The 57,671-nt window shown below is 39.5% G+C and carries 56 protein-coding genes (2 of these 56 running past the window's edge); 29 read left to right on the top strand and 27 right to left on the bottom strand.

The genetic code is table 11. The features are described 5' to 3' along the window. The 3 genes in view from glpA to glpC are tightly spaced (each overlapping or abutting the next) and all read left to right on the top strand, a layout consistent with a single transcriptional unit that may run on beyond the window. Nucleotides 1-564: the end of an anaerobic glycerol-3-phosphate dehydrogenase subunit A gene (gene glpA, locus ACHB7C_RS05630; protein ID WP_129466452.1), read on the top strand. The gene continues 1,095 nt to the left of window position 1, outside the view; 564 of the gene's 1,659 nt are visible here — the last part of the coding sequence; its start codon lies beyond the left edge, outside the window; it ends in the stop codon at nt 562-564. After that, nucleotides 554-1,849 (top strand): glycerol-3-phosphate dehydrogenase subunit GlpB, encoded by a 1,296-nt coding sequence (gene glpB, locus ACHB7C_RS05625; RefSeq protein ID WP_129466451.1) that lies wholly within the window; start codon nt 554-556, stop codon nt 1,847-1,849. The genes glpA and glpB overlap by 11 nt, the downstream gene beginning before the upstream one ends. Further along, on the top strand, nt 1,846-3,039 hold the full coding sequence (gene glpC, locus ACHB7C_RS05620) for an anaerobic glycerol-3-phosphate dehydrogenase subunit GlpC (RefSeq protein WP_048606099.1): 1,194 nt from the start codon (nt 1,846-1,848) through the stop codon (nt 3,037-3,039). Before glpB ends, glpC begins: the two co-directional genes overlap by 4 nt. 318 nt (nt 3,040-3,357) lie before the next feature. Here the strand turns inward: glpC and ACHB7C_RS05615 are convergent, their stop codons facing one another. Then, nucleotides 3,358-4,026 carry a 7-cyano-7-deazaguanine/7-aminomethyl-7-deazaguanine transporter gene (locus tag ACHB7C_RS05615; RefSeq protein WP_048606101.1) on the bottom strand — a complete coding sequence of 223 codons (669 nt, stop codon included), beginning with the start codon at nt 4,024-4,026 and terminating at the stop codon, nt 3,358-3,360. A gap of 168 nt (nt 4,027-4,194) precedes the next feature. Between ACHB7C_RS05615 and tusA the strand changes: the two genes are divergently transcribed. Next, the gene (tusA, locus tag ACHB7C_RS05610) at nt 4,195-4,449 is read left to right on the top strand and encodes a sulfurtransferase TusA (RefSeq protein WP_042846344.1); all 255 of its coding nucleotides are present in this window, start codon (nt 4,195-4,197) and stop codon (nt 4,447-4,449) included. A 59-nt stretch (nt 4,450-4,508) separates the two neighbouring features. On the opposite strand, the gene ACHB7C_RS05605 is transcribed toward tusA, so the two are convergent. The 3 genes from ACHB7C_RS05605 to ACHB7C_RS05595 form a co-directional block, all read right to left on the bottom strand. Beyond that, the gene (locus ACHB7C_RS05605) at nt 4,509-5,468 is read right to left on the bottom strand and encodes an Rpn family recombination-promoting nuclease/putative transposase (protein WP_048606102.1); all 960 of its coding nucleotides are present in this window, start codon (nt 5,466-5,468) and stop codon (nt 4,509-4,511) included. A 210-nt stretch (nt 5,469-5,678) separates the two neighbouring features. Then, nucleotides 5,679-8,051: a zinc/cadmium/mercury/lead-transporting ATPase gene (locus ACHB7C_RS05600; protein ID WP_071548626.1), complete on the bottom strand. Its 2,373-nt coding sequence runs from the start codon at nt 8,049-8,051 to the stop codon at nt 5,679-5,681. Nucleotides 8,052-8,203: 152 nt separating this feature from the next. Beyond that, on the bottom strand, nt 8,204-8,833 hold the full coding sequence (locus ACHB7C_RS05595; protein ID WP_042846339.1) for a lysoplasmalogenase: 630 nt from the start codon (nt 8,831-8,833) through the stop codon (nt 8,204-8,206). Nucleotides 8,834-8,953: 120 nt separating this feature from the next. Between ACHB7C_RS05595 and ACHB7C_RS05590 the strand changes: the two genes are divergently transcribed. Next, a complete protein-coding gene (locus ACHB7C_RS05590) occupies nt 8,954-9,304 on the top strand; it encodes a DUF2500 family protein (RefSeq protein ID WP_042846338.1) in 351 nt (116 codons plus the stop codon). Between the two features lie 4 nt (nt 9,305-9,308). On the opposite strand, the gene ACHB7C_RS05585 is transcribed toward ACHB7C_RS05590, so the two are convergent. Beyond that, nucleotides 9,309-9,605: a DUF1145 family protein gene (locus ACHB7C_RS05585; protein ID WP_198860928.1), complete on the bottom strand. Its 297-nt coding sequence runs from the start codon at nt 9,603-9,605 to the stop codon at nt 9,309-9,311. A 10-nt stretch (nt 9,606-9,615) separates the two neighbouring features. After that, a complete protein-coding gene (gene rsmD / locus ACHB7C_RS05580) occupies nt 9,616-10,197 on the bottom strand; it encodes a 16S rRNA (guanine(966)-N(2))-methyltransferase (RefSeq protein ID WP_048606105.1) in 582 nt (193 codons plus the stop codon). 276 nt (nt 10,198-10,473) lie between these two features. Between rsmD and ftsY the strand changes: the two genes are divergently transcribed. The 4 genes from ftsY to rpoH all read left to right on the top strand — a co-directional run bounded on the left by ftsY (nt 10,474) and on the right by rpoH (nt 15,404). Further along, a complete protein-coding gene (gene ftsY / locus ACHB7C_RS05575) occupies nt 10,474-12,630 on the top strand; it encodes a signal recognition particle-docking protein FtsY (protein WP_395346679.1) in 2,157 nt (718 codons plus the stop codon). Nucleotides 12,631-12,636: 6 nt separating this feature from the next. After that, a complete protein-coding gene (gene ftsE / locus ACHB7C_RS05570; RefSeq protein ID WP_042846331.1) occupies nt 12,637-13,302 on the top strand; it encodes a cell division ATP-binding protein FtsE in 666 nt (221 codons plus the stop codon). Further along, the gene (gene ftsX, locus ACHB7C_RS05565; RefSeq protein ID WP_042846328.1) at nt 13,295-14,272 is read left to right on the top strand and encodes a permease-like cell division protein FtsX; all 978 of its coding nucleotides are present in this window, start codon (nt 13,295-13,297) and stop codon (nt 14,270-14,272) included. Before ftsE ends, ftsX begins: the two co-directional genes overlap by 8 nt. 256 nt (nt 14,273-14,528) lie before the next feature. Further along, nucleotides 14,529-15,404 (top strand): RNA polymerase sigma factor RpoH, encoded by an 876-nt coding sequence (gene rpoH, locus ACHB7C_RS05560; RefSeq protein ID WP_042846326.1) that lies wholly within the window; start codon nt 14,529-14,531, stop codon nt 15,402-15,404. Between the two features lie 131 nt (nt 15,405-15,535). Here rpoH and ACHB7C_RS05555 read toward each other — a convergent pair whose 3' ends face one another. Both ACHB7C_RS05555 and panM read right to left on the bottom strand, forming a co-directional pair. Continuing rightward, nucleotides 15,536-15,922, bottom strand: a complete 387-nt coding sequence (locus ACHB7C_RS05555; RefSeq protein ID WP_048606112.1) for a VOC family protein — start codon at nt 15,920-15,922, stop codon at nt 15,536-15,538. Further along, nucleotides 15,909-16,334, bottom strand: a complete 426-nt coding sequence (panM, locus tag ACHB7C_RS05550) for an aspartate 1-decarboxylase autocleavage activator PanM (RefSeq protein WP_042846322.1) — start codon at nt 16,332-16,334, stop codon at nt 15,909-15,911. Before panM ends, ACHB7C_RS05555 begins: the two co-directional genes overlap by 14 nt. Nucleotides 16,335-16,713: 379 nt before the next feature. On the opposite strand from panM, the gene ACHB7C_RS05545 reads away from it, so the two are divergent. The 5 genes from ACHB7C_RS05545 (at nt 16,714) to livF (ending at nt 21,597) form a co-directional block, all read left to right on the top strand. Further along, on the top strand, nt 16,714-17,823 hold the full coding sequence (locus tag ACHB7C_RS05545) for a branched-chain amino acid ABC transporter substrate-binding protein (RefSeq protein ID WP_042846321.1): 1,110 nt from the start codon (nt 16,714-16,716) through the stop codon (nt 17,821-17,823). A 102-nt stretch (nt 17,824-17,925) separates the two neighbouring features. Then, entirely contained in the window at nt 17,926-18,852 is a 927-nt protein-coding gene (gene livH / locus ACHB7C_RS05540; RefSeq protein WP_042846319.1) for a high-affinity branched-chain amino acid ABC transporter permease LivH, read from the top strand. Further along, the gene (locus ACHB7C_RS05535; RefSeq protein ID WP_042846314.1) at nt 18,849-20,120 is read left to right on the top strand and encodes a high-affinity branched-chain amino acid ABC transporter permease LivM; all 1,272 of its coding nucleotides are present in this window, start codon (nt 18,849-18,851) and stop codon (nt 20,118-20,120) included. Before livH ends, ACHB7C_RS05535 begins: the two co-directional genes overlap by 4 nt. After that, a complete protein-coding gene (livG, locus tag ACHB7C_RS05530; protein WP_048606117.1) occupies nt 20,117-20,896 on the top strand; it encodes a high-affinity branched-chain amino acid ABC transporter ATP-binding protein LivG in 780 nt (259 codons plus the stop codon). The genes ACHB7C_RS05535 and livG overlap by 4 nt, the downstream gene beginning before the upstream one ends. Next, nucleotides 20,896-21,597 (top strand): high-affinity branched-chain amino acid ABC transporter ATP-binding protein LivF, encoded by a 702-nt coding sequence (gene livF / locus ACHB7C_RS05525; RefSeq protein ID WP_042846311.1) that lies wholly within the window; start codon nt 20,896-20,898, stop codon nt 21,595-21,597. Before livG ends, livF begins: the two co-directional genes overlap by 1 nt. A gap of 72 nt (nt 21,598-21,669) precedes the next feature. Here the strand turns inward: livF and ACHB7C_RS05520 are convergent, their stop codons facing one another. After that, nucleotides 21,670-22,569, bottom strand: coding sequence for a hypothetical protein (locus ACHB7C_RS05520; RefSeq protein WP_198860926.1), 900 nt, complete (start codon nt 22,567-22,569; stop codon nt 21,670-21,672). 568 nt (nt 22,570-23,137) lie between these two features. Between ACHB7C_RS05520 and hutU the strand changes: the two genes are divergently transcribed. The 7 genes from hutU (at nt 23,138) to ACHB7C_RS05485 (ending at nt 32,473) form a co-directional block, all read left to right on the top strand. Further along, nucleotides 23,138-24,805, top strand: a complete 1,668-nt coding sequence (gene hutU / locus ACHB7C_RS05515; RefSeq protein ID WP_042846308.1) for a urocanate hydratase — start codon at nt 23,138-23,140, stop codon at nt 24,803-24,805. Nucleotides 24,806-24,862: 57 nt separating this feature from the next. Beyond that, nucleotides 24,863-26,047 carry a CaiB/BaiF CoA-transferase family protein gene (locus ACHB7C_RS05510; RefSeq protein WP_042846307.1) on the top strand — a complete coding sequence of 395 codons (1,185 nt, stop codon included), beginning with the start codon at nt 24,863-24,865 and terminating at the stop codon, nt 26,045-26,047. Then, complete coding sequence (locus ACHB7C_RS05505; protein ID WP_042846305.1) at nt 26,044-27,183, top strand: acyl-CoA dehydrogenase family protein; 1,140 nt, start codon at nt 26,044-26,046, stop codon at nt 27,181-27,183. The genes ACHB7C_RS05510 and ACHB7C_RS05505 overlap by 4 nt, the downstream gene beginning before the upstream one ends. A gap of 274 nt (nt 27,184-27,457) precedes the next feature. Then, entirely contained in the window at nt 27,458-28,897 is a 1,440-nt protein-coding gene (locus ACHB7C_RS05500) for a cytosine permease (protein ID WP_042846304.1), read from the top strand. Nucleotides 28,898-29,058: 161 nt separating this feature from the next. After that, nucleotides 29,059-29,814: an electron transfer flavoprotein subunit beta/FixA family protein gene (locus ACHB7C_RS05495; RefSeq protein WP_166685164.1), complete on the top strand. Its 756-nt coding sequence runs from the start codon at nt 29,059-29,061 to the stop codon at nt 29,812-29,814. A gap of 15 nt (nt 29,815-29,829) precedes the next feature. Then, on the top strand, nt 29,830-30,780 hold the full coding sequence (locus ACHB7C_RS05490) for an electron transfer flavoprotein subunit alpha/FixB family protein (protein ID WP_048606123.1): 951 nt from the start codon (nt 29,830-29,832) through the stop codon (nt 30,778-30,780). Nucleotides 30,781-30,790: 10 nt separating this feature from the next. Beyond that, the gene (locus ACHB7C_RS05485) at nt 30,791-32,473 is read left to right on the top strand and encodes an electron transfer flavoprotein-ubiquinone oxidoreductase (RefSeq protein WP_166685163.1); all 1,683 of its coding nucleotides are present in this window, start codon (nt 30,791-30,793) and stop codon (nt 32,471-32,473) included. A gap of 85 nt (nt 32,474-32,558) precedes the next feature. Here ACHB7C_RS05485 and ACHB7C_RS05480 read toward each other — a convergent pair whose 3' ends face one another. Beyond that, nucleotides 32,559-33,278: a UTRA domain-containing protein gene (locus ACHB7C_RS05480; protein WP_395346671.1), complete on the bottom strand. Its 720-nt coding sequence runs from the start codon at nt 33,276-33,278 to the stop codon at nt 32,559-32,561. A gap of 272 nt (nt 33,279-33,550) precedes the next feature. On the opposite strand from ACHB7C_RS05480, the gene ACHB7C_RS05475 reads away from it, so the two are divergent. The 8 genes from ACHB7C_RS05475 (at nt 33,551) to ACHB7C_RS05440 (ending at nt 43,396) form a co-directional block, all read left to right on the top strand. After that, nucleotides 33,551-34,804 (top strand): hypothetical protein, encoded by a 1,254-nt coding sequence (locus ACHB7C_RS05475; protein ID WP_395346669.1) that lies wholly within the window; start codon nt 33,551-33,553, stop codon nt 34,802-34,804. Continuing rightward, complete coding sequence (locus ACHB7C_RS05470) at nt 34,801-35,931, top strand: hypothetical protein (protein WP_395346667.1); 1,131 nt, start codon at nt 34,801-34,803, stop codon at nt 35,929-35,931. The genes ACHB7C_RS05475 and ACHB7C_RS05470 overlap by 4 nt, the downstream gene beginning before the upstream one ends. Before the next feature lie 598 nt (nt 35,932-36,529). Beyond that, a complete protein-coding gene (locus ACHB7C_RS05465; protein ID WP_395346665.1) occupies nt 36,530-37,204 on the top strand; it encodes a CsgG/HfaB family protein in 675 nt (224 codons plus the stop codon). Between the two features lie 9 nt (nt 37,205-37,213). Beyond that, on the top strand, nt 37,214-37,567 hold the full coding sequence (locus tag ACHB7C_RS05460; protein ID WP_173424815.1) for a DUF4810 domain-containing protein: 354 nt from the start codon (nt 37,214-37,216) through the stop codon (nt 37,565-37,567). Beyond that, a complete protein-coding gene (locus ACHB7C_RS05455) occupies nt 37,564-38,220 on the top strand; it encodes a DUF799 domain-containing protein (RefSeq protein ID WP_042846292.1) in 657 nt (218 codons plus the stop codon). Before ACHB7C_RS05460 ends, ACHB7C_RS05455 begins: the two co-directional genes overlap by 4 nt. Nucleotides 38,221-38,763: 543 nt before the next feature. Beyond that, nucleotides 38,764-40,167, top strand: coding sequence for a tryptophanase (locus ACHB7C_RS05450; protein WP_395346662.1), 1,404 nt, complete (start codon nt 38,764-38,766; stop codon nt 40,165-40,167). 63 nt (nt 40,168-40,230) lie between these two features. Further along, nucleotides 40,231-41,478, top strand: a complete 1,248-nt coding sequence (locus ACHB7C_RS05445; protein ID WP_198860923.1) for an aromatic amino acid transporter — start codon at nt 40,231-40,233, stop codon at nt 41,476-41,478. A 370-nt stretch (nt 41,479-41,848) separates the two neighbouring features. Continuing rightward, on the top strand, nt 41,849-43,396 hold the full coding sequence (locus tag ACHB7C_RS05440) for a methyl-accepting chemotaxis protein (RefSeq protein ID WP_129466444.1): 1,548 nt from the start codon (nt 41,849-41,851) through the stop codon (nt 43,394-43,396). Between the two features lie 125 nt (nt 43,397-43,521). Here ACHB7C_RS05440 and ACHB7C_RS05435 read toward each other — a convergent pair whose 3' ends face one another. The 17 genes from ACHB7C_RS05435 to prmA all read right to left on the bottom strand — a co-directional run. Further along, nucleotides 43,522-44,013 (bottom strand): nucleoside deaminase, encoded by a 492-nt coding sequence (locus ACHB7C_RS05435; protein ID WP_166685161.1) that lies wholly within the window; start codon nt 44,011-44,013, stop codon nt 43,522-43,524. A 381-nt stretch (nt 44,014-44,394) separates the two neighbouring features. Then, nucleotides 44,395-45,384, bottom strand: a complete 990-nt coding sequence (locus ACHB7C_RS05430) for a hypothetical protein (protein WP_166685160.1) — start codon at nt 45,382-45,384, stop codon at nt 44,395-44,397. A 34-nt stretch (nt 45,385-45,418) separates the two neighbouring features. After that, a complete protein-coding gene (locus ACHB7C_RS05425) occupies nt 45,419-45,949 on the bottom strand; it encodes a fimbrial protein (protein ID WP_166686615.1) in 531 nt (176 codons plus the stop codon). A 19-nt stretch (nt 45,950-45,968) separates the two neighbouring features. Continuing rightward, a complete protein-coding gene (locus ACHB7C_RS05420; protein ID WP_042846284.1) occupies nt 45,969-46,487 on the bottom strand; it encodes a fimbrial protein in 519 nt (172 codons plus the stop codon). An 8-nt stretch (nt 46,488-46,495) separates the two neighbouring features. After that, nucleotides 46,496-46,993: a fimbrial protein gene (locus tag ACHB7C_RS05415; protein ID WP_042846282.1), complete on the bottom strand. Its 498-nt coding sequence runs from the start codon at nt 46,991-46,993 to the stop codon at nt 46,496-46,498. Nucleotides 46,994-47,003: 10 nt separating this feature from the next. Further along, nucleotides 47,004-47,504: a fimbrial protein gene (locus ACHB7C_RS05410; protein WP_129466440.1), complete on the bottom strand. Its 501-nt coding sequence runs from the start codon at nt 47,502-47,504 to the stop codon at nt 47,004-47,006. 9 nt (nt 47,505-47,513) lie between these two features. Next, nucleotides 47,514-47,870: a fimbrial protein gene (locus tag ACHB7C_RS05405; protein WP_272670726.1), complete on the bottom strand. Its 357-nt coding sequence runs from the start codon at nt 47,868-47,870 to the stop codon at nt 47,514-47,516. After that, the gene (locus ACHB7C_RS05400) at nt 47,867-48,037 is read right to left on the bottom strand and encodes a hypothetical protein (protein ID WP_272670722.1); all 171 of its coding nucleotides are present in this window, start codon (nt 48,035-48,037) and stop codon (nt 47,867-47,869) included. The genes ACHB7C_RS05405 and ACHB7C_RS05400 overlap by 4 nt, the downstream gene beginning before the upstream one ends. A 16-nt stretch (nt 48,038-48,053) precedes the next feature. Next, complete coding sequence (locus ACHB7C_RS05395; RefSeq protein ID WP_129466439.1) at nt 48,054-48,665, bottom strand: fimbrial protein; 612 nt, start codon at nt 48,663-48,665, stop codon at nt 48,054-48,056. Nucleotides 48,666-48,715: 50 nt separating this feature from the next. Beyond that, nucleotides 48,716-49,501: a fimbria/pilus periplasmic chaperone gene (locus ACHB7C_RS05390; RefSeq protein ID WP_042846414.1), complete on the bottom strand. Its 786-nt coding sequence runs from the start codon at nt 49,499-49,501 to the stop codon at nt 48,716-48,718. A 181-nt stretch (nt 49,502-49,682) separates the two neighbouring features. Further along, entirely contained in the window at nt 49,683-52,250 is a 2,568-nt protein-coding gene (locus ACHB7C_RS05385; protein WP_198860920.1) for an outer membrane usher protein, read from the bottom strand. 70 nt (nt 52,251-52,320) lie between these two features. Beyond that, the gene (locus ACHB7C_RS05380; protein WP_155405707.1) at nt 52,321-52,848 is read right to left on the bottom strand and encodes a fimbrial protein; all 528 of its coding nucleotides are present in this window, start codon (nt 52,846-52,848) and stop codon (nt 52,321-52,323) included. A 65-nt stretch (nt 52,849-52,913) separates the two neighbouring features. Continuing rightward, on the bottom strand, nt 52,914-53,435 hold the full coding sequence (locus tag ACHB7C_RS05375) for a fimbrial protein (protein WP_042846276.1): 522 nt from the start codon (nt 53,433-53,435) through the stop codon (nt 52,914-52,916). A gap of 90 nt (nt 53,436-53,525) precedes the next feature. Further along, entirely contained in the window at nt 53,526-53,864 is a 339-nt protein-coding gene (locus ACHB7C_RS05370; protein ID WP_042846274.1) for a helix-turn-helix domain-containing protein, read from the bottom strand. Nucleotides 53,865-55,367: 1,503 nt separating this feature from the next. After that, nucleotides 55,368-55,664, bottom strand: a complete 297-nt coding sequence (gene fis, locus ACHB7C_RS05365) for a DNA-binding transcriptional regulator Fis (RefSeq protein ID WP_004258438.1) — start codon at nt 55,662-55,664, stop codon at nt 55,368-55,370. Between the two features lie 7 nt (nt 55,665-55,671). Continuing rightward, entirely contained in the window at nt 55,672-56,655 is a 984-nt protein-coding gene (gene dusB, locus ACHB7C_RS05360) for a tRNA dihydrouridine synthase DusB (RefSeq protein WP_395346654.1), read from the bottom strand. 317 nt (nt 56,656-56,972) lie between these two features. After that, nucleotides 56,973-57,671 carry the 3' portion of a 50S ribosomal protein L11 methyltransferase gene (gene prmA / locus ACHB7C_RS05355; protein ID WP_042846272.1) on the bottom strand. Its footprint extends 186 nt past the window's final position, so only the last 699 of its 885 coding nucleotides appear in the window; its start codon lies off the right edge, out of view; the stop codon is at nt 56,973-56,975.

The raw sequence follows: 57,671 nt of genomic DNA, 5'->3' as shown, positions 1-57,671 counted from the left end.
ACCGATAAGGTTTGTGAAAAGTTAGGTCATAATGAGAAGTGTACGACTGCTGAAGCGGCGCTTCCAGGCTCACAACATAGCGCGGAAGAAGCATTACGCAATGTTGTTTCAATTCCAGCTCCTATTCGCGGCTCTGCAGTTTATCGTCATGGAGATCGTGCTTCTGCGATTTTAAGCACTGATAGGTTAGATAAAAGTTTAGTTTGTGAATGTGAGGCGGTGACTGCTGGCGAAGTTCGTTATGCTGTTAATTCACTAACAGTAAATAATCTACTTGATTTACGACGCCGTACTCGTGTGGGAATGGGAACTTGCCAAGGAGAATTATGCGCCTGTCGTGCCGCAGGGCTGTTAAATCGCTTTAATGTCACAACGCCCCATGAAACTGAGCAACAGCTAGGTCATTTCTTAAATGAACGTTGGAAAGGCATTCGTCCAATTGCGTGGGGTGATGCATTACGTGAAAGCGAGTTTACCAGTTGGGTTTATCACGGTTTGTGCGGTATGAATGAGGCAACGCTGGCTAAAGCACCTCAGAAGGAGGAGGCGGATAATGAAATATGATGCTGTTGTTATGGGGGGAGGCCTTGCTGGGTTACTTTGTGGTATTCGCCTCACTCAATCAGGTTTGTCATGCGCCATTGTGAGCGCAGGGCAAAATGCCTTACATTTTTCCTCCGGTTCACTCGATTTATTAACCCATTTACCTGATGGACAAGTCGCTGAAAAACCCTTATCGATGTTAAGCGCACTGAAAGCACAAGCGCCAACACACCCTTATAGTCTGATAGGGGAGGCGCAAGTTGCTGTATTAGCGCAAATGGCAGAGTCTATCCTGCAACAAACTGGTATTCGTTTAAAAGGCTCTTGTGAAGAAAATCATTATCGCATCACACCATTGGGTCATAAGCGTATGACATGGTTAAGCCCTGAGGTTGTTCCTACAGCTTCTTTACATCAAAAAATGGATATAGGCAAAATTGCGGTTGTGGGGATTGAAGGTTTTTTGGATTTTCAACCACAGATGGTAGCTGATGAATTGCAGCGTGAAGGGCTATCAGCAAGCGCCCATTATGTGCACTTGCCACTATTGGATCGTTTAAGAGAAAACCCAAGCGAATTTCGAGCCGTCAATGTTGCTCGTTGGTTAGATAGAACCGAAAATATGACGCAAATTATTGAGGAGATTTCGCCTTTAGTTGTTGATGCGGAAGCCGTATTTTTGCCCGCTTGCATAGGTCTTGATAGTGAGGAACCAGTATTAGAGCTACAAAGAAGGTTAGGTAAGCCCCTGTATTTATTGCCAACATTGCCACCATCCTTGTTGGGGATTCGCTTGCATGAATGCTTATTACGTCAATTTCGTCGTCAAGGCGGTATTGTTATGCCTGGGGACAAGGTAACTTCAGTGAATTGTATTAATGGAAGAGTTGAATCTATTCAAACACGCAATCACGGCGATATATCTTTAAAAGCAAAACACTTTGTTTTAGCCACCGGCAGCTTTTTTAATAATGGCTTGGTAGCTGAGTTTGACCGCGTTTATGAGCCACTTATGGAATTAGATTTGTGTGATATTTCTGAACGTGCCAAATGGACAAATAAACAGTTTTTTGCCTCTCAGCCATATATGGCCTTTGGTGTAAAAACAGATGGTAAATTGCGTGCTCAAAAAGGGGGCGTGACCATTAACAACCTTTATGTTGCTGGTGCTGTATTAGGTGGTTTTGATCCACTAACCCAAGGATGTGGCGCTGGGGTTTCAATGATTAGCGCATTATTTGCTGCAAATGAAATTATTGGAGAAATAAGTAAAAATGAAGCCATGCAGGCGGAGGTGGCACAATGAGTATTCTCGATACGAGCTTTGAAAGCTGTATTAAATGCACGGTGTGTACTACTTATTGCCCTGTTGCAAAAGTTAATCCATTGTACCCAGGGCCAAAACAAGCAGGTCCAGATGGCGAGCGTTTACGCTTAAAAGACCCAATGCTTTATGATGAAGCGCTGAAATATTGTACTAACTGTAAGCGTTGTGAGGTTGCTTGCCCTTCAGATGTTAAAATTGGTGACATTATTGCACGTGCGCGCAACACTTATAGCCAGCAAAAACCGAAAATCCGGGATGCTATCCTCAGCCATACTGATTTAATGGGGTCGTTATCAACGCCATTTGCACCTGTTGTGAATACGATCACTGGCCTGAAACCTGTACGCCAAATATTAGATAAGGCATTGAAAATCGACCATCGTCGCGAGTTACCAAAATACTCTTTTGGGACTTTCCGTCGTTGGTATTCCAAACAGGCTGCGGAGCAAGCAAAATTTGAAGAACAGGTGGCATTTTTTCATGGTTGCTATGTAAATTACAACCATCCTCAATTAGGTAAAGACCTGATTAAAGTGTTTAATGGTATGAACATTGGGGTACAGCTTCTTAAACGTGAAAAATGCTGCGGTGTCGCATTGATTGCTAATGGCTTTATGAAACAAGCGAAACGCCAAGCTAATGTGAATTTGGAATCATTGCAAGAAACTATCCTTGAAAAGCATATTCCAGTCGTTGCAACATCCTCCACCTGTACGTTTACTATTCGCGATGAATATACCCATGTTCTTGATGTTGATACTTCTAAGATGCGTGACAATATTGAGCTGGCAACACGCTATATTTATCGCCTACTGGAAGAGGGGCGTGAACTTAAGTTGAAACATACCCCATTAAAAGTAGCCTATCATACACCTTGTCATATGGAAAAAATGGGCTGGACTTCCTACACATTAGAGCTGATTAAACGAGTACCCGGTGTTGAGTTGATTGTACTGGATTCACAGTGTTGCGGTATTGCTGGGACTTATGGTTTTAAAAAAGAAAACTATGAAGTTTCTCAAGGTATTGGGGCAGGCCTGTTCCGCCAAATTGAAGACAGTGGTGTCGATATGGTGATCACTGACTGTGAAACATGTAAATGGCAGATTGAAATGTCGACAAGCAAAAAGTGTGAGCATCCTATTTCGCTCTTAGCACGCGCATTATAAAATTCTCGTCATACTTCGCGCTGTGGCGTTGTTAGCTTTATTCGCGACCCCTAGTCATATACTTGTGTATGCCCCTAGGGTTTCGCTCATTTGCCGCCTAGCCACAACACGAATTATTTGGAGAATTAAGAGGGATGAGGCTTGTGTGGTGTTGGCTTCGTTGGTGATTTAACTGTGAATTGAAATATTGAGAATATTCAATGATTAAAAATTATACGGAATATTCACGGAATTTATTGAATTGTAGGGGTGTTATTCTTTGTTTTAGCTCAGTTTAACCCTTTTGGAGATAGCATTTAGCTATCTCCTTTTTTATTTTCAATGTTGACGAATTAATTGCTTTTTATCTGCATTATTAAAGAAGTACTTTAAGATTAGGTTTAATAGAACCCCATAAGCAGGTAAGAAAAACAGCATACAAATAAGTAGTTTAAAGACATAATCAACCAAAGCAATTTCAACCCAATTTGCGGCCATAAATGGGTCGCTACTGCGGAAAAATGCAATAAAGAAGAATGCAATAGTATCAATCAGGTTACCAAAAAACATGGCACAAGCAGGCGCTACATACCAGCGTGCATTTTGCCGTAACCGGTTGAATACACCAACATCTAATATTTGCCCAAGGACATAAGCCATAAAGCTTGCTGCAGCAATACGCGCAACGAATAAGTTAAATTCAAATAAAGATGCAAAACCTTGCCATTCACCTTGGAAAAATAACGCTGAAATAACGTATGAAATCAGTAATGCAGGTAACATTACAGCAGTAATAATTCTACGGGCAAGTGGTGCGCCATAAATACGAACGGTTAGGTCTGTAGCAAGAAAAATAAATGGAAAAGTAAATGCACCCCAAGTGGTATGGAAGCCCAAAATATTAATTGGCAACTGCACTAGGTAATTACTTGAAGTGATAATTAGTACATGAAATAAAGATAGCCAGATTAAGGCGGTGGCTTTTTGCCGCACAGTAAAATCAAACATATTGTACCTTTTTAGTCGCAATGGGGTGAGGGAACCCATGAAATACATCCCTAAATCGGGAATTGCGCATCATACGCTTGTTGCGCAACAAAAGCAAAACTGTTCACTCATCGCGAGCAATTTTATTATATAATTGGCTCATTGATTACTTTGAGTAGAAGCGTTTTTATGTCTGACTTATTTGCAAATGCGAGCAAAACCCTTGACACACTTGGCTTACGTTGCCCTGAGCCTGTTATGTTAGTGCGTAAAACAGTCCGTAATATGGCAGAGGGTGAAACATTGTTAATTATTGCTGACGACCCTGCAACAACCCGCGATATCCCAGGTTTCTGCCGCTTTATGGAACATGAATTATTGGCTGTTGAAGCTGAAACGACACCTTACCGTTATTTATTGCGTAAAAAGGCGGGCGGGTTGTAATATTAAGTATGCCAATTCCTGCCATAAGGCAGGGATTGAGAATATCACTGAAATTTAACTTATGAAGTATGCTGTAAGTCCAATATTTCTTGGTAGCTTAACCCAGTAAGTTGGCTAATTAGTTCAATACTGGCCCCGAGTTCTAAGCCTTTAAGGGCAACTTCATGTTGTTTTCTATTTGTACCGATGTCAATTCCTCGGTTTACACCAATATCAATTCCTCGGTTTACACCAATATCAATTCCTTCTTGCATTCCTTGATTTTTTAAGCGTTGTGCAATGTTCATAATTGCCTCTTGGTTATTTTCAATTTGATTGATAAGTTGACTGACAACAATTTTAAAATGAGGTGAATCCATTGTAAGAAATAAGTAATTGAAAATTGTGATAATGTCATCATTGTTATGATAATTATTGTTCATCGCTTGAGCTAATAGTGTAGTCACTTTCTCAACATTTTCTCGTAAATCTTTATGCTTCATTGCTAATTCCATCACGGCAACCTTGCGGTGATTCACCAGTTCATTGTCATCAATAACGGTAATATCAACGACAGGAAATGGTTGGCTATATAAATCATTGGCTATGTCAGGCCAAGGAAAGCAATGGGTCCATGGCTGTGAATACGGGTAGGGAGTGACTTTCCCATGGTAGAACAAGATAGGGACGACTAAGGGTAAATGACGATGACCTTGTTGTAAGTGCTGATTCATTGCTGAAAATGCATAATACATCATCCTCCATCCCATAAATTTATCAGGTGTTGATTGATGCTCAACTAGCATATAAAGATAGCCTTCGCCTTGTAGTGTTTCCACAGTGTATAAAACATCTGATAACCGAGAGCGAAGTTGCTTATCAATAAATGAAGAATTGGTGATGGCCAAGGTATCAAAATTACATAACTGTTTAATATGCATTGGTAGGTGAATATCAAAAAAATCACGAGCGTTCTCAATTTTAGACATAAAGCCTTTAAATGCAGAGTCATGAGGTGTTGAGCTGTGACTTTTTACCATATTAACCTTCCCATAATTAGCCTTCCCAAAATGTGATGACCATGACTTATTTTCAGGGGATATTCTAGCGGGGTTTGGGATGGAATGGGGGTGAAGTTAGTCCTAAATCTTTAGTCAAGATGGCAATTAACATATTGTAATGGTTAGAGTTATTTTTTCTTCTACAAAAGAAAAACGCCCCTAAGGGCGCTTTGATTAGTTGATGAAACACTATTTTTTCACTTGAGGTAATTTTACTCGAAGTAACCGTACAGCATTTGCAGTGACCAGTGCAGTTGCACCTGAGTCGGCCAGTACTGCAACCCAAAGCCCAGTGATCCCTAATAAACTGGTTACTAAGAAAACACCTTTTAACCCAAGTGCGATAGCGATGTTTTCACGAATGATTTTTCGTGTCGCACGGGATAACGCAATGATTTCAGCTAATCCGGTTAAGCGGTTGTGGGTTAACGCCGCATCCGCGGTTTCAAGAGCCACATCAGTTCCGCTTCCCATAGCCACCCCAATGCTTGACGCTTTCATTGCTGGCGCATCATTGATGCCATCGCCGACCATCATGGTACTATGGTTACGGTTAAGCTCCATGACTGCAGTGACTTTATCTTCTGGCAATAGCCCTGCTCGGTATTCCATACCTAACTGATTTGCAATTGCACTAGCAGCGCGTGGGTTATCACCGGTTAGCATCACGGCGTTCACATTAAGCGCTTTAAGCATATGCATTGCATCAGTTGCATCATTACGCAGCGTATCTTGCAAAGCGGTTAAACCGATGACACGGCTATCTTCAAGCGTGACAACGACAGTTTTCCCTTCGGCCTCTAGGGCTTCAACTTTACCTTGCCACTCACTATTTAACGGGATATCAAGGCGATTCGGTGCGCTAACAAGAATATGCTTGTTGTTAAGGAAACCTTCAACCCCTTTCCCTGCTAATGCTTTGCGCTCTTGAGCTTCTAGAACTGTTAAAGATAATTCTTCTGCTTTATTAACTACAGCTTTGGCGAGAGGATGGTGAGAGCCAACTTCTACAGAAGCGGTAATTTGCACTAATTCACCTTCAGTCATGCCTTCTGCTGGCACTAAGTTAGTGACATGAGGCTTACCTTCTGTCAGTGTACCTGTTTTGTCCAAAGCAATTGTTGTTATAGTACCTAGTTGCTCAAGTGCTGCACCACCTTTAATTAATGCTCCACGACGAGTTGCAGTGGCGAGTGCCGAGGTTATAGCTGCTGGGGTTGAGATGACTAAAGCACATGGACAACCGATCAACAGCAATGTTAAGCCTCGATATATCCACGTTTCCCACAATGCACCAAAGAAAATAGGTGGAATGACAATCACTAACGCTGAAATCAACATAATGATTGGCGTGTATATACGACTAAAGCGGTCAATAAAACGTTCTATAGGTGCTCGGCGTTCTTCTGCTTCCTCGATCAGTTGTAAAATGCGGTCGATAGCATTTTGCCCCTGTTCTGACACCACTTCCATTTGAACAGCTCTATCAACAGACAAACAACCCGCCGCAACTTTCTCACCAACATTGCGTTCAACCGGAACGGACTCCCCTGTTAGTGCACTTTCATCGAAGCTAGCAAAACCCGAAACCAAAACAGCATCTGTTGGTAGACGACCACCTGGGGCTATTTCAATAATGTCGCCTGGTCGTAATTGCGCAACAGGGATAGTGGATTTTTCCCCATCTTTGATTAAGACCGCATCTTCTGGCACTAAAGCCATTAATGCGCTAACACCGCGTCGTGCTCTACCTGCAGAATATGATTCCAGCATTTCACCTAACATGAAGAGCAAGATAACCATCGCGGCTTCTTCAGTTGCTTGAATGAATATTGCACCGACAGCTGCAACGGTCATTAATGTTTCAATAGCAAAGGGGGAGCCTGTACGAATTAAACGTAACGATTTACGGGCAATAGGGTATAGCCCAAAAAGGGTAGTTAAAATAAAAGCAATGTTACCAATTTGCGGATTGAAAGACTCAATTCCCCAACTAATGGCCATTAAAATGGCTAAGATAATGACGGGTTTAGCTTCACTCAATAAACTCTGTTGAGGAGCAAGGGACGCAGCACTGTTATTACCAACTTCAAGTAATTCATAACCCGCAGCTTCAACAGTAGAACGTACTGCCGTGCTGATGTCAGTATTTGCATCAACAACTAATTTTTCTGTGGCAAACAACACCTTAGCTTGTTTAACTTCACTAATTTGTCTTACTGCGGTTTCAATTTTATTTGCACAACTTGGGCAATCCATACCACGGATGATCCAACTAAAGCGTTGTTTCGCTTCTAGAGTTGGTTCAACGTCGTTAATTGTTTGTGTGTTAAGCCCACAGCTGGTGCCGTGTTGGTGGTCATGACTTGTGTGTTGATGTGAAGAATGCTGATGAGATTCTTCGTCATCGTCAGGATATTCCTTCACATTATTATGTTCATGAGTATGTGAGTCATTACTAACTTTTTTGCTGTTATTCGCAATAGAGGATGAACAGCTGCTATTGCTTGAGCAGCAACTGCTCGTATGCGCATGGGTATCTTTATGTGTATGTGTGTGCATAAGTGCCCCTTATCAAACAAGATATTCTATCATTGCAGATAAGCTTACACTTTGGAGTCTACTCCAGAGTCAAACTAAAAGAGAGGTGCCAATTGATAAAATTCTCAAATAGCATTTTTTATCAATTGGCGTGAGACTTGAATGAGTTGTTGTTACAGATAAATGGCACGAACAATGAAGAATTGTCCAATAAAATAGAGCGCGGCAACAACGGCTTTTGAGGCTTTAAATGGAATACGGAAATGTGCTATTAGCCAAACACAGTTAGATAAGAACAGTAGTGATGCCCCTATCATAATGGAAAAATTATATTCACGAGCTAGCCCAAAGTACTGGTCACCTGCGACCCATGCCATAATCATACACATGATTAACGACGCAAAAACAATAGCCTGTAGATTTTCGAGCTTTCCCCAAATGAAAACAAGAGTAACGGCTGCAATAATCAGAGGGACAGCTAGCCAAGGTAAGAATAGGCCAAAATTTAATTGCATCCCAAAGCTAATGGTATAAATCAGGTAACTCAAGAACATCAATGCGACTGAAGTTAGTAAGCGTTCACTAGATAACATGCGAGAAAGATCCGCTACTAGAGAAACTAATAGGCCTGCTAAAATCAGGTAGTTTTGAATATTTAAATCCTCAGAACTCCACCCCCAGAGTAGTAAGAGTAGCAGTGTAATAGGGCGAAATAACCAACGTTGCCACCCTGGTCCTCGATAGGCTGCATCGACATACAACCAACCGGAAAAGAGTACAGCGAGGAATGGCCAACTAATCATACACATATCCTTATAAGTTCAATGAGTGAAACTACAGTGATTAGGTTACTTAGATAACGTGTCCTATTTATATAAATAAGATAAACTACAGTTACTGACTTTTTAAACAAAATTCACATTATGAATAAGCCAATATTACTGATTATCGTTCTTGCGATCATTGCTGTTTTAGCAACAAAGCGCTTTTTTGACCAACGCAAGCAAAATGAAATTAATGATAACTCTTTGCCTGTGACTTATTTAGTTAAAGTCGATAATAAAAAAGATTACCCTTACCCTAACATGCGTTCTAGAGAGCGAGATGTTGTCTCTCCAGAAACTTTTCGTTATGAAATTTATTTCAAAACGCTATCAAGTGGTGAAATAATCAAAACTATTGTAACGGAAGAACAATACCAAGACGTTGAGTTAGGCCGCGAAGGTAAACTTATTATGCAAGGTACGCGGTTTGTTCGTTTTGAGCCAGCCTAGGGCCTTATTGGCCGGACTGTTTTTTCTTTGCTTCTTCCAACGTGGCTTTGGTTTTTTTCTGCATAGCTAGCATTTCAAAAACCCCAAAAAAGAAAATTCGTAGTTGAACTAAACCTGAGATTTTCTCCCCTTTAGGGAGGGTCGCTTTAAGAAAGATAGTTTGCAGTGCATGCATGAAAACCATAAACACCATTGCAATATCCATAAAGTATTTCAGTGGCTTAGGGAATGGGTGAATAAGGTTAAATACCATAAAGCCCCAAACACAAATCATCAGCAGGCGTCCAATGTTAATAAACATGTTTTTTTCCCTAAAGTAAAGTTCGGATGAAAAGACGATAAGCAACTTGCCCAGCTATTTTTTCGCGGTGAAGTTGCCAATTCGCTGGAATGTCAGTAAGTGGTGACTCCGCTTCTGACTCAATGTATACCCAGCTTTCCTCTGCTAACCATTGGTTTTTTTCTAATAATTGAATGGTTTCATTAAGTAACCCTTTTCGAAATGGTGGGTCAATAAAAACCACATCAAAAGGGGCCCCTGATTGGTTTAGTATATTAAGGGTATTATTATTGACAACAGAGGCATTATCGGCTTGCAAGCGGGTTTTATTTTCGGCTAATAGCTGTGCGTTTTGTTTATCAAGCTCAATAAAGGTTACAGTCTGGGCAAAGCGAGAAAGAGCCTCAAAGCCTAAAGCCCCGCTTCCTGCAAAGCAATCTAAGCAGCGAGCATCACGAATAACAGGCATTAACCAGTTAAATAAGGTTTCTTTTATTCTATCTGTTGTTGGGCGTAAGCCTTCACTATCGCGAACAGGTAGTTTTCTACCTCGCCATTTTCCACCAATAATTCGAATTTGCCCTAAAGGGGCTGATTGTGGTTTTTTTGCCATAATATTTATTGCTACTTAGCTGGTTTATGTACTTAAAATTGATTGTTACTATTGTATACCTGTCAGACGATAAGTTGCAGTGTTGTTATTCCTTATTGGTTGGATTTCAATTATAGCGTTTTATTTTCACAGTTTTAACACCCAAATTTAGATTAAATTTTCAGGATTTTTCTTTCAGATATGTGTTGCTGAGCGATGAAATGGTAGACTGGATGTAATTTTATCGCGATTTAATTATCGAGTGCCATATTTTTACCGCGAGGAGTGTAGTGGCAAATGGCTAAAGACAAGAAAAAAGGGTTCTTTTCATGGTTGGGGTTTGGTCGTAAAAATGAAGAAGATACTCAGAAAACAGACCATCAACAAACAAATACGGCTGACGAAGCTGAAAAACAGCAGCAAGAGCAAGAAGTTGCAATAGATATCGCAACCGCAGAAGCAGAACGACAACATCAAGCCGAGCAGGCTGCCATTAAAGCGGCTGAAGATGAAGCTCAGCGTCAGTATGAGGAACAGCAAGCTGCAATTGAAACAGCAACTGAGCAAGCAGAAAAAGAGCGTGAAGCACAAATAGCGGCGATTCAGGCAGCCCAAGAACAAGCAGAACTTGAACGCCAAAAGGCAGAAGAAGCACGGCTCATAGCAGAGCAGGCGGAGCGTGAGCGTTTGGAAGCTGAGGCAATGCGTGTGGCTGAAGTCGAAATGGAGCGCCAGCGCCAAGCAGAATTAGCCGCTATTCAGGCTGCAGAAGAGGCTTTAGAACAACAGCGTCAAGCTGATTTAGCGACGATTAAAGCAGCGGAAGAACAAGCAGAACGTGAACGCCAAGAAGCCGAAGCAGCACGGTTAGCAGAAGAACAAGCAGAAAGTGAACGCCAAGAAGCCGAAGCAGCACGGTTAGCGGAAGAGCAAGCAGAGCGTGAACGCCAAGAAGCCGAAGCAGCACGGTTAGCGGAAGAACAAGCAGAGCGTGAGCGCCAAGAAGCCGAAGCAGCACGGTTAGCGGAAGAGCAAGCAGAGCGTGAACGCCAAGAAGCTGAAGCGGCACGGTTAGCAGAAGAGCAAGCAGAGCGTGAACGCCAAGAAGCTGAAGCGGCACGGTTAGCAGAAGAACAAGCAGAACGTGAGCGCCAAGAAGCCGAAGCGGCACGGTTAGCGGAAGAGCAAGCAGAGCGTGAACGCCAAGAAGCTGAAGCGGCACGATTAGCGGAAGAACAAGCAGAACGTGAACGCCAAGAAGCCGAAGCGGCACGGTTAGCGGAAGAACAAGCAGAGCGTGAACGCCAAGAAGCTGAAGCGGCACGATTAGCGGAAGAACAAGCAGAACGTGAACGCCAAGAAGCCGAAGCGGCACGGTTAGCGGAAGAACAAGCAGAGCGTGAGCGCCAAGAAGCTGAAGCAGCACGGTTAGCGGAAGAGCAAGCAGAACGTGAACGCCAAGAAGCCGAAGCCGAGCGCTTACGTTTAGAAGAAGAAAAAAATAATTCGCCAACAGAACAAGAAAAACCCAAAAAAGAGGGTTTCTTTGCTAGGCTAAAGAAAGGGTTATTGAAGACCCGTCAAAATTTAGGTTCAGGCTTTTTGGGGTTATTTTCTGGTAAGAAAATTGATGATGACCTATTTGATGAACTTGAAGAACAATTATTAATTGCAGATGTTGGTGTAGATACCACTCGTAAAATTATTAATAACCTCACCGCGCATGCTAGCCGTAAAGACCTGAAAGATGCTGAGGCTTTATATGGCAAATTGCGTGAGGAAATGTCTGATATTTTAGCGAAAGTGGATAAACCACTCGAGATCGAAGATAAAAAACCCTATGTTATTCTAATGGTTGGGGTTAATGGAGTGGGTAAAACAACCACGATTGGTAAATTAGCACGTCAATACCAGTCGGAAGGGAAAAGCGTCATGTTAGCTGCGGGGGATACTTTCCGTGCCGCAGCGGTTGAACAACTCCAAGTGTGGGGTGAACGTAATAAAATCCCTGTGGTTGCTCAACACACCGGTGCAGACCCAGCCTCAGTTATTTTTGATGCAATTCAATCAGCGCAAGCTAAAGGTGCTGATGTCTTAATTGCTGATACTGCAGGGCGTTTACAAAATAAATCACACTTAATGGAAGAACTGAAGAAAATTGTTCGCGTGATGAAAAAATTGGATGAAAACGCACCGCATGAAATTATGTTAACGCTAGATGCGAGTACTGGACAAAACGCGGTAAGTCAGGCCAAACTTTTTGATGAAGCTGTTGGTTTGACTGGTATCACATTGACTAAGCTCGATGGCACAGCAAAAGGTGGGGTAATTTTCTCTATTGCAGACCAATTTGGTATTCCAATTCGTTACATTGGTATTGGTGAAGGTATTGAAGATTTACGTCCATTTAAAGCAGATGACTTTATCGAGGCTCTATTTGCCCGAGAGGAATAATTTTCGATGATCCGCTTTGAACACGTTAGTAAAGCTTATCGCGGTGGCCGCCAAGCTCTCCAAGGGGTTGATTTTCATATTCAACCTGGGGAAATGGCATTTTTAACAGGCCACTCAGGCGCAGGTAAAAGTACGTTACTTAAACTAATATGTGGCATTGAGCGCCCAAGTGCGGGCCACATTTTGTTTAATGGTCACGATATTAGCCGCTTGAAGAATCGGGAGATCCCATTTCTGCGCAGGCAGATCGGCATGATTTTTCAGGATCACCACCTGCTATTTGATCGAACTGTTTATGATAACGTAGCGATGCCATTGATTATCTCTGGGGCGAGTACAGAAGATATTCGTAGGCGCGTTTCTGCTGCATTGGATAAAGTTGGGTTATTGGATAAAGCGAAAAATTTCCCTATCCAATTATCTGGTGGGGAACAGCAGCGAGTGGGTATTGCACGAGCCGTGGTGAACAAACCAACGATGTTACTCGCGGATGAACCAACCGGTAACCTTGATGGCGAGCTATCGGAAGGTATTATGCGTTTATTTGAAGAGTTTAACCGCGTTGGCGTGACGGTATTAATGGCAACACACGATATTGCATTGATTGAACGTCGTAACTATCGTGTTCTTACACTTAGTGAAGGCCGCATGCTTGGAGGTCAACATGGCTAAGAATGTCCGTAAAGGCAGGCCAGAACGCACCATGCAATCGAAAAGTAAAGCACTAAAGGGCGGGTGGCGTGAGCAATGGCGTTATTCATGGCTTAATGCACTTGCCGATATGCTTAGGCAACCTTTAGCCACCTTTTTAACGGTGATGGTGATAGCGATTTCACTCGCTTTACCAAGCCTTTGTTATATTGTGTGGAAAAACGTCTCACAAGCAGCAGCACAGTGGTATCCAACACCACAACTCACAGTTTATCTGGATAAATCTCTTGATGAACAAGGTGGTCAAAATGTGGTGACTCAATTACAGGCTCTTGAAGGTGTGGAAAACGTTAATTACCTTTCAAGGGACCAAGCAATGAGCGAATTTCGTAGCTGGTCTGGTTTTAGTACCGCACTTGATATGCTTGAAGAAAACCCATTGCCTGCGGTGGCGATCATAACGCCAAAAATTGACTTTGAAGGGTCAACGGTACTGACCACACTTCGAGACCGGGTCAGTCAAGTGAATGGTATTGAAGAAGTTCGCATGGATGATAGCTGGTTTGCGCGTTTAGCATCATTAACCAATTTGGTGGGGAGCATTGCTTCCGTGATTGGTATTTTAATGATTGTGTCATTGTTCCTTGTAATTGGTAACAGTGTGCGGCTAAATATTTTTGCTCGACGAGATACGATCAATGTGATGAAGTTGATCGGCGCAACTGATGGTTTTATCATGCGGCCATTTTTAAATGGGGGGCTTTTTTTAGGGGCTTTAGGCGCCATAATCTCCTTAATTATGACCTTCTTACTGGTTTGGCAGTTATCGGCTGGTGTTGCGCAAGTCGCAAGTGTGTTTGGGACTCAATTTAATATTGAAGGGCTATTGTGGGAAGAGTCATTATTGATCCTCTTATTATCTGCAATGGTAGGTTGGGTTGCAGCATGGTTGGCGACACTTCAACATTTACGTCATTTTACACCAGAGTAATAGATTGTTTTTAGTGGCTTTTATCGAGGGCTATGGGTAATGAATGCTTATTAGCCCTTGATTTTATTAGGTCTTTATTTTAAAAGTGAACTTAGTCTGGATTGTTTTGTCTTATATTGACCTACTGTTAACAATTCCTGTATATAATTTATTTAATGCCGTTAAACTGCTAAACTCTATGTTTACTTCATGATTAACCAATACGGTTATCGACATCAAACCAATCTGTTTTCCATTTTGTTTATAGAGGATCTGAATGACCAAAGATATGCAATCCTTAGCTCTTGTTCCACAAGGAAGTATTGAAGCCTATGTTAGGGCGGCTAATGCTTACCCGATGCTTACCGCTGAGGAAGAAAAGGAACTTGCTGAACGGCTGCATTACCACGGTGATCTGGATGCTGCCAAGCAACTTATTTTGTCGCATTTGCGCTTTGTTATTCATGTTGCTCGTAGTTATGCGGGGTATGGTTTGCCGCAAGCGGATTTAATTCAGGAAGGAAATATCGGCTTGATGAAAGCGGTGCGTCGTTTTAATCCTGAGGTTGGTGTTCGCTTAGTTTCCTTTGCGGTTCACTGGATCAAAGCAGAAATTCATGAATATGTGTTACGCAATTGGCGTATCGTAAAAGTTGCAACAACTAAATCTCAGCGTAAGCTATTCTTTAATCTAAGAAAAAATAAAAAGCGTCTTGGTTGGTTTAATCAAGAAGAAGTGGATATGGTTGCTGAAGAACTTGGAGTAAGCACGAAAGATGTCCGCGAAATGGAATCTCGCATGGCCGCACAGGATATGGCATTTGATATGTCAGATGACGACGATAGCGGTGATTTCGGCGGTCCAATTGCGCCAGTCTTATTTTTGCAGGATAAATCATCGGATTTTGCAGGTTCCATTGAAGATGATAACTGGGAAAGTCACGCGACTGATCGGCTATCTGATGCATTAGATTCCTTAGATGAGCGCAGCCAAGACATTATTCGGGCACGCTGGCTTGATGATGACAACAAAACGACGTTGCAAGAACTGGCTGATAAGTACGGTGTATCAGCTGAGCGTGTTCGTCAGTTAGAAAAAAATGCCATGAAAAAACTGCGTTTAGCCATGGAAGAAGATGACGACGAGATGTAATTTGTTGTTAAATAAACTGCGGTAAATAATTATCTGCATTTGTCTTCAATAAAATGGAGTATAAATGCAGATAATCACATCTTATATTCTGTTTTTATTTCTGGCCTTATAAATAGGCAAACAACCTACTCTTAGTCGCTATACAACTCTAATGGAAGGCCATCAGGGTCAGCAAAAAACGTGAATCTTTTTTGAGTGTAAGGGTCAATCCGTATTTCTTCACAAGTCACCCCTTGTTTTGCTAAATAAGCGACCCATTTATCTAAGTTATCAACACTAAAAGCAAGGTGGCGAAGCCCTGCTGCTTCGGGGTAGCTCAACCTTGCTGGTGGATCAATAAAACTGAATAATTCAATTTGATAATGTTCCCCAAAAGCTAAGTCTGCTTTCCATGAATGGCTTTCAGCACGGTAGTATTGTGCTAGTAAGTTTAAACCTAAAATACGGCAGTAAAAATCTTTACTGACTTCAAAATTTGAGGCGATGATCGCAACATGATGGATTTTATTTAACTTCATGTAGGTAGCCTATCTGTTTTTCCCATACGTCTGGTTGTATTGTCGCATTAAACCCGCAGGCGGTTAAAAATAATTGCATGTGTTGTTTTTCTTGTGGCAAAACATGACTGAAATTGAACTGCCAGTGTTCTACATCAGGATGAGCTCGGAAAATTTCTTGCATTAAATATAAGCCAACACCTCTGCGACGAGTCGCCTCACGAACACAAAAATCACGAATAATGGCATGATGATGGTCAACGCTCACTTTAGCGGCTGCAAGTAACCTTTCATTAAAGCGAGCAGCATAAAACTGTTCCCCAGTTTTAAGTATTTCAGTAAGTTCATGTTGGCTCTGGTCAGGCCAGATTTTATGTAAGTCTAGGTATTGCTGTTCAGTAGGAATGACCAAAGGGATAATAGTGAGTCTCATGATGTTTTGTCCGTTTCCCTGTAAGGGTTGCAGTCACTGATCCTGCCAGAGTGATCTACAACTGATTTTTAGGTTTTAGAGAGAAAAATTTGGTACGACTTAATTTTCCGAGTTTAGCTCGGATTAATTTAAATTTAACTAGAATATAACACTGGTATTTACATAAAAACCACTTAAACACATTAGTTTTTTATTCTGCATCTAATGTAATTACCTACCATATCCATTTGCTATTTAGCATAATTATCTTGTTTAATGTTATGAAATATATAGCCTTATTCGCTGTATTTTGAAATATCAGGCATTGTACCTGTCAACCATAATAATCTACTACAAATCAAATACAAACACTCAGAACCATGAAGACGGGGACGATAAAATGAAGAATATGAATAAAGCATTATTAGCGGGCTGTATCGCGATGGCATTCAGCTCTGCGGGATGGGCAAAGGAAATTAAAATTGCGGTTGTTGGCGCAATGTCAGGGCCAGTGGCTCAATATGGTGATATGGAATTTACAGGAGCGCGTCAAGCTATTGCAGATATTAATGCAAAAGGTGGCATTAATGGTAATACACTAGTTGCAGTTGAATACGATGACGCTTGTGACCCGAAGCAAGCAGTTGCAGTTGCCAATAAAGTAATCAATGATGGTATTCGCCATGTTATTGGTCATCTGTGCTCTTCTTCTACTCAGCCTGCATCGGATATCTATGAAGATGAAGGCGTGATTATGATCACCCCTGCGGCAACGAACGCCGACCTCACTACCCGTGGTTACCAAATGGTATTGCGTACGACGGGTTTAGACTCTGACCAAGGGCCTACCGCAGTTAAATATATTTTAGATGAGGTTAAGCCAACTCGTATCGCTGTGGTACACGATAAACAGCAGTATGGTGAAGGTTTAGCGCGCTCTGTTCGTGAAAACCTCAATAAAGCTGGTGTAAAAGAAGTGATGTTTGAAGGGGTTACCGCTGGTGACAAAGATTTTTCAGCATTAGTGGCGAAGCTGAAAAAAGAAAACGTAGATTTTGTTTACTTCGGTGGTTATTACCCAGAAATGGGGCAAATTTTACGCCAAGCGAAGCAATCTGGTCTAAACATCCGTTTTATGGGGCCTGAAGGTGTTGGTAACTCGTCATTATCGAATATCGCTGGTGATGCTTCGGAAGGGATGCTAGTCACATTACCAAAGCGCTATGACCAAGTTGCCACTAACCAACCTATTGTTGATGCAATTAAAGCGAAAAAAGAAGATCCAACAGGGCCATTTGTGTGGACAACTTATGCTGCTATCCAAGGTTTAACTACGGCAATGGAGCGTACAGGTAGTGTTGAGCCTGAAGATTTAGTCAAAGATTTGAAAGCAAATCCAGTTGAAACTGTAATGGGAACGCTAAGCTGGCAGCCAAACGGGGACTTGAAAGGTTTCGAGTTTGGTGTATTTGAATGGCACAAAGATGGGACTTCCACCTCTGTAAAATAGTCGCGAGTCGTGTTCCAAAGTAGTGAATAAGAACCGGAAGAGAGTCACTTTCTTCCGGCTTCTGTTCTCTATATAGGACAAGCAGTTCGAAAGGATAGTCTTATGTCAGATCAAATTCTTTATTTTATTCAGCAATTCCTTAATGGATTGACTCTTGGCAGCACCTACGCACTCATCGCTATAGGTTATACCATGGTGTACGGCATCATTGGTATGATTAACTTTGCTCATGGCGAAGTGTATATGATAGGCAGCTATGTTTCTTTTATTGTGATCGCAGGCTTAATGATGCTTGGGATTGACGTTGGCTGGATCTTAGTCGCTGCGGCATTTGTTGCCGCGATCGTTGTTTCCAGTGCTTATGGTTGGAGTATTGAGCGTGTTGCTTATCGGCCTGTACGTCATTCTAAACGTTTAATTGCATTGATCTCGGCGATCGGAATGTCTATTTTTCTACAAAACTATGTCAGTTTGTCACAAGGTTCACGGGACTTAGCGTTACCAAGCCTAATTACAGGGCAATGGGTGCTCGGTGAAAGTGATGGTTTTGCAGCAACAGTTACGAAAATGCAGTTAACAATATGGGTGGTAACACTGCTAGCGATGCTGGCGTTAACCGTATTTATTCGTTATTCAAAGATGGGAAGAGCCTGTCGTGCTTGTGCTGAAGACTTAAAAATGGCGAGTTTACTTGGCATTAATACCGACCGAGTCATTTCGTTAACTTTTGTTATTGGTGCTGCAATGGCCGCAGTAGCCGGTGTTTTGTTAGGGCAATTTTATGGTGTTATTAACCCATATATTGGCTTTATGGCTGGGATGAAAGCCTTTACGGCAGCAGTATTAGGTGGAATAGGCAGTATTCCTGGCGCCATGCTAGGTGGTTTAATTCTTGGTGTGGCTGAAGCGATGACTTCTGCATATTTGAGCACTGAATACAAAGATGTCGTGTCATTTGGTTTATTAATCGGTGTGTTATTAATCATGCCTACCGGCATTCTGGGACGCCCGGAGGTCGAAAAAGTATGAGAAAAGAAAATTGGATTAACGCTATTGTAGCCTCAGCCACTTTTTTTGTGCTGGCGTTATTTATGATGGGGATGCAACTTACACTTGATGGAACAAAACTGGTTGTCACAATGGGAGATTCTGTTCGTTGGAATTGGATTCTTGCAGGGATTGTCGTCATTTTTGTGTACCAGCTTGTCCGCCCAACGTTAAGTAAAGTATGGAAAGGCGTTCCTAAGAAAGCTTGGTCTATTCCTGATTTTGATGGTTCCACAACAAAACAGAAAATCTTAGCGGTCATAATCATTATTGCTGCAATTATTTGGCCATTTCTAGTTTCACGTGGAAGTGTTGATATTGCGACTTTAACACTAATTTATGTGATGTTAGGGTTGGGGTTAAACGTTGTTGTTGGCCTTTCTGGTTTACTGGTTTTAGGTTATGCAGGCTTCTATGCGATCGGCGCTTATACTTTCGGGTTATTAAATCATTACTATGGTTTTGGTTTCTGGGAAAGTTTACCGATTGCAGGGTTAACCGCGGCATTAGCCGGTTTTTTACTAGGCTTCCCTGTTCTGAGATTAAGAGGTGACTATCTTGCGATTGTGACGCTCGGTTTTGGGGAAATTGTACGTATTTTATTACTCAATAATACTGAGATCACAGGTGGGCCGAATGGGATTAGCCAGTTACCTAAACCTACATTGTTTGGTCTTGAGTTTAGCCGTACAGCAAAAGAGGGATGGGACACATTCCATAACTTTTTTGGGTTAGATTATAGCCCTGGTGATCGGATTATTTTTCTCTATTTTGTCGCGCTACTGCTAGTTGTATTGACGCTGTTTATCATTAATCGGCTGCTTCGAATGCCGTTAGGCCGTGCGTGGGAAGCGTTGCGTGAAGATGAAATTGCATGTCGCTCACTAGGCTTGAGTCCAACGCGAATTAAATTAACCGCTTTTACTATTAGTGCCGCTTTTGCGGGGTTTGCGGGGACATTATTTGCCGCAAGACAAGGGTTTATTAGCCCAGAGTCATTTACCTTTGTTGAGTCTGCATTTGTACTGGCTATTGTTGTACTTGGGGGAATGGGCTCGCAAACATCGGTGATTTTAGCCGCTATTATCTTAGTTGTATCAAGGGAAATGATGCGTGACCTTAACCAATACAGCATGTTGTTATTGGGGGCATTGATGGTATTGATGATGATTTGGCGGCCACAAGGCTTATTACCAATGAAACGTCGACAAATGCAGGTTAAAAAAGTACCTGAAGGGGAGGGCGCATGAGTCAATTAACTTCCCCTTTATTACAGGTCAGTGGCTTAACCATGCGTTTTGGTGGCTTACTTGCGGTTAATGATGTCGAACTAGGGATTAATCAGGGTGAAATAGTGTCCTTAATTGGGCCTAACGGCGCAGGGAAAACAACCATTTTTAACTGCTTAACTGGCTTTTATAAGCCGACTAGTGGCACTATCTTATACCATGATAAACACCTTGAAGGCCTATCAGGGCAAGCTATCGCGCGTTTAGGGGTTATCCGAACTTTTCAACACGTGCGGTTGTTCAAAGAAATGACTGTCATTGAGAACCTACTTGTTGCGCAACACCAACATTTGAAAAGTGGTATTTTTTCTGGTCTTTTAAAGACTCCAGGTTTTCGCCGTGCAGAGTCAGAAGCTCTTGATAATGCGGTAAAATGGTTGGAGCGAGTTGACCTATTACCGTTTGCTAATCGGCAAGCAGGTAATTTAGCGTATGGGCAACAACGACGTTTAGAGATCGCACGCTGTATGGTGACTCGCCCTGAAATTTTGATGTTAGACGAACCCGCAGCAGGACTTAACCCTAAAGAAACTAATGACTTAGATGAATTAATTGCTGAATTACGCAGCCATCATAATGTTTCTATCTTATTAATTGAACATGATATGAAATTAGTGATGGGGATTTCAGACCGTATTTATGTTGTGAATCAAGGTACGCCATTAGCCAATGGTACACCAAATGAAATTCGCCAACATCCAGATGTGATTAAGGCCTATTTGGGGGAAGCTTACTGATGTTAGAGTTTAAAAAAGTTTCTACTCACTATGGGAAGATACAAGCACTGCATGGGATCAGCTTAAATATTCAAAAGGGTGAAATTGTGACCCTAATTGGTGCTAATGGTGCAGGGAAAACAACCTTATTAAGCACCTTGTGTGGCGACCCTCGAGCATCTGAAGGCCAAGTTATCTACCGAGGTGTGGATATTACTCAATTACCTACATCGAAAATTATGCGTGAAGATATTGCATTAGTGCCAGAAGGGCGGCGTGTATTTTCTCGTATGACGGTAGAAGAAAACCTCGCCATGGGGGGATTTTTCGCTAATCGCCAAGAGTATCAAGAACGTATTGAACGAGTATATACGCTATTTCCAAGGCTCTATGAACGTCGAAACCAACGCTCGGGGACGATGTCAGGTGGGGAACAACAAATGCTTGCCATAGGGCGTGCTTTAATGAGTCAGCCTGAATTGTTGTTACTCGATGAGCCGTCACTAGGGTTGGCTCCGATTATTATTATGCAAATTTTTGATACGATTCAACAGCTACGGGAAGAAGGCATGACCATTTTCCTTGTTGAGCAAAATGCTAATCAAGCTTTGAAACTCGCTGATCGCGGGTATGTACTGGAAAATGGGCGTATTGTCCTGGAAGACAGTGGAAAAGCCTTGTTAGCCAATGAGGCTGTCAGAAATGCTTATTTAGGCGGTTAGTGAGAATATATTAAATACTTCGGGCTGTGGGAGTGCAATAGCTCGAAGTATTTAATACCAATGCTTTCTGTATTATTTTTTTATAATAGTAATTTTAAGCTTATCTTTATTATCATTAATATGTTTTAAAACACCATTATTATTATTCATTAATTCAAGTGTGCCGTCGTCACGTTTAGTTAAATAGGTTTTTCTTTCGACTGAGATTAATAAGTTTGGCAATTCACGACCAAAACTAGTAGTTACATTTATATATTTAAATTTTTTATTAGCCGTAATGATACAATCGCCATTTTCTGTTTCTTTAATCGTAAAACTAGTTCTCATATCATCAATTGATTCATCATTTGGGATTGTATCTATAGCGTTATTTCCTATAATATAATTATCATCTTTGTTTATTTTATGTAAACGAGTGAGCGGGTCGGCAAGAAAGCCTTGATGAGTGATTTGTGATATTATTTGTGCGTTTTTTGAACCGAATTTTGCAGTAAGAACTCTTGCATCTTTAATATTTACTGTGTTTTCTTGGCGATATGGGGTGTGTAAATAAACATTCATTCTATTGAAATCTTTGTTGAATTTATCAGATAGTTCCCTATCAAAAGTAAATCCATCAGATTCAAGAATGTGACCCAGAGCGGTAGATGTCGTTTTATCATCACTATTTGGAGTAAATCTTTCTATTTTAGTTTTTAATATAATTGAAGTTGAATTTTTATCATGAATAATTTCTTTTTTATATTTACTAAGATTCTTAAAGTATTGCTTAAGGGAAATAATTTTACTTTTATTATTTAATGTCTGTTTTCTTTTATTTATTATTGATAACCTGAATGATTCTAAAATTGATCCTAACGCTATTTTAATTCTGTGAATAGAACTTGGGAGTGATTTTTTATTCGAGCTGTTATTTTTTATACAGTGAGTATTTTCGGGGGAATAGACAATATTCTTAGTAATTTTAGTCATAAAGGGTCACTTAGTAATATATTTAAATTTAGGGTAGATTATCCCACCCTAAATTTAATGTATTGCAAAAATAGATAACTATTAATTTGGTATTTATCTTTTATAAGTGACCTGTTTTGTGAAGAGCTTATCTCATTAGAGTGAGTTCTAGCCGTGTTATCTGTTCATTTTTCTATTTTTACGGAATGTGAAGTATCTCCCATTTCAGCTATTTGCTTGTTTCTATGTATAAAATTAAATGTATATACAACTTTTTCCATAGAAACAGAGAGCTACTTGTTGTTGTATAACTTTTCTGACTCCCCTTTTTCCACTGTTCGTATAAAAATTCAAATTTAAATGTATATACTTTGTGAATTAAATGTATATATATTTGAATGCAAGATAAATGATTTCAATGAATAGATAGTCTCGAGCACGTTGATATTGATTTAATATATTGATTTTAAATCAGTTAACTGACCTGAAAATAAAGGTGAATTGTCGCTAACAAGGTATCTCGTAGATTATCACCGTAGAAAATTGTTAATTTAAAGTTAATTGAAAATGGATGATAGGGGATACAACCATGCAAAACCGTACAGACTTAACTCGAGTGATCCGCGCTCCACGAGGCAGTGAAAAAGCCTGTAAAAGCTGGCTGACTGAAGCCGCGTACCGGATGATCCAAAATAATTTAGACCCCGATGTTGCTGAGCACCCTCAAAGCTTAGTGGTTTATGGTGGTATCGGTCGTGCAGCCCGTGATTGGGAATGTTATGACAAAATTTTAGAAGTATTAAAAACATTGGAAGACGACCAAACCTTGTTAGTTCAGTCAGGTAAACCTGTCGGAGTATTTCCTACTCATCCAGATGCTCCACGTGTACTAATTGCCAACTCAAATATTGTTCCACATTGGGCGAATTGGGAGCACTTTAATGAGTTAGATCGTAAAGGTTTGATGATGTATGGGCAGATGACCGCGGGTTCATGGATCTATATTGGTTCTCAGGGGATAGTTCAAGGTACCTATGAGACTTTTGTTTCACTTGCAAAACAACATTTTGATGGCAATGCTGCGGGTCGTTGGATTTTAACGGGAGGGCTCGGTGGAATGGGAGGAGCGCAACCTTTAGCCGCGACGATGGCCGGTTTTAGCATGATTGCGGTTGAATGTGATGAAAGCCGTATCGACTTCCGTTTAAGAACCCGTTATGTGGATAAAAAAGCCACTTCACTCGATGAAGCATTGCAATACATTGAAGAAGCAAAAGCGACAGGTAAGCCGGTATCTGTGGGGCTATTAGGTAACGCCGCAGATATTTACAGTGAGTTAGTCAAGCGCAATATAACCCCTGATTCTGTGACTGACCAAACGAGTGCTCATGACCCTGTTCATGGCTATTTACCTCAAGGCTGGTCATTAAATCAATGGCGAGAAAAACAAGAAACCGCTCCAACTGAGGTCACGAAAGCTGCTAAGAAAAGTATGGCGGTTCAAGTGGATGCCATGTTGACAATGCAAAAACGTGGCTCTGCTGCTTTTGACTATGGTAACAATATTCGACAAATGGCTAAGGATGAAGGTATCAGTAATGCCTTTGATTTTCCTGGGTTTGTTCCTGCTTATATTCGACCATTATTTTGTGAAGGGATCGGTCCATTCCGTTGGGTCGCTTTATCGGGAGACCCCGAAGATATTTATAAAACCGATCAAAAAGTCAAAGAGTTATTGCCTGACGACAAGCACTTACATAATTGGCTAGACATGGCCCGTGAGCGCATTGCTTTTCAAGGTCTGCCAGCACGCATCTGTTGGGTAGGGTTAAAAGATAGAGAAAGGTTAGGCCGAGCTTTTAATGAAATGGTGAAAAGTGGCGAATTAAAAGGACCTATTGTGATTGGGCGTGATCATTTAGATTCAGGTTCAGTGGCAAGCCCGCACCGTGAAACAGAATCAATGAAAGATGGTTCTGATGCCGTTTCTGACTGGCCGCTATTGAACGCATTATTAAATACTGCGGGAGGCGCTACATGGGTTAGCTTACACCATGGTGGTGGTGTGGGTATGGGCTTTTCTCAGCATTCAGGCGTAGTCATTGTCTGTGATGGAACAGATGCTGCCGATAAGCGTTTAGCTCGTGTCTTACATAATGACCCAGCAACGGGGGTTATGCGCCATGCGGATGCAGGTTATGACATTGCAATTAACTGCGCCAAACAGCAAGGGCTTAATTTGCCAATGGTTAAGTAATGTTGTTTGCCGGCGACTGTTGAGCCGGCAACATTCTGGAATAATAAGGAATTCAGTATGAATGCTGCATCAATTCAGAAAAAACAAGGGCCACTGGCAGGGATCAAAGTGATCGATTTAAGCCGTGTATTAGCGGGTCCTTATTGCACCGGTATGATGGCTGATCTTGGTGCTGAAGTCATTAAAATTGAAGTGCCTAATCATGGTGATGATAGCCGCCATTTAGGGCCTTTTATTGATGGTGAAAGCGTTTATTACGGCTTGATTAATCGTGGGAAACGTAGCATTGAGCTGGATCTTAAAGCGGATGAAGACCGCGCTATTCTTTTTCGATTAGTTAAAGAAAGCGATGTTGTTGTTGAAAACTTCCGCCCCGGTGTTACTAAAAGGCTCGGTATTGATTTTGATAGCTTAAAAAATCATAACCCTAAATTAATCTATGCCAGTATTTCAGGGTTTGGTCAAAACAGCCCATTAGCAAGTTACCCTGCGTATGACATTGTGGCACAAGCGATGTCAGGTTTAATGAGTGTCACAGGGTTCCCTGAAACGGGGCCAACGCGTAGTGGCGAATCTATCGGAGATGTCTGTGCTGGTATGTTTGCTTCATGGGCGATCAGCAGCGCGTTATTTGCCCGAGAACGACACAATGAGGCGGCACAATACATTGATGTTGCTATGGTTGATGTGTTACTGAGTATGCAATTAACCGGGCTTTCAAACTTATTTGCTCATAATAAAGCACCAAGTTTAGTTGGGAATCGCCATCCTGTTTCTACGCCATTTGATACTTACCATGCAAAAGATGGTTTAGTGGTAATAGCGATTGCCAGTGAAAAACTATTTCAACGTTTTTGCGAGTGCATGGGGAAAACTGAGCTTTGTCAGGACCCCCGCTATTTTGATGACCCCACCAGAACGCAACACCAAGCGGATTTAAGAAAAGAGATCGAAAGCTGGACTTGCCAAAAAACCGTTGAAGAAGTGTGTGATTTATTGTTAAACGCAGGGGTACCGGCTTCACCAATCCATGATTTACAGCAAGCAACACAGAGCGAGCATGCACAAGTACGTCAAGTACTCACTTATTTAAATGATGGTGGTACCCCGTTGATTTCTCAGCCCGTTTTTTTCAATGGTAATAAGCCACATTCAACATTACGAGCCCCTGTATTAGGTGAGGCAAATGCTATTTATAAGCCAGCGAAAACAACAACTAAAAATGCGGAGACAATGTTATGAGCTTTGAAATTAATGAAACTGAACAGGCAATTGTTGATGCAGTAGAAAAAGTATGTCACGACATTTTGCAACCTAATGCACAACGCTATGATGAAACCGAAACGTTCTGTGCTGAAAGTCTACAAGCGTTGGGAGAAATGGGGTGCTGGGGGATTAATTTACCTGAACAGTATGGTGGTTTTGGTATTGGTAGTATTGCGATGAGTAGGGTTGTTGAGGCTGTGGCGGCAGCTTGTGCATCTACCTCATCTGCATTAACAGCCCATTTCCTAGCAACAGATTCAATTTTAGTGGGGGGAACGGAAGAACAAAAAGCATATTGGCTACCGAAAGCGGCAACAGGTGAAATGTTAGGAGCATTCGGTTTAACAGAACCAGCTGCTGGCTCTAACCCAGCCGATATGCGAACAGTCGCTACACGTGAAAACAGCGGCTGGCGTATCCGAGGTAACAAACACTATATTACCAATGCTAAAGAAGCCGATTTTATCGTGTTGTATGCCAAAACAGATGTTGAGGCAGGAGCCCGCGGGATCAGCGCTTTTATGATCCCAAAAGGCACAGAAGGCGTAGCCTTTTCACAGCCAGAGAAAACCATGGGGCTACGTGGCAGTACGATTTATGAATTAGCTTTAAATTGTTGGCTACCTGAATCTGCCTTATTAGGTGAGGAAAATAAAGGGTTTCATACGGCAATGGAAGTACTAGATAAAGGCCGTGTCGAAGTGGCAGCAACCTCGCTCGGTATTGCTCGGGCAGCGATGGAAAGTGCTTTAGGTTGGGTCAAAGAACGTCAAATTGGTAAAAAACCATTAGCTGCATACCAAGGGACACAATGGCGTATCGCCGATATGCACACGCAACTTGAAGCTGCACGTATGTTGACATGGCGCGCCGCTGAGTTACGTGATTCAGGAGAGCGCTTTAGCTTGCAGTCAGCCACAGCAAAATTATTTGCTGCTGAATGTGCTGGTTTCGTGACTGATGCTGCATTACAGCTTCATGGTGGGTATGGTTATATTCGTGACCTTCCATTAGAACGTTATGTACGTGATGCACGAATTTTACGGATTTTTGAAGGTACTTCGGAGATCCAAAAGATCATTATTTCTCGTGCGGTTTTAGATGCGATTTAATTTATTTTAAAAATAATGAGCGAGTAGGCGGGACAGGCGGCTACTCGTTCATAAGGCAGCATAGGAGCACTACCTGACAACAGGATCATGGAATTAAAACACAACAACAATCAGGTTTAAGAATGTATTTCAATTAGTTACTGTGGGTGAATAATAGATAAAACATCATCCAGCGTAATGGTTAATAACTGTACCTTACGATTGTAGTTATTGCGGGTTCATTACGATTAATTGGTTCATTCTTTAGGCCAGCCTTGCTTAAAGAGGAGTTACCATGACAGTATCAAACGACATCGCGACAGGGCAAAAAAGTCGGCAGGAGAATGTACCACTAATCGAAGCTCGTTCCATCGATTACATTCCTGAGTCTGAACGCCATGGCACCTTATCGAGTCAATTTACACTTTGGTTCGGTTCTAATTTGCAGATAACAGCAATTGTAACCGGTGCATTAGCTGTAGTACTTGGTGGGGACGTGTTCTGGTCATTAATCGGCTTATTTATTGGCCAATTGCTAGGTGGTTCAGTAATGGCTTTGCATGCAGTGCAAGGGCCAAAGCTGGGGTTACCACAAATGATTTCTAGCCGTGTGCAGTTTGGGGTATACGGTGCCGTTATCCCTATTTTATTAGTATGCATGATGTATGTTGGGTTCTCTGCCAGTGGCACGGTATTAGCGGGGCAAGCGGTTGGTCAGCTTATGCATGTAAGTGACTGGATGGGGATTTTAATATTTGGTGCTGTGATTATTGGGATCACCATTTGTGGCTACCGAATTATTCATATTCTCGGAAAAGCAGCGAGCGTGATTGGAGTGATTACGTTCTTTTATCTATTTTTCCGTCTGTTTTATATGAATGATGTTTCGGTATTACTGGAAAATCGTCATTTTGATTGGACGCACTTTTTATTAGCCATGTCATTATCAGCATCTTGGCAAATTGCATTTGGCCCTTATGTTGCGGACTACTCGCGTTATTTACCGACAAAAACGCCAACAATTAAAGCATTTATGGCAGTAGGTGCAGGGACTGTTATTGGTACGCAAGCCTCTATGATTTTAGGTGTATTTGCGGCGGCCCTTGCAGGGAATAAATTTGCGGGTAATGAAGTTGCTTATATTGTGGGCTTAGGTAGTACAGGGTTAATTGCGGCGTTGTTATATATCAGTATTTTCTTTGGTAAGGTCACAATAACGGCTCTAAATGCTTACGGTAGTTTTATGTCGATGGCTGCGATTTGGTGTGGCTTCCGTGGTAAAAGCCAAATTTCTCGTGGGCAGCGGTTATTTTTCATTATTCTGATGGTGAGTTTTTCGACAGCTTTAGGGTTGGCAGGGCAACATTCTTTTCTAAAACTGTTCTCTTCTTTCTTATTATTTTTACTGGCATTTTTCACTCCTTGGAGTGCGATAAACCTAGTGGATTATTATTGGGTGACAAAAGGTCGCTACGATGTACCTGAACTTGCAAACCCTGATGGCCGTTATGGTCGCTGGAATAAAGTAGGGATCGTGACCTATGTTGTTGGGGTATTGATCCAATTACCTTTTATTTCAACAGGTTTCTATACCGGTCCTTTAGTTGAAAAACTGGGTGGTGTTGATATTTCATGGATTGTCGGTTTAGTTGCAACCAGTATTATTTATTATATCGCGATAAAAAAATGGCCAATGTCTGTTGCTGATAAATTGATATTACCTACAACAAAATAATGTGAAATACCCCTTATTTAATTATTAACAGATTTATTTAAAAGATAATTGAGAAAGCCAATAGTAGTGAATTTTTCACTGCTAGGGCTTCTCTCAACCTAAAAACGATTTTGAATCCTCTTTATATAAGCCAATCGTTGAAGAATTGGATAGGAGTTACGATGAAAATTTTAGTCGCAGTGAAGCGAGTGATTGACCATAACGTTAAAGTGAGAGTTAAAGCTGATGGCTCTGGGGTGGAATTGGCTAATGTCAAAATGGCAATTAACCCATTTGATGAAATTGCTGTAGAAGAAGCAGTACGTTTAAAAGAATCCGGCAAAGCGACTGAAGTGATCGCTGTTTCTGTGGGGGATATTAGTTACCAAGAAACGCTGCGTAGTGCGATGGCAATTGGTGCCGACCGCGCCATTTTAATTCAGCGACCCGCTGAGTTAGCGTTAGAGCCGTTGGATATTGCTCGCTTACTACAACAAATTGTCGATAAAGAACATGCTGACCTGATTTTGTTAGGTAAACAGGCAATTGATGATGACTGTAACCAAACAGGTCAAATGTTATCGGCATTATTAGATTACCCACAAGCGACATTTGCTTCACAAATTAAAATCGACGGTGGAACACTGCAAGTGACACGGGAAATTGATGGGGGGTTAGAAACGTTAGAAATGCCATTGCCAGCAGTCGTGACAACAGACTTACGGTTAAATGAACCTCGCTATGCAACTTTACCTAATATTATGAAAGCAAAGAAAAAACCTCTAGATATCATTGATATTGCTGATATGAATTTTTCACCATTGGGGCAAGTTAAAACGCTCAAGGTCAGTGAGCCGAAAAAGCGTGTTGGGCAATGTACATTACTAAGTAGTGCAACCGCATTAGTCAGTGAACTGCAAGCGAAAGAAGTGATTTAACAGAGGGAAATGAATATGAGCCAAACATCAGTGTTAGTGATTGTCGAACATGATAATCAAACAATAAAATCATCAACTTATCATAATATTACCGCTGCTCATGAAATTCTTGCTGCTGGTGGTGAACTACACTTATTCGTTGCTGGGAGCCAGACAGCTTCAGTTGCTCAATTAGCTGCGAGCATCAAAGGTGTTAATAAAGTTCTAGAAATTCAATCTGATGAGCTTGAAGGGCAATTAGCTGAGCCAATCACCAGTGCGATTGTTGCGGTTGCTAAAGGCTATACACATTTGTTGTTTCCTGCGACAACATTTGGGAAAAATATTGCTCCGCGTGTCGCCGCAACACTAGGTGTTGCTCAAATTTCAGATATTACTCAAGTCATTGACTCACAAACATTCATTCGTCCTATTTATGCGGGGAATGCATTGGCAACAGTGCAGAATAATGGTCAACAAGTCGTGATCACCGTGCGAAGCTCTGCATTTTCTGGCGCAAAAGAAACACAAAATAGCGCTCAAATTGAAAATGTTACCCTTGCACAACTCCCCCAGCGAGCACTATTAAAGAGCCAATCGTTAACACAAGTAAGCCGTGCAGAATTGAGTTCCGCTAAAGTCGTGATTTCTGGTGGCCGCGGTTTAAGTTCTGGTGAGAATTTCGCTTTATTAGAAACCATTGCTGACAAACTGGGTGCCGCAGTAGGGGCTTCGCGCGCGGCAGTCGATGCCGGTTATGTTCCTAACGATTATCAGGTTGGGCAAACAGGGAAAATTGTGGCGCCCGATTTGTATATCGCAGTTGGAATTTCTGGCGCAATTCAACATGTTGCAGGTATGAAAGAAAGTAAAGTGATCGTCGCCATTAATAGCGATCCTGACGCGCCTATTTTCCAAGTGGCGGATTATGGCATTGTTGGCGATCTATTTGAGATCTTACCTGAATTTGATAAAGCATTGGCGTAAGAGAGGGCATATGGCTATCGACAACATTGAGAATATAAACGAGGCTCCCGAGCGGGAATCGATGGAGTTCGATGTCCTGATTGTCGGTGGTGGGCCTGCAGGGTTATCGGCAGCAATTCGTTTAAAACAGCTAGCCGCAGAAAAAGGGGCTGAGCTCTCCGTTTGTTTAATTGATAAAGGGGTAGAAATAGGGGCGCATATTTTATCAGGAGCCGTAATTGACCCTCGCGCTTTAGATGAATTACTACCAGATTGGCAGCAAAAGGTAACAGCCCCTTTAACCGCAGTAACCCAAGACCGTTTTTTATGGCTAAAAGAAAATAAATTCAATCAGTTACCGTTATCTTTATTACCAAGTAGTTTAAAAAATAATGGCAATTTAATTGGGAGTCTAGGTCAAATTAGCGCGGCTTTGGCGGTTGAAGCAGAGGCGTTAGGTGTAGATGTTTTCGCTGGGTTTGCGGCTACTGAGGTGCTATTTGATGACGCAGGAAGCGTGATTGGCGTGACGACAGGGGATATGGGATTAGATAAATCTGGCTCGCCCACCGCGATGTACCAAGCTGGGATGAATTTAGTTGCTAAAATGACCTTTTTTGCCGAAGGGTGTCGGGGGCAACTAGGTAAACAATTAATTGAACGTTTTGATTTAGCTGCAAACAGCGGTAAGCAAACTTATGGGTTAGGGATCAAAGAAATTTGGCAGATCCCAAAAGAACAGCATCAGCCAGGGGTTGTGATCCATTCAGTAGGGTGGCCATTAGATAATCACACTTATGGAGGTGGTTTTGCTTACCATTACGGTGAAGACCTCGTGGCTGTTGGGTTAGTTGTTGGTCTGAATTATGAAAACCCATATTTATCTCCCTTTGAAGAGTTTCAGCGTTTAAAAACGCATCCTGCTTTTAGTGATTTTTTGTCTGGTGGTAAACGGATTAGCTACGGAGCAAGAAGCATGGTAGCAGGAGGCCTTGCTGCATTACCTGAGCTAAGTTTTCCTGGTGGTGCATTAATTGGTGATGATGCAGGCTTTTTAAATGCTGCACGCATAAAAGGAACTCATTGTGCAGTTAAAAGTGGGTCATTAGCAGCTGAGGCATTGTTTGGTTCTTTACATCATGAAACGGTAGATTATTCGCGATTTAAATCATTATTTCGCCAGCTATTTGAGGATAGTTGGCTATATCAAGAACTTTATCAAACACGCAATTTTAAGCCATATATGAAAAAAGGGTTAGTTATTGGCTCAATGTTATTTGGGGCTGAACAGCTACTGTTGAAGGGGAAAAGCCCTTGGACACTGAAGCTCAAGCAAGCTGATCATGAAAATATAAAAGAAGCGAGTAAATTTCAACCAATAATATATCCAAAACCGGATGGTGTGCTGACTTTTGATAAGGCTTCATCTGTATTTTTATCAAATACTAACCATGAAGAAGACCAGCCTTGCCATTTAAAATTGGCGGATATCACAGTGCCAATCCAAATTAATTTAGCTAAATATGCGGCTCCAGAAACGCGTTATTGCCCCGCAGGTGTATATGAAGTCTTGGGGGAAATTAACCAAGAAAAACTGCAAATTAATGCGCAAAACTGCCTACATTGTAAGGCTTGCGATATTAAAGACCCATTACAAAATATAACTTGGACTGCACCACAAGGGGGAGAGGGGCCAATTTACCAAGGAATGTAAGGGGGAAATTATTGTTTGTGATGTAGATGTGCTTGATGTTTTTTTATTTTTATCAGTCGTTTTGGGGCATTATTGCCCCATTTTTTTATAGATTATTATCAATACGGGTATGTAATTTTAATTTATAACGAGAGCCTGCAGAGGTCATGTTGACGTAGCTAATTAATGTATTGCCAGTCCAAGTGCGTCGACTGAGTTGTAAACAAGGGGAATTTTCTTTTACTGATAACGATTGTGCAATTGATTTTGTCGCAAGTGCCGCTTCAATGGTATGTTCCATTTCACTAACAGGAAAATGGCGTTGTAAATAGCCGCTTGGTGTTTCCGTATCGCCGTATTTTTGTTTTACAAATTCAGGTGCAATAGCATGGTTCACGTAGCGTTCTTCTAACATTAAAGGGATATCATTTTCAAAGTGGAGCACTTTACAATATCCGACTTCACTTCCTTCTGTAATACCAAGTTGTAATGCAATTTCTGCGGAAGCAAGGATGACTTTCAGTTGCAACTGGTGACCACTATATTTATTACCACTTACAGATATTTCATCAAAAATATCAAACGCCCTGGTAACAGGAAGCTCATGTTTTTGAGTTGCAACAAAAGTGCCCTTTCCTGCAATACGATTTAGAATACCTTTCTGACTTAATTCTGAAATAGCTTTATTTACCGTCATACGGCTTACATTGAACTGTGCACAGAGTTCAAGTTCGGTAGGGATTTGAGTTTCTGGCTTAAAAACCCCTAAATCAATACTGCGTAAAATGTAAGACTGAATTTGCTTGTATGCAGGTTGTGATGTCATCGCTTTTATTCAAAATTATTGTTAGAAGAAGGGAGAAAATGGCGCTCTTGCTACATTTTACCCACCAATTTTGTATTGAATGCAAGTTTATCAGTAATTATTGGCTTTACTAGTAGGAGTCGCCTATTTATAGGGGAAGGCCCCGAGTAATTGTTATTTACAGATGCTCGTCATTGTCTGAATTATTTTATTATAGTGTAAGTTTTTCTAGGGCAATATACCTTTATTTAATATCATAATGTTAAATTTACTATAACAAATAGGCATCATTTATGGGCGTTCAGTATTTTCAAACGACTTTAACACAGTGTGATTATAAAAATGTCACCCCGATAGGTATGGTGAGGTTGTTAGCATCAGATAAAGTGTTTTTTTTCAATCAAGATGACTTTAAAAACAGCCAAATATTTTTGGATAGGTTGAAAAAGGGTGATGTACTGATTATTTGTGCAGAACAGATGAATGATGGCAGTTATTGGGTAAACTGGGTATACCATGAAACCAAAGGACGCTTAGAGCCAGATAGAACGGTCGGTTTTACTCGTAAGCTTGGAATACAATTTTTAATTTCATTGTTTTTAATGGCACTAATACCTGCAGTGTATTACTGTTTTATTGAAGCTGATGATAATTTTTTAATGATAATACTTGTGGCAGTGTTAGGCTGCGCAGCTTTTACTGGTATTGTATTATTTGTGTTAGTGCTTGCAGAAATAAAACATATTTTAAGTTTGAAGCGTAAATTAATTTTGAAGGCACTGGATTTAGTCATTGATGAACAATATAAAACTAATGGCCAAGACCAGCAAATTGATATTTTAGGTATAAAAAAAACGAAAACTAAGCCTGCCAAATTACATAAAGCCACTAATATTGGCATAGAGCAAACCTCTTTATCTTCTACGCGTGGTAAAACCAATATTACTGCTAACCTCAGTGTCACCATTGCAGCAGGAGATACAGAACAAAAGCTTAATCAAATCAGCTTACAAATAAATAAAGAACATCTGGATGTCTTAGTGTCGGCGAATGAGCCACTCTTTAATAACCATAGTTTGTTTATCGCTCAAGGGGATGAGCTTGAGGTTTATCATAAAAATCTCCAAGAGAACTCAAAAGAGCAAGTCGTCTTTGGCATCTACAATCATCAAGATGGTTTAGCATATAGCCTTATTGGTAAAGGTGCGCCCCAAGAACGAGGGTTTTATTACGGCTTATGGGGATTCACTGGTTTGATTCTTATTTTCTTAGTATTAATGGCTCTCGGACTATCTATTGCTGAAACTATGGAAAAAGGAGGGTACTGGGACTACTGGGATTGGATAAATCTTGTTGATACGGGTGGGTTATATATCAGTTTTGCAGTTTCAATTGTGTTGGGAATTAGTTTTCTTATCGGTTTGTGTGTGGCGGTCTATTTTAAAATATCTAAGCGCGGTAATGCGTATTATCAAGCTCAGTATTTATTGAAGCATTTACGTCGACAGCAAGGCAAAACTGATTATGTCACGGAGGTTCGGTCATGAATCCATTTCTCAGTAGGCATTTTATCTTATTAACGTTGGCTTTTGCGCTAAGTTTTATTTTTATTGTATTCGTATTTGTGCGTGATGGTACAGTTGATTGGCAGTGGGAAAAACATAATGAAAATGGGCCTGTTATCGCAAATTATGACTGGGCGACTACTTTTCCTGCTGAGAATGGCATGTTGATTATTGCTCAAAAAAGTAATAACCAAAGTTACTATTATTCGTTGTATAACAACTATACAAATTTTAGTGAGTATAGCTATCAAGTTTTGTTTGCAGATAACCAAGGTGTGCGTTTTATTACTCGTGCTGATGATAGTTTTTACAATGCAGTCTGTGAAAGAAAAGAGTGTTTAATTATTTTAAGAGATGGCTACCGAAAAATTAATTTAATTGATTTCTCAATCAGTGAGTTAATACCTTGGCAAGATAAATCTGGAGAGTTATTCTCTGCGTTGATCACGGGGAAAATCTACCAATCTAAAGGCCTACCTGCATATATTGTTGCGAGTAATGAGAATATCTTTATCAGCCAAGATAAAGGTATAACTTGGGAACACTTTATGAATGTGAGAAATTTAGCCAAGTCGTTATTTCCTGAGGAAATTGAAGGTAATTCAAATTTTTCCTATGCAACGTATCGAGATAAAGTGGTGATGTGGTACAGCTACGGTAATCAGATGGGGTCACTTGAGGTTATTATGGATATACCAACGAAACAGGTGGTTAGTAGTAAATGGTTACCTGTTCGCATCAATGAAGCAGCACAAAACCTTAATGGTGATATTTTTGTTATTGCTCAAGAGCCTTCTCGTCGGTTATTTTCTTTAATGCAATTTCATACCAATGGGACTTTCGAACTGATCGCCGAAAATGGTTATAATAATATGCATGAGCTAAAAGTTGGTCATAAAGGTGTCATTGTTTCAGAGTGGGTTAGGGGTTCTCAGCAATATCTAATGATGGATTTAACGACAAAAACGCTGCGTCATCGTCCGGAATTATCACTGTATAACAAAGTCTATAATGATAGCGACCAGTCTTTTATTGATATAGACAGTATTTATTCAGATGAAAGCACCATAGAAAAAGGTGCATCTGTTTCTTATCAATCAGTACATTAATGCTATTGTAATATATTATTGATTATTAATAATATAGTTAATAAAAAAGGATAAGATTCCTCTTATCCTTTTTTGGTCATGATCTATTGCAAATTCATACAAAACCTACCAATAAAGTAATATATTGAGTTAAATTAAAAGAGCTATGATGTACGACAAGGAAATAAGCTAACGATATATAGAATGTGATTGTTTTTTATACTTTGGTTAGCTGCATGTTTATAATAATCTACTATTTGAGTGAAAAATAAACAACAGTGATTGGTTATATTATTATCTACCATTTGGCTATATAAATGGTAGATAATTTAGAATAATTCAGTTGGATGTTTTTATTGGGATAGAATAATAGTGATGATATGAAATATTACATCATTAAAGATTACTGATTAAATAATTTATGTTACCTCCATTTTTTAATCAAACAGTTGATTTCATCTAATAAACCTGAGTTACTTTATGAATATTATCAATTGGATGAAATAGAAATAAAGATAAAATCACTGAATAGGTGATATTGACTAGACCCTGTTTTATATTTGATGCAAAATAAAGCTGCAATAATTAATTCTAATTAAATTTTAATTGAGACAGCTAAATGAATATATCTAAAATCAGCATCGCATCTATTTTTATTGCTAGTGCATTATTAAGTGGTTGTGCAAAGGAATCTTCCCGTTCTTTAGCAGTAGAGAAAGTTGCGACTTATAATACTAATTACTCGGGTCCTAAAAGCCCAATATCAATTGGCAAATTTGATAACCGTTCGAGTTATATGAATGGCATTTTTTCAGATGGCGTTGACCGCTTAGGTAATCAATCAAAAACAATTTTAATGACGCATCTTCAGCAAACTGGGCGCTTTAATGTATTAGACCGGGCTAATATGCAAGAGTTAAAAGAAGAAGCTGGAATTAAAGGCCAGTCCCTGCAATTAAAAGGCGCAACATATGTTATTACCGGTGATGTCACTGAATTTGGTCGAAAAGAAGTCGGTGATAGACAACTATTTGGTATTTTAGGCCGTGGTAAATCACAAGTCGCATATGCAAAAGTTAATTTAAATGTTGTGAATGTCCAAACTTCCGAGGTGGTATTCTCAGCTCAGGGAGCAGGCGAGTATGAATTATCAAATAGGGAAATTGTCGGTTTTGGTGGAACTGCAAGTTATGACTCTACGCTAAACGGTAAGGTGCTAGATTTAGCAATAAGGGAAGCTGTGAATGATCTCGTAGTTGGTATTGAAAGTGGTGCATGGCAGCCAGCTAAATAAGGGAATATGATGAAATTTAAATTACTTCTTATTTTTGCTGGAGCCATTTTATTAAATGGTTGTGCTAACGAGCCAAAACCATTATATAACTGGGATGGTTATCAAACTACAATTTATCAATATTACCAGCAAACAGATACTGGCCCTCAAGAACAAATTCAAGCATTGAAAAAAAACCTTGAAATGAGTAAGGCAAACGGTCTTGCTACCCCTCCGGGGTTACACGCCCATTTAGGGTTATTGTATTCCACAACCGGAGCCATCGACCTTGCAATGCAAGAGTTCAACGCTGAAAAAGAATTATATCCAGAATCTGCGGCGTATATGGATTTTCTAATGAAAAATAAAGGGAAAGCAAAATGAGGCGTTTATTCATACTCAGCGGGCTGGTGATGGCTTGGTTATTAACTGGTTGTGCACAGCCAACAAAAGTTGATTATACTGCGTTTAATCAAAGTAAGCCAAAAAGCATTTTAGTGTTATTACCTCAGAATAGCTCTCCAGAAGTACAGGCTAGTCATGGTTTATTATCACAAACAGCCCTGCCTTTAGCGGAGGCTGGCTACTATGTTTTTCCTGTAGCGGTAGTGGAAGAAACATTTAAGCAAAATGGTTTAATAAACGCAGGGGATATCCAATCTGTTCCGCCCGCCAAAACCCGAGAAATTTTCGGTAATGATGCTGTGTTATACCTTAATATAACAGAGTACGGTACTAGCTATCAGGTTATTTCCAGTGATACACGTGTTACAGCGGATGCAAAACTTGTTGATGCGAGGACAGGGGCATTATTATGGAGCGGTTCGGCATCTGCATCGAGTGCTGAAAATAACTCTTCTTCCAATGGCATTATTGGTGTTTTAGTTTCGGCGGTTGTTAATCAAATTGTTGATACCATGACAGATAAAAGTTACACAATTGCAGGTATAACAAGTGCAAGGTTATTATCTGCAGGTACGCCTAATGGTATATTATATGGGCCTAGATCTCCTAAATATGGGAAAGATGCTCAGTAATTGTTAATTATTTGAATCATGGGTAAAGTATTCTAATCATACTTTACCCATTTTATTTTTGTTAAGCGTTATTTAAATAAAGCCAAATTACTCTTTATAATTATTAAATTACAGATATGAATAATAATTATTTTTTGTTTTTTTTATGTTTTAATATTTACAAGCTTATAAAAAATAACGAATAAAATTAAATGTGTGACTTGAGTCAATTTGTCTTAGCATTATCTAATGATTATGTGATATAGGTATAATTATATGACAATCTCTATTACTTTATATTTTTAACTGTTATATATATGATGCTGTTGGTTGTACTAATTCCTTTTTGATAGGAGTCATAGTATGTTTTCGTTAAGCAAGTCTCTCATATCAAGGCATTTCTTCTATATGAAGAAATGGTTCAATATTGATATTTCTTTAGCCTTCTTTTTCCCAAATAAATAACCTTTTTTGTTTTTCTAAACTAAAAGTTTCGTTATAGCTTATTTTTTATAAGTACGATCCTTTGTATTTATTATTTAATGAAAAATTAAAGGTATTATCATGGCTAAAAGAATTGTAGAACCATTCCGTATTAAAATGGTAGAAAATATCCGTATTCCAAGTAGAGAAGAGCGTGAAGCTGCGTTAAAAGAAGCTGGATACAATCCATTCTTGCTACCAAGCAGTGCTGTGTATATTGATTTATTGACCGACTCAGGTACTAATGCCATGAGTGATCATCAATGGGCAGCAATGATCACTGGTGATGAAGCCTATGCAGGATCTCGTAACTATTATGATTTAAAAGATAAAGTTAAAGAGATGTTCGATTATAACTATGTGATCCCTGCTCACCAAGGTCGTGGTGCTGAAAACATGTTATTTCCTGTATTATTGAAAGTAAAACAGGAACAAGGTGGTGCTAAAAAACCTGTCTTTATTTCTAATTTCCACTTTGATACTACCGCTGCTCATGTTGAATTAAATGGCTGTAAAGCAGTTAATATTGTTACAGAAAAAGCTTATGACTCAGATACCTATGATGACTGGAAAGGTAACTTTGATATTCAAAAATTAAAGGATAACATTGCACAACATGGCGCTGAAAATGTTGTGGCGATTGTATCTACTATTACTTGTAATAGTGCCGGCGGCCAGCCAGTATCAATGGCTAACTTAAAAGAAGTCTATGAAATAGCAAAACAACATAATATCTTTGTTGTTATGGATTCAGCGCGTTTCTGTGAAAATGCGTATTTTATAAAAGAACGTGATCCTAAATATAAAAATTCAACAATTAAAGAAATTATTCTGGATATGTACAAATATGCTGATGCATTAACTATGTCAGCTAAGAAAGACCCATTATTGAATATTGGTGGATTAGTTTGTATTAAGAATGATGAAAAGATATTTACGTTAGCTAGACAGCGCTGTGTACCAATGGAAGGGTTTGTTACTTATGGCGGTCTTGCTGGTCGTGATATGGCTGCCATGGTTCAAGGCCTTGAAGAAGGGGCTGGGGAAGAATATTTACACTATCGTATCGGTCAAGTTAAATATTTAGGAGACCGTTTACGTGAGGGAGGGATTTCAATTCAATACCCTACTGGTGGTCATGCGGTATTTGTGGATTGTAAGAAACTAGTACCGCATATTCCTGGCGACCAGTTCCCAGCACAAGCGGTTATTAATGCATTATATTTAGAATCTGGTGTTCGTGCGGTTGAAATAGGCTCATTCTTATTAGGGCGCGATCCCGAAACAGGCAAACAAAAACATGCAGATATGGAGTTTATGCGGTTAACTATTGCAAGACGCGTTTATACCAACGACCACATGGATTACATTGCAGATGCTCTGATTGGGTTAAAAGACAAATTTGCTACTTTGAAAGGGCTTGATTTTGAATATGAACCTCCAGTATTAAGGCACTTTACTGCAAGATTAAAACCAATCAAATAATAGGTCGCTCTTATGGTTCCCGTGCAATGCGGGAACCTTATCCTTATTCTTAAGGTGAACACCATGAATAATTTGGCAGCCAAAAAAGAACCCTCCATATTGGTAGGGGGTTTTGTGCTAGGCGGTGCAATGATAGGGGCAGGGATGTTTAGCTTGCCAACTATTATGGCAGGAGCTTGGTTTATTAACTCTGTAGTTGTTTTATTAATCGTTTGTTTCTTCATGTTTCATTCAGGAATTTATATTTTAGAATGTATATCTAAGTATGGGGCGGGAACGAATTATTTTTTTATTTCTAAAGAATTATTACCAAAGTGGGCATGCTATATTGCTAATATAGCACTAATATTTGTTCTTTATATATTAATTTACGCCTATATATCAGCAGCAGGATCAGTCATAAAAGAGGCTGCGGCTATTTATGGCTATAATGTTAATTTAAGATTAATATTTATTGTATTTACATTGATATTAGGAGCAAGTATTTGGTGGAGTGGGGTAGGAGCAAGCCGGTTAACATCTTTATTTTTATTTATTAAAATAATTTTATTTATTTTGGCTTTCTCAGGGTTATTTTTCATTGTAAAAACAGATTTGTTATTAACATCACCAGTTGAAGGTGGAAACACATCACTATTGCCCTTTATCTTTATTATTATTCCATATGCAATTACTTCTTTTGGTTATCATGGCAATGTATGCAGCTTATATAAATTGTATCATGAAAATGAAAGGAAAGTGGTTAAAAGCTGTGTGATTGGGTGTGTATTAGCCCTTGTTCTTTATTTCTTATGGATCTTAGGAACAATGGGGAATTTACCAAGAACAGAATTTTTAACAATTATTAATAAAGGTGGTAATTTAGATGCGTTTATTGAGTCGCTTTATGCGGTCCTCAATAGTAAGAATATTGCGACATTCTTACTATGGTTTTCAATAAGTGCAGTATTTTGTTCATTTTTAGGTGTTGCTATTGGGTTGTTTGATTATATTCTTGCTTCATTAAACTTTAAAGATAACCCATCAGGTAGAATGAAATCCGCCTTATTATGCTTCTTGCCACCACTTGTTCTTTGCATGTTATTCCCAAATGGTTTTCTCATTGCAATTGCATATGCAGGTATGGCCGCATGTATCTGGGCGATTATTTGCCCGGCAGTTATGGCATTAAAAGTAAGAGAGCGTTTCCCTGATTCTAGATTCAAAGTATGGGGCGGAAAAGGGCTAATCTACGCCGTTATCGCCTTTGGAGTCGTTGGCATTATTTGCCAATTGTTAGCGCAGTTTAATTTGTTACCGATATACCGTTAATTTTTCAAAATACAAGTTGTAGAATAACTGCAAAGGTACAGTGAGGGTTTGCTGTGCCTTTTTTATAACTGTATGTAATTTTAATATTATTCACTAACTCTTTTTATGCAAAAATAAATAATTTCTTATATCAGTTTGTTTTTTCAATGATTGTATTATTTTGAGACTTGTATCAAGTTTCTGGAATTAAATTCCAATATCGATATTCGATAATTCTCATAACCAAATAGTAACCCCTTTGAATTATAAGTGTTTTTACTTAGCCTCAGCCTGATTCTGTGATTATCTACTTCAGTTAACCCTAAAATTATTCTCTTTATCGCCGATAAAGTTAAATATCGTCATTTTATCTCACCGAAAGAGAAATTCTATGCAGAAACTTCGCGATTACTCAATTCGTACTGCGGTCTTCGTATTATTAAGTATTTTATGCCTGATTTTGGGGGGGACAAATGTTTACAGTGGTTGGTCACTATCACGTATTGCAGATGGAAATGATATCGATAGACAATTAGTCCAGCAAATGACAGTACTTAGTCAGGGAAACGATCAATATTTTCGATTTGTCACACGACTGACTCGGGTAATGGAAAGTAAAAGTGAAGGAAAAACAGTAGATTATGCCCCTGTAAAAGAGGCTCTGTCGAATATGGAAAAATATTTAGAACAGATGAAGTCTATCTCTCCAGGACCAATGGACCCTGAAATATCAGAGCAGGTAATTTATAGTTGGCAGGCGCTATTCGATGATGGGGTAACACCTCAACTTATGCTAAGCATGGACAATGATCCGAATAAATATTTAGCCCATGCTCACAACATTACTCCTGCTTTGAGCCGCGCTTTTGGTGCTTCAATTCAAAAGTTTAATCAGACGGCTGATGCATTGATTAGTCATACTCGGCAACATGTTGATAATGTGATGGATATTACGCGTATCGTCATGATTATTACGGCAATACTAGGAATATTGATGCTCATTTTTACGGATCGCTATATGGCGACTATGATGCAAAAGCCATTAGGGGTGTTGAGACAGCACTTTATTGAAATTGCAAAAGGGAATTTAAGCCAGCCAGTGCTACCGTTTGGTAACAACTGTGTGGGGAGATTATTTCCGATCCTTGAAGAAATGAGAAAAGATCTGCATGAATCAGTAGGCTCGATCAGGCAAGGAAGTGAGAATATTTATCTGGGGGCGAGTGAGATTTCTAATGGTAATAATGACCTTTCATCGCGTACTGAAGAACAAGCGGCTGCCTTAGAAGAAACCGCTGCGAGTATGGAACAAATCACCGCCGCAGTTCAGTTGAATATGGAAAATACACTTCACGCAAACCATTTAGCTAGCGAAGCTTCTGTGGTTGCGAATAAAGGCAATGAAATTGTTTACTCTGTCGTTACAACGATGAGTGAAATTTCACAAAGTTCACAAAAAATCTCAGATATCATCAGCATGATGAATGACATTAGTTTTCAAACAAATATCTTAGCTTTGAATGCATCTATTGAAGCGGCTCGTGCTGGTGTGCATGGTCGAGGTTTTATGGTGGTTGCGGCTGAAGTTCGTAAATTGGCAAGTCACAGTGCAGATGCCGCTATGGAGATTGAAAAGTTAATTGCTAGTTCAGGTGCTTGTGTGGAAAAAGGAACGGGGCTAGTTAATGAGATGGGAAAAACGATGGAAAGTATCCTGCGAGGTATTAACGAGGTCACTGCTATTATGAAGCAAATTACGGTAGCTTCAGAGGAGCAAAGTAAAGGGATAGCACAAGTCGGTGTCGCTATTACGCAGATGGATAGCGTTACCCAGCAAAATGCGTCTTTAGTTGAACAAGTTGCTACGGCAGCTAATTCATTAAGCCAGCAAACCCAAGAGCTACAGCAGTCTGTGCAACAGTTTAATTTATCTGCATAGTAAGGTGAGATTGCGCCATTTTGTAGAGAATAAAAAGCCCTCACTGCATTACAATGAGGGCTCACAAAAGCACAGTATTTAGGAGCTAAGATTATTATTATAAGTCAGCAGTAGGCCTAATATTATTAGCTTCGTTTAAAATATTGTTTATAAATCGTAGTCGCGTGTTCTTTTAAAATACCTTTAACCACAGTGGGCTTAAATGGGCTTTTTGCGAATATTTCATCACTGCCGAGCATGATATTAAAGCCCGCAATTTCAGCTAATTCATCATGTGAAAGGCTATAAACCATTCGTCCTAATTGGCTCCAAACCATTGCTCCCGAACACATGCAGCAAGGTTCACAGCTAGTATAAAGAGTATACTCTGACAAGTCTGTAATTTTATGCTCTGAACAAAACTTTCGTATAAGACCTATTTCTGCATGATAGGTGGGGTCGCTCTCGGTATGAATATGGTTTTCTCCTATCATCACAATTTGGTTAGCTTTCACTAATATTGCCCCAAAAGGTTCATTGCCTTTTTTAGCAGCATCAGTTGCAACAGCTAAAGTTCTCGTCATAAATTGAATATCCCATTCGTGCTGTTGAACTTCTTTTTTCGAATTAATGACCATATTTATATTCCTTTATCGAGCTAGTTTATTTCATTCTATTTACATATTAACATGTTAATGCTATTTATATTTGTCGTTTCTTGATTTTAAATTATCTTAATGAAATTATAATAATTTAATTGTCCATTTTTGATGGCTCCTTTATAGACAAATACTGATTTAAACTTTTGATATATTAAAAGCCATTGATGAATCAGTAGTGTATGCTAATAAGCTAATCTTATTAGCACAATAGCTCATGAGATTATTAATAAAAATCATTTAGTCTAAGGTGATTGGGGTGTTTACACATTAATTAATGTTTTATGCTCACCTATTATTGAAAAAAGATTAAGACTAACTGTTATTTTTTAAAGTTACATGAATTCAAAAACTTTTTATTTATAGAGCCTCCAATATTAAAACCCCCGTTGCATTGCTGACTCCAGCAGACGAAGCAGATCCCATTAGAGTCGCACTTACTGGAATCGATTTACTCGTTAAGTTATCTAATTGGATCCCCATTCCATTAGCTTGAACTTGTGTACCATTCAATGATACTTGGGCAGAAACTCCATTACCAAAATTAAGACGACCGTTTGTTACATTACTTCCCGTCAACTTAAGTTTGTAATTTTTTGCACTACCCGAGGTACACGAAATCATTAAATTTACATTTTGAGTGAGGCCAGTAACATTAAAGTTTGTTGATGAGTAATTTAAATTTAAGTTTTGACTATTTAAGCTACACACTGCAGAATCTTCTAATTCTGGAGGAGTTATATCATTTGGCCCTCCTTTTGTGCATGTTGATTCAAAATCTGTCGAATAAATATCAGAAACACCTGTTGTAGATAACTGGTTTTGAAAGAGAATGCCTCTATTGCATAGCGGATATTTACTTAAATGTTTCCACACAGCTGCACCTTGTGAAGTCATAAAGTTATGTTTCACAGTATACGTATTTCCCAAATATCGACTTAGACATTTTTGATAACTAGCATTATCATTTGGTGTACAGATTAAACCCGGTATTGTTTCAGTCCATTCAATCCTCAGACCATATCCACCTCCTACCCAGTCAAATTTACCTTGACGAGAAATAGTGGTTGAATTATTTGTCGCATTAATTCTATTATCAATAGCTTGGTTTAAAGTACCCTGGGTAAGGCGTATCGTTATTTCAATTTCACCATCTAAAACAATATCATTATTATCTCTACAGTTTGCATGTGGATTGCTTGGGCCAATACAATTTGAAAGTGTGTAATGAAGCCATTTTGTTGATATTTGTTTAGGGTAAATAAATGAACTGCCAGCAGGCAATTCGGTAAGTTCTTCCGATAAGCATTGCCCTGAAAATAAAAAAAACAGAAATAATAGTCTATTCATTATTGCTTTCCATATTTATCTTTATAAAAAAATTTTATTCATATTCTAGTGTAAAAGTAGTTGTAGCTACGAAATCACCCAGAATAATATTTTTTTCTTGTAGTGCTTTAGGCTCACCTTGAATATATGCTTTAAAATTCAAATTATTACCATTACCAGAATGCAATCCTTGAATGTGACCTTTCATTTTGTTCAGTTTTATTGGCGTACCATTAGCTGATTCTAATCCCACAGCAATACCTTTTGCGTGACTTACATTATTTAAAGCTAATAATCCAGGTAAAGTTGTGCTTTCATTACCTGTAAAGGTAACTTGAACTTCTTTTCCTAATACCAAATCACAATTAATTAAGCGAATAGTAAAAGGCTGACTATGCGTACGTGTATTGAGATATAGATATTCATCAATTACAGTCCCAAAATCGAGTTCAATATTTTCATCCCCTGGGTATACTTCGCAGGCATCCTCTACCAGCGTGCCATCAAAAAGTACGTCATCTGCAAATGTTGGGAATGATATACTTAATATTACCCAAGGAAGCCAGCGGCCTAGTTGTATTTTCATCTCTTAGTCCATGGTGTATTTATTGAAATGCAATCGCTAATGTACCTTGTGCTGTAAAATCATCTCCCACTAAATCAACGCCAGTTCGCTTAATCGGAACTGCAGATAGTACTGGTAAATGCCCTGTATCAATAGCAAATGCCTTATTTAACTCCAGCGGTACACCATCTTTTTGTATTTGGATGCCTAGCTTGTTTACATTCAGTAAGCTAGAAGTACGCAATGTTGCATTATCAAATCCTGAACCTGCTAAAGTTGCATTAAAAGATAAAGTGATATCCCAAGGTTGATTTAAATCTCCTTGGCAATTAAGTTGATAAGGAATATTTTGCTTAAATAAATGCCCATCAACTTTTCGCACTCCCACCTTCCCAAAAGAAACTCTGATCGGGTCTTCATGTCCTAGCTGACAGACTGGCGGAATAATCAATGTCCCATCAAATAGCCAATTAGCTTGTGAGTTCCATGAGACAATAGTGAGGAGTATTACTCCTAGCCCGTTACGTAAGAAGCAAATTTTTTGTAATAATGTTCCCATTATGTCCCTCATTGATAATCTACTTTCAGGGTTGCTAACGCAGTAAATGCACCTCCATCCGTATTACTGTAGCTCGCAGTTAGATTTTTTATGGGGGCCACTTTAATTGTAGGTAATGCAGTATAATTCACGTTTATAGTCTCATTAATTGCTTGGCGTACATCATTTAGATAAAATGCTATACCCAGTTTAGAGTGACTAGTTTTGAGCGCTCCATTGCTATTAAAACTAGTTACATCACCTTGAATCGTAAGTTTAATTGCATTCTTCGCCAACTGTGTGCATGTCAATTTAAATACCAATGTCTGCTGGTAGTTAATTCCATCGATACGCGTTAATAAAATATCGTTAAAATGCACAGCCTGCTGTTGTCCATTATTTAAAATACATTCTGGAGGCGTTACTATTAGGTTTCCGGATAAATTAGCTCCGATACCGAATGCCATACCAGAATTAATCAGAATAACGAAAGTTAAAATTGACTTTAAGCACCGATTTAATTTCATAAAGATTTCCTCAGCGGTAATCAACAACCATCGTTAATACACCATTAAATTCACCACCGTCAGTGAGTACTGTTCCTGTTGGTTTTACTGGGACGGCATACAATGCGGGCATGCTCCCACCATAGGTGAAGTTCAATGATGTTCCATTATTCAAGCGAGTATTATCTTGATAAATAGCTATTCCTAAATTACTTCGATTAGTGCGCACTACATTTTGGCCATTTAACGTGATGGCATTCCACGTTAAGGTCATTTTTAGCGCGTTGTTGTATACCTGTGTGCAATTTAATGCATACATAATTGGCGTGCGTTTATAACTGCTATTATTAATCAATGTTTCATGTACATCGCCAAATTGTACATCGGTTGTTGAACCTCCATTAACTGTACATTCTGGCGGTGTGACAACTAACGTACCATTAAAATTCACCGTAAACGCGGCTGATGCTGGAAATGACACTATATTGAATGTGATAAACATGTATAACCAGCTGTGGATTTTTGCCCTCATTTTTTCATCCTATTGATAATTTAAGGTCATGGTCATGGCACCAGAAAATGCCCCCGCGTCTGATAACATAGTGCCTGTCGGTTTGACTGGTACGGCATACAATGCGGGATGAGCGCCAAGTAGGTTGAAATTTAGGCTGTCTCCATTACTTAATCGAGTTGCATCTTGGTATATTGCTATTCCTAAATTAGTACGATTGGTTTGAATAGCTGATAACCCATTGAAAGTCACCGCACTCCAAGAAAGTGACATTTTCAAAGCATTTGTTGCAACACTAGTACACGCTAACCTATAGTCAATTGGAGTACGTTTATAGCTGACGCCATCTATTAACCCCTGTTGAACTTGCCCAAATGAAACCGTTATTTCATCACCATTACTGATGGTGCACTGGGGGGGGTAATAATTGTTAGTTTTAAATTTAAATTTGCAGTATCTGCCTGTGTTTGATTAAGTACTCCTGACAATATTCCAATTACCATCATCCCTTTGAATATGGCAAGGCGGAATTCTTGTTTGTTTTTTAATGACATGTGCATTGCCTTTCTGTTAATCATAATTCAATTGAAATCGAATTAAGGCGGAGTAGGCGCCTGCATTTAACCCCATGGTTGTTCTCACTGGAGTCACGTAATACGTTAACTGATTTTGCCCAGGTGATACTAAATGAGGCAAGCTATACTGCCCTAATGCAATGGGAGAGTGAGTTGCATCACTGAATTCTAATGCTATTCCTTTTGCTCCAATAACTGCCGCTAAAGATGGATTTTGTTTATCAGCTGGTGCTAAAAAACGGATTTTCATTGCAGGCATATCGGGGCTCCAAAGTAAGTCACCCAATTGGTTTCGATTACGGCTTTCCCCACTTAAACAATCTTCCAAACGTAACACGACAGCTATGGGGGGGCCTGATTGCCCGACTTGCTGAAGTTGCCCCGTCCCGATTGTACCTAGGTCGATTGTTTGATTTGCAGAAGTCATCGCTAATCGGCAAGCACTTTCAGTTAAAGCTCCGTGAACATATAGAGTGCCATTTGCCCCATCTACATCCCAATTATCCACTTTGTCCAATTCCGTGGCGTTAACAGTAGTGGCTAGTAACACTAGCAGCATCCCTCCTAACGCATGACGATATCGTTCTAATTCCAGTACTATATTCATGGTGATTTCTCCTACTCAAACACAGTAATTGCGATTGATATCGTCTCGTTTTAAGGTTTTTGTGAAGGGACGACATAACAACTCTGAGATTGACACTGGAAAGATAGTACCGGGCGCCCGCCGTAATCATTGATATAAGTTAAAACTGGCTTGTTACCCAATGCATCAGCTGCTCCACTTATCGTTTGACTACTTTTGGGGGCAATCATAATAGGTTCAAAGCCATCAACGGTTTTACCTTCTGTGCTCGGTGCTGCATCTACTATAGTGACGTAGTAAGGCGTTGGGTTGGTCACTGTATATTGGTTATCTTTGCGCGTTAATGTCAGCTTTTCTTGCCACGGGGTGTTCATTTGTTCACGTGTCGGAATAATCGTTTTCGGGCGATAGAACAATTTAATTCGTGTTTGTAATGCGAGTTGTAACGTGTTTGGCTTATCACTTTTAGGTGGGATCTCACGCAAGTTAAAGTAAAACACCGACTCTCTGTCTTGTGGTAACACAGCTGTACCAGGAAGTGATTGTATTTTCACCTGACTCTTAGCGCTAGGCTCTAGTCGCTGAACTGGGGGAAGAACTGTAAATGGTTCGCTGATCTTTTCCCCTTTTTCATTTTCAATCCACCCTTGCGCTAAATAAGGCAGTTGTTTATTTTCGTTACTGATGTTTAGGCTAATTGATTTATCATTTTCTGTAATAATAGCCCGTGTTCTATCTAGTGCTATTGCAGCTTGAACTGGAGATACTCCAATTATGCTGAGTATGCTTCCTAATAACCAAATAGAAGAATAGGGTAATACCGAGCCAAATAATTTATGGCATAATTTATTTGTCATTAATAATTTCATTATTTATTTTCTCATTCTGTAAAAGCAGTGTCTTTTATTTACGCTGCATTCATAAATATCGAACGAATAAAATTATTCATTCGCATTGATTTACTAGAAAAGTAGGTTGTCTTGAATTGACAATTTCATATTTGATGAAAAAAGTGCCTGTAATTGTATTGATATTTACTCAATTCATTTCCTCGAAGGTTGTGTTGATTGAGTTTTTATTACCAGCAGAGAGACACGGTAATAACCAGCTAGAAAACAATGCTTCTCCTGTTGGTAAAGTTTCCGGTAATGTCACTTCACATTGAGTTCTCTCATCCCAACGTATCTGCAAAATATCATTTGGGTTTAATCCAGTTAAATAGGCGCTTCCTTCATCACCAATCATTCCTATCTGTTGGCCTCGTCGATTAAATACCAAAGCACCAAACGGTGGGTAACTGTTATCAGCGAGCCGTAATATGGCCATGGCACTTGCACCAGCAACGACTTCAAATTGACGATAACCTATAGCACCTTCCGTTAATGTTCCTTGTTTAACCGATTGTGTTACTTGTGCATCATTGGGTAGGGCATTTAAGTCTACGCTCACTTGATTACGGTAATAGCTATTCACATCAGTTAAGATTGCTTGCCCAAAACGATTAGAGTCAACTGTTGCACCGTACCCTCGTAAGGGAATGCCAGCTATGCCATCAGTATCGACAAAAATACGTGTTCCCCCCATTTGGTTATTTCTGTGGAATACAACACCGTCTCGTATTGCGGTGATCCCACCTTGTAAAGACAGTCCAGCAGAGCGGTAGCGGTTTTGTTGATAAGTAGCATTTGCATTTAATGATGCAATATCACCTTGATGAGAATAAAAACCACTGACTAAAGCACCAGTACGAGAAATCCCTGTGCTTAGTTGGTAATTACTGCGCTCATCCAAACGGTCGTAATACCCGATCCTTTGAGTGTTATCATTTTTATTCCAACTACTATTCATATTGAGAGAACCAGAATTTCCCCATGGCACTGATAAAGAGACATATACCCCATCATCGTTCGTATTTTGATAACTATTACGATACGCCGTCAGGTTAATGCTTAAATTTTTTAGCTTATCCATGTCAAAATACTTGGCTATAGATAGGCTATAGCGGTCATTATCTGGCTGATCCCAATAGGTTTGGTGATAATAATTAAGATATGCACTTAATCCGACACTCGGAAATTGTTGGTTATATGAAACGGTATACATTTCTTTGCTGCTATATTGCTGAACCCCACTCATTTGCGCATTTAAGTACTCTGACATACTCATAAAACCTTTTTCCGCGAAACGATAACCTGCAAAGGTTACTTGGCTGTTATAAGCATCAAAGTGTTTTGAATAACTTAGACGGTATGAGTTGCCTTTATAGGTTTTATTTCCAACATCAGTCATTCCTTTTAAATTAGAGCGTGCATGTGTAATATCGAACGATAATGCTCCAAACATCATTAAATCACGTCCGATACCGAGTGCTGCAGAAGCATAATTTTCAGCGCCAATTGCGCCACCAAATAATGACCAACCGTTGTTGACTCCCCAAGAAAACTCACCGCTCGCAAAAGTTTCACCATTTACATGGTGTTGCCAATCAGTAGGACGTCCTACTGCTAACTTGTAACGTAATTGCCCCGGACGAGTTAGGTAAGGGACCGTAGCTGTATTTATTGTGAAAGTTTGGATTGAGCCATCTTGTTCTTTAACTTCAACATTTAATTCACCTGACATGGCATCATTTAAGTCCTGAATACGAAAGGGGCCAGCCGCAACTTGTGTTTGATAAATAATACGGCCTTGCTGGCTCACTATTACTGTCGCGTTACTAGTGGCAACCCCAGTAATTTCAGGAGCATACCCTCTTAAATTAGGAGGGAGCATATTAATATCGGTAATTAAACTCATTCCCGTAAATCGGAAGCTATCGAAAATATCTGACACCAGATAATCTTCACCTAAGGTTAATTTTGCACCCAAAGATTTAATGGCTCGGTAAATATAATAACGAGACCAATCTAACGAATGTGTTACGCTTTGGCTTTGTTGTTTATCTAATCGCATTTGCCAATCAGCACGAGCACGCCATGCGCCTAGGTTTACTCCAACTACGCCATTTCCACTGGTGTTGTAATTAGTTTGCTCGCCACCGCGTGTTTGCTGTGATACTTGTGTATTGACGTTATAATCAAAGACCATCCCTGATACGCCATCTTCCCAACGTGCAGGAGGGTCCCAATTTTCAGCGGTATATTCCAAATATGCTTGCGGCATATTGATATATAATGTTGAACTAGCTAAATCAGCTTTAACATCGGTTCCCTTTAAGCTATCAAGTGACAAACATTCTCCTTCATGCCACCATGACAGTTTGCTCATCACCTCGGGTTTCAGACCAAATTGTTCGACAATACTTGGCGTTAAGCACACTAAACTATCACCTTCATCTATAGGCGAGGTGTAGTAATAAATAGGTTGTTCTGGTAACGTCTGCTTATTCACATAAATAGCAAAACTATATTCACCTGGCATTAAATAACCGGATTTTGAAAACTGGCTCAAGTCAATGTTAGCTCGGTCGTTTACATCCAAAATATCGGTATTAAACTCAATCTCTTTCGCCTGCCCAGCAAAGCTTACTACCAGTGTAATACATAGCCCCACTACACTTGGATGAAACCACCCAAGTAACGGGGTGCGAATGAAATCCGAGGTCATTGCCCCACCTTCTCTTATTTTTATCTATGATGTTTATTTAATAACCGAAATGAACAACGACTTATGCGGTCTATTCGTAATCTAATTTAAAACGTATGTGGCTAGAGTATTGCCCTGCTATCAACGCATTTTTATTTGCTACTAACCGTAAATTGTATGACAGGTCGCGTTCACCAATTGAAAGTGTTTGGTGCGATAAACTTTTTCCTGGGATGGCAATTTCACCGTCTTCGCGTTGAATCTGTAGTCCAACACCGCTCGCCTGGCCATCTACTTGAAATAACCCTTGCGATTGTGAGCCGTCAAAGGTGACTTGAAAGTATTGCCAATTTGGCTTAGCGGGGTTTTGCCGAGCTAAAACACAATTAACTAAACGAATATGAAAAGTACGAGCAGGTCCTTGGCCATCTCTATGAATGGCGGCTAAAGGTAAACTTCCCATATCAATAGTTTGATTTCGGCTTCCAACATCAATAGAACAAGCTGTTTCAATAATAGAGCCTTGCATTTTGATGCTCGCTCCAGCATTCGCTGAAAAGGCCAAGACGATACAATGCAATCCAAATGTACCTTTGATAATTCTCATTTTATTTATCATGCGTACCTCTCACCGAATTTTAAAAGCCTGAGCGATATCCTTATCTCATCAGGCCATTTATTCGTTTACTCGTAGTTCAGTGTAAAGTCAGCTATAGAGCTAAATTCACCTGTTTTTGCTTTATCACCATCACCAATCAAATATGCGGCAAAACGTAGAGTGTTGCTGCCATTTTGGATTATTTGGAATGGAGAGGGTTTGCCCAGTGTGATTACTTGGCCAGCTGGGTTAGTAATTTGAACACCTGCTCCGGAAGCTGTACCGACAAGTCCTAATGTCTTATTTGTTGTATCAAATGCTGCAGCTGCACCACTGAAAGTCAATTGGACTCCACTTTTTAAGTTTTCGGATTTGCAGTTTTCTAATGAAACATCAAATGTACGTGGGGTTGATCTACCTCCGCCCATTAATGTTGAATCTGCAATTTGTCCTAACTCAATAGTTTGATCGATAGAATTAGGCGATATTGAACAAGGTGCTGTAATAATAGCTCCTTTAAATGTAACTTTACCGTGCCCCATATCAGCGGCTAATACAGAAGCGCTCATTGCACTCGATACTAAAACTGCAAAAATAACTTTATTCATATATTCCTCAGAGAATCATAATAAATATTTGATGTGTTTTTGTTTGAAAATGTTTAAAGCCACTTTAATTATTAAACTTAATAAAGTTACTTAATAAAAGTAGATGGTATCAGATGCCGTGATGCTTTTTCTTAAAGTTACCACGTCATCATAATTTGATTTGTTTATTTCAATAATAATGTTCTTGATTAAACTTTCAAATGAGATGTTTAAAGCTACTGAGATATTAAATAACATATCGACTGTTAGCTTATTGACACCTCTTTCATAGCGAGACATTTGCTGTTGTGAAATATTTAATTTTGTTGCTAATTGAGCTCCAGTAATACCAGTTTCTTTTCTTATTCTTTTTATTACAACTCCACAATAAGAAGAAAAACAATTGGCAGAATTCTCACTTGGAGCATCTTTATGTTCTTGTAAGTTCATACAACTATTTTCCAAAAGAAAACTACTAATTTAAATTAATAAATTAGTAACTTATTATTAATATTAGTTCTTTAATTAAAGAGAAAGCTAATAATATTCATCGTTGCCTTGATTTCCTACAATTATAAAGAGTGAGAAATTTAAAAGCAAACTCACTAATTTGAAGTTTTTAATGAATAACCATAAATTTACACTTTTTACAGTTTTTATAATTATATATAAATCAATGTGTTGTGATTTTCTGCGAGATGTGTGTTTTTTAATTTATCAAAAATTGATAAATCAATGACGATACAAAAAAGCAATTCTAAAGATAAAAACAGAATATTAACTCGATATTAACATTTTTTCATACTTTATCTTTATTTGTAACGTTTAAGTGCGTAAAAAGCAAAGAAAACACATAATATGAGTAATCAAAACGTGGTATATATAGTGAAAAATACTTAAATATCATGGGGTTTAGTTTAAGTAAAGAAAACTCTCATTGTGAGTGAAAAATAAATATTAACTAACATAATTACCAGATAATAATAAACGCATAGGTACTTAACATCACCAAATATCCTATGAGTAAACCGCTATGGTAATAATTTTCATTCAGTTTTTCCTCAATAAGTTGTTCATTGTTTTTTCTTGTTCAACTAATTCTTTTTAAGGTATATAAATCTGTATATACATCAGGAAATGACATTGACCTATTATGAAAAGTAGGTACTGTAATAAATGCTATCTTTACTAATAAAATAATTTAAATTCTTGTATAACAATGAGTTCAGAATTTATTATATAAAGTCAAATGGAAGGGTGTTAGTCAGTTATGTGATTTTTAATCAGCGTAGACTTATGTAAGTTGAACAAGGGTTATTAGGTTGGGCTATAGTTTTATTTACTATTTGAATAGTGGTGAAATAATAATTTTTTAAACTCAGTGAGTGATTAATATTTTTTGTGTTTTAGCAAACTATTAATAATGACTGAGTACTTTAAATATTAAATTTCCTTCTGTTTTAATAGCTTATTATTAATAATTAAATTTTTTGATGTGTTTGATGTGTTTGATGTGTTTGCTGTGATGGTAAGCGCACTGTGAATTTTATTTACTGAATATAGTATTTATTATTATATTTTAGATGATGTGATTTATTGAGGCTATTTAAATTTATTATATTTAAGTTAAATCAACCTAGGGTTAACAGGGAATAAAATAGGTTATCTAATAAAATAGGTGAGTGAAGTATAAGTTTATAGGGGCTTTTAGGGATTGAAAGGGCATTGGGGGGAATGGCAATTTAACTGGTAGGGAGTAAAGCTAGGTTAGTCTAGAGCAGTACATTTTGTGTATTTAATGAGAAATACTAAATACCTGCAATAGAAGAGTAAAATATACTAGCCGCATGCGTCGCAGTACTGTGGCGTTTCTGGAGTCCAGTCATTTAAACAAAAAGGCACCTTCTAAAATATAGAAGGTGCCTGTAAAAACACTGCATTAACCGACTAGGATTAGTTCATGCCGTATTTTTTCAGTTTCTTACGCAGAGTACCGCGGTTGATACCCATCATCAGGGCTGCACGGGTCTGGTTTCCACGGGTATATTGCATAACCATGTCCAACAAAGGCTGTTCTACCTCAGCCAATACCAGCTCATATAAATCGTTAACATCTTGATTATTTAATTGAGCAAAATAGTTCTTCAGTGCTTGCTTGACTGAATCACGTAACGGTTTTTGAGTTACTTGATCTTGTGAATTTACAGTAGCAACGGTTAGTACGTCAGAATTTACGCGTTGTTCGAACATAGTTCTGTCAGCTCTTATCTTTATTTACGCAAAAATTTTCAAAAAATGCTTCCAACACCTCCAGCTGTTCGCTGGCATCCTCAATGGTGTTGAATGAGCGCCGAAACTGGTCATCAGGTGCATGTTCCTTTAAGTACCAAGAAACATGTTTGCGCGCTATACGGGCTCCTTTGCCTTGACCATAAAAGTCGTGCAATTCCTGTACATGCGCTAGCATAATGCGTTGTACCTCTGCCATTGGCATCGGTGGCAATATTTCACCTGTGTCCAGATAATGCTGGATTTCCCGGAAGATCCATGGTCTTCCCTGAGCCGCTCGTCCTACCATCAAGGCATCAGCCTCTGTGTAGTCCAAAACAGCCCTGGCTTTTAGCGGGTCAGTAATGTCGCCATTGGCAATAACCGGAATGGTAACAGTCTGCTTAACTGCCCGAATATTGTCATATTCAGCTTCCCCATTAAACAGACAGGCTCTAGTTCTGCCGTGAATGGTGAGTGCTTGAATGCCGCAATCTTCGGCCAATTTGGCAATTTCTATGCAGTTTCGCTCTTCAGGTGACCAACCTGTGCGGATCTTAAGAGTAACAGGTACATCCACTGCTTTTACGACACCTTCTAGAATCGACTTAACGATTTCTGGATAACGTAGCAGTGCAGAACCTGCAAGCTTACGATTCACTTTTTTAGCTGGACAGCCCATATTGATATCGATAATTTGAGCGCCACTCTCAACATTAATTTGAGCAGCAGCAGCCATCTCATCGGGATCATTGCCAGCTATTTGAACGGAACGTACCCCAAGTTCATCACGATGAACCATTCTGAGCCTAGATTTGTCTGTCTTCCAAACCTGAGGGTTAGAAGAAAGCATTTCTGATACCGTCATACCTGCGCCCATGTCATAACAGAGTGACCTAAAAGGTTTATCTGTAATGCCAGCCATTGGGGCAGCAATAAGACAGTTTCTCAACTGATATTGTCCGATTCGCATAACTAAATGGGGGCCATACTGTGACTGCAAGGGCGCGTATATTACGCATTTTTTACGAGATATGAAAGGACAAACTTTGAGCAAACGGTTATTTATCACTAATTTTTTTATCTTGCATTCTAGCAACTAAAAAATTAGTTATATTTAACAAATAGTTAAGCGTACTCGATAACGATTTATTAAAATAACTGTTGCGTTGTTCAAATCTCGTGCAGAACAGATTATCACCAGCTATTGAGCAATATTTGAGCTATAAGATAATCTATTCTGGCGTTATTTTCAAAGGAATTATTCCCTAATTTTGATAAAAAAAGCCATCAAAAGTGCTTGACACCGGTAATACGGCACCACTCATCTTTTTCAGCCACAGGGTCAATTTCAAACATGGGTCGATAAGCATCAGCAACCCCTTCTGCTTGAGTGGCTAATACCCCAGAAAGACCCAGTAAACCACCTGCACGAGGCAATACGCTTATCATTGGGGCTAATTCACGTAGAGGGCCAGCAAGGATGTTAGCAACTACGACATCAGCTTGTAGCGCTTCCGGTTGGTCTTTCGATAAGTAGAGAGATAAACGCTCGGAGACGCCGTTACGTTGCGCATTATCGCGACTTGCAGTAATAGCTTGAGGGTCGATATCGATACCAATGGCATGAGCGGCACCTAGTTTCAATGCTGCGATCGCCAAAATGCCCGAACCGCATCCGAAGTCGATTACCGTTTTCCCTTCGAGATCAAGGCTATCTAACCATTGAAGACACAGTGATGTTGTTGGGTGAGTCCCTGTTCCGAAGGCTAAGCCTGGGTCTAACATGACATTAACGGCAGTTGGGTCCGGAACATCGCGCCAACTTGGGCAGATCCATAAACGCTCACCAAAGCGCATTGGGTGGAAGTTATCCATCCATTCTCTTTCCCAGTCTTTATCTTCTAATTGTTCGATTTTATGAATGAACCCAGTTCCAAGAAGAGGGCTATTTTCCAATTGAGAAACCACCCATTTCATGTCGGTTTC

The organism is Providencia sp. 2024EL-00732 (genome assembly GCF_044006275.1).
Lineage (GTDB): Bacteria > Pseudomonadota > Gammaproteobacteria > Enterobacterales > Enterobacteriaceae > Providencia > Providencia huashanensis.
The sequence above is the reverse complement of the archived record's forward strand: the minus strand, read 5'-3'. Positions and strand labels throughout refer to the sequence as shown.

Excerpts from the sequence above, each read along its gene's own strand:
- glpB (WP_129466451.1), top strand. The coding sequence starts at position 554 with ATGAAATATGATGCTGTTGTTATGGGGGGAGGCCTTGCTGGGTTACTT.
- glpC (WP_048606099.1), top strand. The coding sequence starts at position 1,846 with ATGAGTATTCTCGATACGAGCTTTGAAAGCTGTATTAAATGCACGGTG.
- ACHB7C_RS05615 (WP_048606101.1), bottom strand. The coding sequence starts at position 4,026 with ATGTTTGATTTTACTGTGCGGCAAAAAGCCACCGCCTTAATCTGGCTA.
- tusA (WP_042846344.1), top strand. The coding sequence starts at position 4,195 with ATGTCTGACTTATTTGCAAATGCGAGCAAAACCCTTGACACACTTGGC.
- ACHB7C_RS05605 (WP_048606102.1), bottom strand. The coding sequence starts at position 5,468 with ATGGTAAAAAGTCACAGCTCAACACCTCATGACTCTGCATTTAAAGGC.
- ACHB7C_RS05600 (WP_071548626.1), bottom strand. The coding sequence starts at position 8,051 with ATGCACACACATACACATAAAGATACCCATGCGCATACGAGCAGTTGC.
- ACHB7C_RS05595 (WP_042846339.1), bottom strand. The coding sequence starts at position 8,833 with ATGATTAGTTGGCCATTCCTCGCTGTACTCTTTTCCGGTTGGTTGTAT.
- ACHB7C_RS05590 (WP_042846338.1), top strand. The coding sequence starts at position 8,954 with ATGAATAAGCCAATATTACTGATTATCGTTCTTGCGATCATTGCTGTT.
- ACHB7C_RS05585 (WP_198860928.1), bottom strand. The coding sequence starts at position 9,605 with ATGTTTATTAACATTGGACGCCTGCTGATGATTTGTGTTTGGGGCTTT.
- rsmD (WP_048606105.1), bottom strand. The coding sequence starts at position 10,197 with ATGGCAAAAAAACCACAATCAGCCCCTTTAGGGCAAATTCGAATTATT.
- ftsY (WP_395346679.1), top strand. The coding sequence starts at position 10,474 with ATGGCTAAAGACAAGAAAAAAGGGTTCTTTTCATGGTTGGGGTTTGGT.
- ftsE (WP_042846331.1), top strand. The coding sequence starts at position 12,637 with ATGATCCGCTTTGAACACGTTAGTAAAGCTTATCGCGGTGGCCGCCAA.
- ftsX (WP_042846328.1), top strand. The coding sequence starts at position 13,295 with ATGGCTAAGAATGTCCGTAAAGGCAGGCCAGAACGCACCATGCAATCG.
- rpoH (WP_042846326.1), top strand. The coding sequence starts at position 14,529 with ATGACCAAAGATATGCAATCCTTAGCTCTTGTTCCACAAGGAAGTATT.
- ACHB7C_RS05555 (WP_048606112.1), bottom strand. The coding sequence starts at position 15,922 with ATGAAGTTAAATAAAATCCATCATGTTGCGATCATCGCCTCAAATTTT.
- panM (WP_042846322.1), bottom strand. The coding sequence starts at position 16,334 with ATGAGACTCACTATTATCCCTTTGGTCATTCCTACTGAACAGCAATAC.
- ACHB7C_RS05545 (WP_042846321.1), top strand. The coding sequence starts at position 16,714 with ATGAAGAATATGAATAAAGCATTATTAGCGGGCTGTATCGCGATGGCA.
- livH (WP_042846319.1), top strand. The coding sequence starts at position 17,926 with ATGTCAGATCAAATTCTTTATTTTATTCAGCAATTCCTTAATGGATTG.
- ACHB7C_RS05535 (WP_042846314.1), top strand. The coding sequence starts at position 18,849 with ATGAGAAAAGAAAATTGGATTAACGCTATTGTAGCCTCAGCCACTTTT.
- livG (WP_048606117.1), top strand. The coding sequence starts at position 20,117 with ATGAGTCAATTAACTTCCCCTTTATTACAGGTCAGTGGCTTAACCATG.
- livF (WP_042846311.1), top strand. The coding sequence starts at position 20,896 with ATGTTAGAGTTTAAAAAAGTTTCTACTCACTATGGGAAGATACAAGCA.
- ACHB7C_RS05520 (WP_198860926.1), bottom strand. The coding sequence starts at position 22,569 with ATGACTAAAATTACTAAGAATATTGTCTATTCCCCCGAAAATACTCAC.
- hutU (WP_042846308.1), top strand. The coding sequence starts at position 23,138 with ATGCAAAACCGTACAGACTTAACTCGAGTGATCCGCGCTCCACGAGGC.
- ACHB7C_RS05510 (WP_042846307.1), top strand. The coding sequence starts at position 24,863 with ATGAATGCTGCATCAATTCAGAAAAAACAAGGGCCACTGGCAGGGATC.
- ACHB7C_RS05505 (WP_042846305.1), top strand. The coding sequence starts at position 26,044 with ATGAGCTTTGAAATTAATGAAACTGAACAGGCAATTGTTGATGCAGTA.
- ACHB7C_RS05500 (WP_042846304.1), top strand. The coding sequence starts at position 27,458 with ATGACAGTATCAAACGACATCGCGACAGGGCAAAAAAGTCGGCAGGAG.
- ACHB7C_RS05495 (WP_166685164.1), top strand. The coding sequence starts at position 29,059 with ATGAAAATTTTAGTCGCAGTGAAGCGAGTGATTGACCATAACGTTAAA.
- ACHB7C_RS05490 (WP_048606123.1), top strand. The coding sequence starts at position 29,830 with ATGAGCCAAACATCAGTGTTAGTGATTGTCGAACATGATAATCAAACA.
- ACHB7C_RS05485 (WP_166685163.1), top strand. The coding sequence starts at position 30,791 with ATGGCTATCGACAACATTGAGAATATAAACGAGGCTCCCGAGCGGGAA.
- ACHB7C_RS05480 (WP_395346671.1), bottom strand. The coding sequence starts at position 33,278 with ATGACATCACAACCTGCATACAAGCAAATTCAGTCTTACATTTTACGC.
- ACHB7C_RS05475 (WP_395346669.1), top strand. The coding sequence starts at position 33,551 with ATGGGCGTTCAGTATTTTCAAACGACTTTAACACAGTGTGATTATAAA.
- ACHB7C_RS05470 (WP_395346667.1), top strand. The coding sequence starts at position 34,801 with ATGAATCCATTTCTCAGTAGGCATTTTATCTTATTAACGTTGGCTTTT.
- ACHB7C_RS05465 (WP_395346665.1), top strand. The coding sequence starts at position 36,530 with ATGAATATATCTAAAATCAGCATCGCATCTATTTTTATTGCTAGTGCA.
- ACHB7C_RS05460 (WP_173424815.1), top strand. The coding sequence starts at position 37,214 with ATGAAATTTAAATTACTTCTTATTTTTGCTGGAGCCATTTTATTAAAT.
- ACHB7C_RS05455 (WP_042846292.1), top strand. The coding sequence starts at position 37,564 with ATGAGGCGTTTATTCATACTCAGCGGGCTGGTGATGGCTTGGTTATTA.
- ACHB7C_RS05450 (WP_395346662.1), top strand. The coding sequence starts at position 38,764 with ATGGCTAAAAGAATTGTAGAACCATTCCGTATTAAAATGGTAGAAAAT.
- ACHB7C_RS05445 (WP_198860923.1), top strand. The coding sequence starts at position 40,231 with ATGAATAATTTGGCAGCCAAAAAAGAACCCTCCATATTGGTAGGGGGT.
- ACHB7C_RS05440 (WP_129466444.1), top strand. The coding sequence starts at position 41,849 with ATGCAGAAACTTCGCGATTACTCAATTCGTACTGCGGTCTTCGTATTA.
- ACHB7C_RS05435 (WP_166685161.1), bottom strand. The coding sequence starts at position 44,013 with ATGGTCATTAATTCGAAAAAAGAAGTTCAACAGCACGAATGGGATATT.
- ACHB7C_RS05430 (WP_166685160.1), bottom strand. The coding sequence starts at position 45,384 with ATGAATAGACTATTATTTCTGTTTTTTTTATTTTCAGGGCAATGCTTA.
- ACHB7C_RS05425 (WP_166686615.1), bottom strand. The coding sequence starts at position 45,949 with ATGAAAATACAACTAGGCCGCTGGCTTCCTTGGGTAATATTAAGTATA.
- ACHB7C_RS05420 (WP_042846284.1), bottom strand. The coding sequence starts at position 46,487 with ATGGGAACATTATTACAAAAAATTTGCTTCTTACGTAACGGGCTAGGA.
- ACHB7C_RS05415 (WP_042846282.1), bottom strand. The coding sequence starts at position 46,993 with ATGAAATTAAATCGGTGCTTAAAGTCAATTTTAACTTTCGTTATTCTG.
- ACHB7C_RS05410 (WP_129466440.1), bottom strand. The coding sequence starts at position 47,504 with ATGAGGGCAAAAATCCACAGCTGGTTATACATGTTTATCACATTCAAT.
- ACHB7C_RS05400 (WP_272670722.1), bottom strand. The coding sequence starts at position 48,037 with ATGTCATTAAAAAACAAACAAGAATTCCGCCTTGCCATATTCAAAGGG.
- ACHB7C_RS05395 (WP_129466439.1), bottom strand. The coding sequence starts at position 48,665 with ATGAATATAGTACTGGAATTAGAACGATATCGTCATGCGTTAGGAGGG.
- ACHB7C_RS05390 (WP_042846414.1), bottom strand. The coding sequence starts at position 49,501 with ATGACAAATAAATTATGCCATAAATTATTTGGCTCGGTATTACCCTAT.
- ACHB7C_RS05385 (WP_198860920.1), bottom strand. The coding sequence starts at position 52,250 with ATGACCTCGGATTTCATTCGCACCCCGTTACTTGGGTGGTTTCATCCA.
- ACHB7C_RS05380 (WP_155405707.1), bottom strand. The coding sequence starts at position 52,848 with ATGATAAATAAAATGAGAATTATCAAAGGTACATTTGGATTGCATTGT.
- ACHB7C_RS05375 (WP_042846276.1), bottom strand. The coding sequence starts at position 53,435 with ATGAATAAAGTTATTTTTGCAGTTTTAGTATCGAGTGCAATGAGCGCT.
- ACHB7C_RS05370 (WP_042846274.1), bottom strand. The coding sequence starts at position 53,864 with ATGAACTTACAAGAACATAAAGATGCTCCAAGTGAGAATTCTGCCAAT.
- fis (WP_004258438.1), bottom strand. The coding sequence starts at position 55,664 with ATGTTCGAACAACGCGTAAATTCTGACGTACTAACCGTTGCTACTGTA.
- dusB (WP_395346654.1), bottom strand. The coding sequence starts at position 56,655 with ATGCGAATCGGACAATATCAGTTGAGAAACTGTCTTATTGCTGCCCCA.